General features: G+C 72.4%; 56 protein-coding genes (2 of these 56 only partly in view). 26 read left to right on the top strand and 30 right to left on the bottom strand.

What is annotated here, in order from left to right; translation table 11 throughout:
- From ABZY31_RS03590 to ABZY31_RS03580, 3 genes are all read left to right on the top strand, one after another.
- Positions 1-823: the 3' portion of an SPFH domain-containing protein gene (locus ABZY31_RS03590; protein WP_356404374.1), read on the top strand. Its footprint begins 89 nt before the window's first position; the window shows 823 of its 912 coding nt (coding positions 90-912); its start codon lies off the left edge, out of view; it ends in the stop codon at positions 821-823.
- Positions 823-1,113 carry a hypothetical protein gene (locus tag ABZY31_RS03585; RefSeq protein ID WP_356404432.1) on the top strand — a complete coding sequence of 97 codons (291 nt, stop codon included), beginning with the start codon at positions 823-825 and terminating at the stop codon, positions 1,111-1,113. Before ABZY31_RS03590 ends, ABZY31_RS03585 begins: the two co-directional genes overlap by 1 nt.
- A gap of 78 nt (positions 1,114-1,191) precedes the next feature.
- Positions 1,192-1,635, top strand: coding sequence for a hypothetical protein (locus ABZY31_RS03580; protein WP_356404373.1), 444 nt, complete (start codon positions 1,192-1,194; stop codon positions 1,633-1,635).
- Between the two features lie 30 nt (positions 1,636-1,665).
- On the opposite strand, the gene ABZY31_RS03575 is transcribed toward ABZY31_RS03580, so the two are convergent.
- On the bottom strand, positions 1,666-2,121 hold the full coding sequence (locus ABZY31_RS03575) for a hypothetical protein (protein WP_356404371.1): 456 nt from the start codon (positions 2,119-2,121) through the stop codon (positions 1,666-1,668).
- 130 nt (positions 2,122-2,251) lie between these two features.
- On the opposite strand from ABZY31_RS03575, the gene ABZY31_RS03570 reads away from it, so the two are divergent.
- From ABZY31_RS03570 to ABZY31_RS03560, 3 genes are read left to right on the top strand one after another with little or no spacing between them, the layout of a single operon-like run.
- Complete coding sequence (locus ABZY31_RS03570) at positions 2,252-2,776, top strand: PadR family transcriptional regulator (RefSeq protein ID WP_356404369.1); 525 nt, start codon at positions 2,252-2,254, stop codon at positions 2,774-2,776.
- Entirely contained in the window at positions 2,773-3,459 is a 687-nt protein-coding gene (locus ABZY31_RS03565; protein ID WP_356404367.1) for an ABC transporter ATP-binding protein, read from the top strand. Before ABZY31_RS03570 ends, ABZY31_RS03565 begins: the two co-directional genes overlap by 4 nt.
- Positions 3,456-5,807: an FtsX-like permease family protein gene (locus ABZY31_RS03560; protein WP_356404365.1), complete on the top strand. Its 2,352-nt coding sequence runs from the start codon at positions 3,456-3,458 to the stop codon at positions 5,805-5,807. The genes ABZY31_RS03565 and ABZY31_RS03560 overlap by 4 nt, the downstream gene beginning before the upstream one ends.
- 6 nt (positions 5,808-5,813) lie before the next feature.
- Here the strand turns inward: ABZY31_RS03560 and ABZY31_RS03555 are convergent, their stop codons facing one another.
- Positions 5,814-6,791 carry a hydrogen peroxide-inducible genes activator gene (locus ABZY31_RS03555; RefSeq protein WP_356404363.1) on the bottom strand — a complete coding sequence of 326 codons (978 nt, stop codon included), beginning with the start codon at positions 6,789-6,791 and terminating at the stop codon, positions 5,814-5,816.
- 168 nt (positions 6,792-6,959) lie between these two features.
- Here ABZY31_RS03555 and ABZY31_RS03550 point away from each other — a divergent pair, with 168 nt between their 5' ends.
- Positions 6,960-7,514 carry a peroxiredoxin gene (locus tag ABZY31_RS03550; protein WP_356404361.1) on the top strand — a complete coding sequence of 185 codons (555 nt, stop codon included), beginning with the start codon at positions 6,960-6,962 and terminating at the stop codon, positions 7,512-7,514.
- A gap of 3 nt (positions 7,515-7,517) precedes the next feature.
- Complete coding sequence (locus tag ABZY31_RS03545) at positions 7,518-8,069, top strand: alkyl hydroperoxide reductase (protein WP_356404359.1); 552 nt, start codon at positions 7,518-7,520, stop codon at positions 8,067-8,069.
- 96 nt (positions 8,070-8,165) lie between these two features.
- On the opposite strand, the gene ABZY31_RS03540 is transcribed toward ABZY31_RS03545, so the two are convergent.
- The 5 genes from ABZY31_RS03540 to ABZY31_RS03520 all read right to left on the bottom strand — a co-directional run bounded on the left by ABZY31_RS03540 (position 8,166) and on the right by ABZY31_RS03520 (position 13,920).
- Positions 8,166-8,891: a hypothetical protein gene (locus ABZY31_RS03540; protein WP_356404357.1), complete on the bottom strand. Its 726-nt coding sequence runs from the start codon at positions 8,889-8,891 to the stop codon at positions 8,166-8,168.
- Positions 8,892-8,895: 4 nt separating this feature from the next.
- A complete protein-coding gene (locus ABZY31_RS03535; protein ID WP_356404355.1) occupies positions 8,896-10,221 on the bottom strand; it encodes an AI-2E family transporter in 1,326 nt (441 codons plus the stop codon).
- Between the two features lie 114 nt (positions 10,222-10,335).
- Complete coding sequence (locus ABZY31_RS03530; RefSeq protein WP_356404353.1) at positions 10,336-11,049, bottom strand: transglycosylase SLT domain-containing protein; 714 nt, start codon at positions 11,047-11,049, stop codon at positions 10,336-10,338.
- A 401-nt stretch (positions 11,050-11,450) separates the two neighbouring features.
- Positions 11,451-12,767, bottom strand: coding sequence for a PhoH family protein (locus tag ABZY31_RS03525; RefSeq protein ID WP_356404351.1), 1,317 nt, complete (start codon positions 12,765-12,767; stop codon positions 11,451-11,453).
- A 391-nt stretch (positions 12,768-13,158) separates the two neighbouring features.
- A complete protein-coding gene (locus ABZY31_RS03520; protein ID WP_356404349.1) occupies positions 13,159-13,920 on the bottom strand; it encodes an isoprenyl transferase in 762 nt (253 codons plus the stop codon).
- A gap of 127 nt (positions 13,921-14,047) precedes the next feature.
- Here ABZY31_RS03520 and mgrA point away from each other — a divergent pair, with 127 nt between their 5' ends.
- Positions 14,048-15,085 carry an L-glyceraldehyde 3-phosphate reductase gene (gene mgrA, locus ABZY31_RS03515; protein WP_356404347.1) on the top strand — a complete coding sequence of 346 codons (1,038 nt, stop codon included), beginning with the start codon at positions 14,048-14,050 and terminating at the stop codon, positions 15,083-15,085.
- A 141-nt stretch (positions 15,086-15,226) separates the two neighbouring features.
- On the opposite strand, the gene ABZY31_RS03510 is transcribed toward mgrA, so the two are convergent.
- Positions 15,227-15,955, bottom strand: coding sequence for an A24 family peptidase (locus ABZY31_RS03510; protein WP_356404346.1), 729 nt, complete (start codon positions 15,953-15,955; stop codon positions 15,227-15,229).
- A 126-nt stretch (positions 15,956-16,081) separates the two neighbouring features.
- Between ABZY31_RS03510 and ABZY31_RS03505 the strand changes: the two genes are divergently transcribed.
- From ABZY31_RS03505 to ABZY31_RS03495, 3 genes are all read left to right on the top strand, one after another.
- Positions 16,082-16,540, top strand: coding sequence for a DUF192 domain-containing protein (locus tag ABZY31_RS03505; protein WP_356404344.1), 459 nt, complete (start codon positions 16,082-16,084; stop codon positions 16,538-16,540).
- Between the two features lie 50 nt (positions 16,541-16,590).
- Positions 16,591-17,208: an SMI1/KNR4 family protein gene (locus ABZY31_RS03500; RefSeq protein ID WP_356404342.1), complete on the top strand. Its 618-nt coding sequence runs from the start codon at positions 16,591-16,593 to the stop codon at positions 17,206-17,208.
- Between the two features lie 304 nt (positions 17,209-17,512).
- Complete coding sequence (locus tag ABZY31_RS03495) at positions 17,513-18,778, top strand: extracellular solute-binding protein (RefSeq protein WP_356404340.1); 1,266 nt, start codon at positions 17,513-17,515, stop codon at positions 18,776-18,778.
- A 16-nt stretch (positions 18,779-18,794) separates the two neighbouring features.
- On the opposite strand, the gene ABZY31_RS03490 is transcribed toward ABZY31_RS03495, so the two are convergent.
- On the bottom strand, positions 18,795-19,415 hold the full coding sequence (locus tag ABZY31_RS03490; RefSeq protein ID WP_356404338.1) for a hypothetical protein: 621 nt from the start codon (positions 19,413-19,415) through the stop codon (positions 18,795-18,797).
- A gap of 202 nt (positions 19,416-19,617) precedes the next feature.
- Between ABZY31_RS03490 and ABZY31_RS03485 the strand changes: the two genes are divergently transcribed.
- Positions 19,618-20,760, top strand: coding sequence for a serine hydrolase domain-containing protein (locus ABZY31_RS03485; protein WP_356404336.1), 1,143 nt, complete (start codon positions 19,618-19,620; stop codon positions 20,758-20,760).
- Here ABZY31_RS03485 and ABZY31_RS03480 read toward each other — a convergent pair.
- Positions 20,751-21,077, bottom strand: a complete 327-nt coding sequence (locus tag ABZY31_RS03480; RefSeq protein ID WP_356404334.1) for a nuclear transport factor 2 family protein — start codon at positions 21,075-21,077, stop codon at positions 20,751-20,753. The two genes, ABZY31_RS03485 and ABZY31_RS03480, sit on opposite strands and share 10 nt — an antisense overlap.
- A 302-nt stretch (positions 21,078-21,379) precedes the next feature.
- Complete coding sequence (locus tag ABZY31_RS03475; RefSeq protein WP_356404332.1) at positions 21,380-22,993, bottom strand: MDR family MFS transporter; 1,614 nt, start codon at positions 22,991-22,993, stop codon at positions 21,380-21,382.
- A 117-nt stretch (positions 22,994-23,110) separates the two neighbouring features.
- Here ABZY31_RS03475 and ABZY31_RS03470 point away from each other — a divergent pair, with 117 nt between their 5' ends.
- Entirely contained in the window at positions 23,111-23,689 is a 579-nt protein-coding gene (locus ABZY31_RS03470) for a helix-turn-helix domain-containing protein (RefSeq protein WP_356404330.1), read from the top strand.
- Positions 23,690-23,740: 51 nt separating this feature from the next.
- Here ABZY31_RS03470 and ABZY31_RS03465 read toward each other — a convergent pair whose 3' ends face one another.
- From ABZY31_RS03465 to ABZY31_RS03400, 14 genes are all read right to left on the bottom strand, one after another.
- The gene (locus ABZY31_RS03465; protein WP_356404328.1) at positions 23,741-24,502 is read right to left on the bottom strand and encodes an OmpA family protein; all 762 of its coding nucleotides are present in this window, start codon (positions 24,500-24,502) and stop codon (positions 23,741-23,743) included.
- 4 nt (positions 24,503-24,506) lie between these two features.
- Positions 24,507-25,097, bottom strand: a complete 591-nt coding sequence (locus tag ABZY31_RS03460) for a hypothetical protein (protein ID WP_356404326.1) — start codon at positions 25,095-25,097, stop codon at positions 24,507-24,509.
- A gap of 30 nt (positions 25,098-25,127) precedes the next feature.
- Complete coding sequence (locus ABZY31_RS03455; RefSeq protein WP_356404324.1) at positions 25,128-25,748, bottom strand: pilus assembly protein TadG-related protein; 621 nt, start codon at positions 25,746-25,748, stop codon at positions 25,128-25,130.
- Between the two features lie 5 nt (positions 25,749-25,753).
- Positions 25,754-25,957 (bottom strand): hypothetical protein, encoded by a 204-nt coding sequence (locus ABZY31_RS03450; RefSeq protein ID WP_356404430.1) that lies wholly within the window; start codon positions 25,955-25,957, stop codon positions 25,754-25,756.
- A 122-nt stretch (positions 25,958-26,079) separates the two neighbouring features.
- A complete protein-coding gene (locus tag ABZY31_RS03445; protein ID WP_356404323.1) occupies positions 26,080-26,778 on the bottom strand; it encodes a response regulator transcription factor in 699 nt (232 codons plus the stop codon).
- Positions 26,775-28,115 carry a histidine kinase gene (locus ABZY31_RS03440; RefSeq protein ID WP_356404321.1) on the bottom strand — a complete coding sequence of 447 codons (1,341 nt, stop codon included), beginning with the start codon at positions 28,113-28,115 and terminating at the stop codon, positions 26,775-26,777. Before ABZY31_RS03440 ends, ABZY31_RS03445 begins: the two co-directional genes overlap by 4 nt.
- Before the next feature lie 5 nt (positions 28,116-28,120).
- Positions 28,121-29,011 (bottom strand): DUF5936 domain-containing protein, encoded by an 891-nt coding sequence (locus ABZY31_RS03435; RefSeq protein WP_356404428.1) that lies wholly within the window; start codon positions 29,009-29,011, stop codon positions 28,121-28,123.
- Between the two features lie 64 nt (positions 29,012-29,075).
- Positions 29,076-30,014, bottom strand: coding sequence for a type II secretion system F family protein (locus ABZY31_RS03430; RefSeq protein WP_356404319.1), 939 nt, complete (start codon positions 30,012-30,014; stop codon positions 29,076-29,078).
- Complete coding sequence (locus tag ABZY31_RS03425; protein WP_356404318.1) at positions 30,011-31,438, bottom strand: CpaF family protein; 1,428 nt, start codon at positions 31,436-31,438, stop codon at positions 30,011-30,013. Before ABZY31_RS03425 ends, ABZY31_RS03430 begins: the two co-directional genes overlap by 4 nt.
- On the bottom strand, positions 31,435-31,776 hold the full coding sequence (locus tag ABZY31_RS03420; protein ID WP_356404316.1) for a TadE/TadG family type IV pilus assembly protein: 342 nt from the start codon (positions 31,774-31,776) through the stop codon (positions 31,435-31,437). Before ABZY31_RS03420 ends, ABZY31_RS03425 begins: the two co-directional genes overlap by 4 nt.
- A 50-nt stretch (positions 31,777-31,826) precedes the next feature.
- Positions 31,827-32,213 carry a TadE/TadG family type IV pilus assembly protein gene (locus ABZY31_RS03415; protein WP_356404314.1) on the bottom strand — a complete coding sequence of 129 codons (387 nt, stop codon included), beginning with the start codon at positions 32,211-32,213 and terminating at the stop codon, positions 31,827-31,829.
- Positions 32,214-32,216: 3 nt separating this feature from the next.
- Complete coding sequence (locus ABZY31_RS03410; protein WP_356404312.1) at positions 32,217-33,518, bottom strand: AAA family ATPase; 1,302 nt, start codon at positions 33,516-33,518, stop codon at positions 32,217-32,219.
- 7 nt (positions 33,519-33,525) lie between these two features.
- Positions 33,526-34,227, bottom strand: coding sequence for a Flp pilus assembly protein CpaB (gene cpaB, locus ABZY31_RS03405; RefSeq protein ID WP_356404311.1), 702 nt, complete (start codon positions 34,225-34,227; stop codon positions 33,526-33,528).
- 36 nt (positions 34,228-34,263) lie between these two features.
- Entirely contained in the window at positions 34,264-35,178 is a 915-nt protein-coding gene (locus ABZY31_RS03400) for a hypothetical protein (protein WP_356404309.1), read from the bottom strand.
- 359 nt (positions 35,179-35,537) lie between these two features.
- Between ABZY31_RS03400 and ABZY31_RS03395 the strand changes: the two genes are divergently transcribed.
- Both ABZY31_RS03395 and ABZY31_RS03390 read left to right on the top strand, forming a co-directional pair.
- On the top strand, positions 35,538-37,238 hold the full coding sequence (locus tag ABZY31_RS03395) for a glycoside hydrolase family 18 protein (RefSeq protein WP_356404307.1): 1,701 nt from the start codon (positions 35,538-35,540) through the stop codon (positions 37,236-37,238).
- Positions 37,239-37,365: 127 nt separating this feature from the next.
- The gene (locus ABZY31_RS03390; RefSeq protein ID WP_356404305.1) at positions 37,366-38,706 is read left to right on the top strand and encodes a M14 family metallopeptidase; all 1,341 of its coding nucleotides are present in this window, start codon (positions 37,366-37,368) and stop codon (positions 38,704-38,706) included.
- An 85-nt stretch (positions 38,707-38,791) separates the two neighbouring features.
- Here the strand turns inward: ABZY31_RS03390 and ABZY31_RS03385 are convergent, their stop codons facing one another.
- Positions 38,792-39,559, bottom strand: coding sequence for an IclR family transcriptional regulator (locus tag ABZY31_RS03385; RefSeq protein WP_356404303.1), 768 nt, complete (start codon positions 39,557-39,559; stop codon positions 38,792-38,794).
- Between the two features lie 348 nt (positions 39,560-39,907).
- Here ABZY31_RS03385 and ABZY31_RS03380 point away from each other — a divergent pair, with 348 nt between their 5' ends.
- From ABZY31_RS03380 to ABZY31_RS03350, 7 genes are all read left to right on the top strand, one after another.
- On the top strand, positions 39,908-41,272 hold the full coding sequence (locus ABZY31_RS03380; protein WP_356404301.1) for an alanine racemase: 1,365 nt from the start codon (positions 39,908-39,910) through the stop codon (positions 41,270-41,272).
- 94 nt (positions 41,273-41,366) lie between these two features.
- A complete protein-coding gene (locus ABZY31_RS03375) occupies positions 41,367-42,377 on the top strand; it encodes a YdcF family protein (protein WP_356404299.1) in 1,011 nt (336 codons plus the stop codon).
- Positions 42,378-42,489: 112 nt separating this feature from the next.
- Positions 42,490-42,675 (top strand): hypothetical protein, encoded by a 186-nt coding sequence (locus ABZY31_RS03370; protein ID WP_356404297.1) that lies wholly within the window; start codon positions 42,490-42,492, stop codon positions 42,673-42,675.
- A gap of 135 nt (positions 42,676-42,810) precedes the next feature.
- Positions 42,811-43,263 carry a nitroreductase family deazaflavin-dependent oxidoreductase gene (locus ABZY31_RS03365; protein ID WP_356404295.1) on the top strand — a complete coding sequence of 151 codons (453 nt, stop codon included), beginning with the start codon at positions 42,811-42,813 and terminating at the stop codon, positions 43,261-43,263.
- 128 nt (positions 43,264-43,391) lie between these two features.
- Positions 43,392-44,012: a dihydrofolate reductase family protein gene (locus ABZY31_RS03360; protein WP_356404293.1), complete on the top strand. Its 621-nt coding sequence runs from the start codon at positions 43,392-43,394 to the stop codon at positions 44,010-44,012.
- A gap of 213 nt (positions 44,013-44,225) precedes the next feature.
- Positions 44,226-45,437 (top strand): pyridoxal phosphate-dependent aminotransferase, encoded by a 1,212-nt coding sequence (locus tag ABZY31_RS03355; protein WP_356404291.1) that lies wholly within the window; start codon positions 44,226-44,228, stop codon positions 45,435-45,437.
- An 88-nt stretch (positions 45,438-45,525) separates the two neighbouring features.
- A complete protein-coding gene (locus tag ABZY31_RS03350; protein WP_356404289.1) occupies positions 45,526-45,918 on the top strand; it encodes a hypothetical protein in 393 nt (130 codons plus the stop codon).
- A gap of 107 nt (positions 45,919-46,025) precedes the next feature.
- On the opposite strand, the gene ABZY31_RS03345 is transcribed toward ABZY31_RS03350, so the two are convergent.
- Both ABZY31_RS03345 and ABZY31_RS03340 read right to left on the bottom strand, forming a co-directional pair.
- Positions 46,026-46,493 (bottom strand): hypothetical protein, encoded by a 468-nt coding sequence (locus tag ABZY31_RS03345; protein WP_356404287.1) that lies wholly within the window; start codon positions 46,491-46,493, stop codon positions 46,026-46,028.
- Positions 46,494-46,881: 388 nt separating this feature from the next.
- Positions 46,882-48,732, bottom strand: coding sequence for a phosphoenolpyruvate carboxykinase (GTP) (locus tag ABZY31_RS03340; RefSeq protein WP_356404285.1), 1,851 nt, complete (start codon positions 48,730-48,732; stop codon positions 46,882-46,884).
- A gap of 253 nt (positions 48,733-48,985) precedes the next feature.
- Here ABZY31_RS03340 and ABZY31_RS03335 point away from each other — a divergent pair, with 253 nt between their 5' ends.
- Positions 48,986-49,669 (top strand): hemolysin III family protein, encoded by a 684-nt coding sequence (locus ABZY31_RS03335; protein ID WP_356404426.1) that lies wholly within the window; start codon positions 48,986-48,988, stop codon positions 49,667-49,669.
- A gap of 73 nt (positions 49,670-49,742) precedes the next feature.
- Here ABZY31_RS03335 and ABZY31_RS03330 read toward each other — a convergent pair whose 3' ends face one another.
- On the bottom strand, positions 49,743-51,869 hold the full coding sequence (locus tag ABZY31_RS03330) for a thioredoxin domain-containing protein (RefSeq protein ID WP_356404283.1): 2,127 nt from the start codon (positions 51,867-51,869) through the stop codon (positions 49,743-49,745).
- A 174-nt stretch (positions 51,870-52,043) separates the two neighbouring features.
- On the opposite strand from ABZY31_RS03330, the gene ABZY31_RS03325 reads away from it, so the two are divergent.
- Positions 52,044-52,610, top strand: coding sequence for a Uma2 family endonuclease (locus ABZY31_RS03325; RefSeq protein ID WP_356404281.1), 567 nt, complete (start codon positions 52,044-52,046; stop codon positions 52,608-52,610).
- A gap of 78 nt (positions 52,611-52,688) precedes the next feature.
- Here ABZY31_RS03325 and ABZY31_RS03320 read toward each other — a convergent pair whose 3' ends face one another.
- Complete coding sequence (locus ABZY31_RS03320) at positions 52,689-53,483, bottom strand: DUF4344 domain-containing metallopeptidase (RefSeq protein ID WP_356404279.1); 795 nt, start codon at positions 53,481-53,483, stop codon at positions 52,689-52,691.
- 153 nt (positions 53,484-53,636) lie between these two features.
- On the opposite strand from ABZY31_RS03320, the gene ABZY31_RS03315 reads away from it, so the two are divergent.
- Positions 53,637-55,405 carry the 5' portion of a tetratricopeptide repeat protein gene (locus tag ABZY31_RS03315; protein ID WP_356404277.1) on the top strand. Its footprint extends 1,408 nt past the window's final position, so 1,769 of the gene's 3,177 nt are visible here — the first part of the coding sequence; it begins with the start codon at positions 53,637-53,639; the stop codon falls past the right edge of the window.

The following is a 55,405-nucleotide window of genomic DNA, read 5'->3' as shown; positions in this document are numbered from 1 at the left end:
GCTGGGGCTGGTGCTCGGCGGCGGGCTGATCGCCACCGGCGCCGTCCTCACCGCCGTGGGCGCCAAGGCGGGCCTGATCGCCTTCGGGGTCGTCGTCATCCTCGGCTCCCTCTACGCGATGTGCGGGCTCAACACGGTCGCCCCGGGCGAGGCCCGCGTGGTCCAGCTCTTCGGCCGCTACAAGGGCACGATCCGCACCGACGGCCTGCGCTGGGTCAACCCGCTGACCTCCCGCGACAAGATCTCCACCCGCGTCCGCAACCACGAGACGGCCGTCCTGAAGGTCAACGACGCCTACGGCAACCCGATCGAACTGGCCGCGGTCGTGGTCTGGAAGGTGGAGGACACCGCACGGGCCTCCTTCGAGGTGGACGACTTCACCGAGTTCGTCGAGACGCAGACCGAGGCCGCCGTCCGGCACATCGCCATCGAGTACCCCTACGACGCCCACGACGAGGGCGGCCTCTCCCTGCGCGGCAACGCCGAGGAGATCACCGAGAAGCTCGCGGTCGAACTGCACGCCCGGGTCGAGGCGGCCGGCGTCCACATCATCGAGTCCCGCTTCACGCACCTCGCGTACGCCCCCGAGATCGCCTCGGCCATGCTCCAGCGCCAGCAGGCCGGCGCGGTCGTCGCGGCCCGTCGCCTGATCGTCGAGGGCGCGGTGGGTATGGTCGAGCTCGCCCTGACCCGCCTTCAGGAAGAGGACGTCGTGGATCTGGACCCCGACCGCAGGGCCGCCATGGTCTCCAACCTCATGGTCGTCCTCTGCGGTGACCGCGCCGCCCAGCCCGTCGTGAACACCGGCACCCTCTACCAGTGATGCCGGGAGGCGAGCCGACGGCCCCCGGGGGGCCGGGCGAGGAGGAGCGGAGCGCCCCCGCCGCCGGCGCGGCCGGGGGCCCGGCCCGGCGCGCGCCGCGCAAGCAGGTGCTGCTGCGGCTCGACCCGCAGGTGTACGACGCGCTCGCCCGCTGGGCGGGCGACGAACTGCGCAGTGCCAACGCCCAGATCGAGTTCCTGCTGCGCCGCGCCCTCGCGGAGTCCGGCCGCCTCCCCTCCTCCCCGGGCCCCCTCCCCCGCCGCGGCCGCCCGCCGAAACCGGCTCCCTAGAGGGCACTCGCGTAGGTTTCTCGGGTCCTGAGTCAACGTACTCATGCCGCGAGAGACCTCCTGGGCAAGACTGCGGGCATGAGTACCCCACACGCAGAGCCACGGACCGTGATGGTGATAGCGGCCGTCACCGGTGCGGTGCTGGCCTGCGGTGTCGTGCAGCTCTTCTCCTGGGTCGAGCGTCACAAGGCCCACGCCTGCGAGTGGATGGACGGCCTCTGTTGGACCTGGTGGGACGGGGCGGCCATCCCTCTCGCCGTGACGACTGCCCTGATCGCCCTGATGGTCGCCTACGAGGGGCTGGACATAGAGACCCGGCTCGCGCTCGTCCTGCCGACGATCGCGCTGGCGCCGTTCCCGCTCACCGCCGCCCAGGCGGTGGGCGCAGGGTGGGCCGCCAACCTCACCGGTGCAGCGTGGGCATGCCTTCTCGCGCTGGCCGCGTGGAGCCGCTACAGGATCCCGGGGCTCTCGGCCTCGGCTGCCCTTCTCCTCGCCTCGCTCGTCGTGCTGTACCGCTGACCACCGCGCGCCGGGGGATTGTGCGCATGGTCAGGCCCCCGAAGGGGGTGAGGGCTGGGTGGCCGGGTAACGGACAGCGCAGCCGGCCGAGACGACGGCTGCTGCCAGCGAAGCGAGCAGCACCGAGGTGATCCAGAGCGGCACGAGCTGAACCGTGGTGCCGTCCGGCCAGGTGCACACCGCTGACGGGGGGAAGGCCCTGCTGGTGATCGTGACCCCGGCGTTCGACCCGTCCTCGTGGGAACGCGGGTCGAAATGACCCGCGCGCGCCGTGGCACAGGCGCGCGCGGGCCGGGTCTCGAACCCGCTCATGCTCCCCGCGGCAAGGGCGAGCACGCCGACGCACAGGCAGAGCACCGCGGCCTCACCGAAGCGGGCCGGACGGGTACGGGCGTACGCGGCCCGTCGCCTCACCAGCAGGTGGACCACCTTGGCCACCAGGAGCGCGGCGGCGGGCACGGACAGGACGATGGCTGCAATCAGCACGCTGGGCTCCGGCGGTCGGCTGTGGCGGCATGGCTGTCGGTACAGGTACAGGGTGGTGCGGCCTGGAGCCGCCCTGCCAACCGCAACCCCCTATACAACGCGGCTATACACCGTGTGTACAGTCGCGGCCATGTCCATCGGTCACACACTGCTCGGCCTCCTGGAGGCCGGTCCGCGGCACGGGTACGACCTCAAGCGTGCCTTCGACGAGACGTTCGGCCACGACCGGCCGCTCGCCTACGGGCAGGTCTACTCGACCATGTCCCGGCTCCTGAAGAACGGCCTCGTCGAGGTCGACGGCGTCGAGAGCGGCGGCGGGCCGGAGCGCAAGCGGTACGCCATCACCGACGCCGGGATCACCGACGTCGAGGTCTGGCTGGGCTCCCCCGAGAAGCCCGAGCCGTACCTCCACTCGACCCTCTACACCAAGGTCGTCCTGGCCCTGCTCACCGGCCGCAGCGCCGAGCGGCTCCTCGACACCCAGCGCGCCGAACACCTGCGGACGATGCGCCTGCTGACCACCCGCAAGCGCAAGGGCGACCTCGCCGACCAGCTGATCTGCGACCACGCCCTGTTCCACCTGGAAGCCGACCTGCGCTGGCTGGAGCTGGCCGCGGCCCGGCTGGACCAGCTCGCCCGGGAGGTCCGCCGGTGATCCCGGACGGCTCGCTCCTGAGCGCCGAGGGCCTCTACAAGTCCTACGGCTCCAACGCCGCCCTGACCGGCGCCGAGTTCTCCATCCACCCCGGCGAGGTCGTCGCCGTCATGGGGCCCTCCGGCTCCGGCAAGTCGACCCTGCTGCACTGCCTCGCCGGGATCCTCACGCCCGACGCGGGCACCGTCACCTACGCCGGGCGGGACCTGTCCGGCCTCAACGACGCCCAGCGCAGCGCCCTGCGCCGCAGCGAGTTCGGCTTCGTGTTCCAGTTCGGGCAGCTCGTGCCGGAGCTGACCTGCGTGGAGAACGTGGCCCTGCCGCTGCGCCTGAACGGGGTCCGGCGCAAGCAGGCCGAGGCCACCGCCCTGCACTGGATGACCCGCCTGGAGGTCGAGGACACGGCCGCCCGGCGCCCCGGCGAGGTCAGCGGCGGCCAGGGCCAGCGCGTCGCCGTCTCCCGCGCCCTGGTCACCAGCCCCCGCGTGGTCTTCGCCGACGAACCGACCGGCGCCCTGGACTCCCTCAACGGCGAACTGGTCATGCAGCTGCTCACCGAGGCCGCGCGGGCCGCCAGCACCGCCGTGGTGCTGGTCACGCACGAGACGCGGGTCGCCGCCTACTCCGACCGCGAGATCGTCGTCCGCGACGGCAAGTCCCGCGACATGGAACGCATCGTATGAGCGCCGTCCGCGGCTGGCTCCGCGAGCTGCTCATGGGGGCCCGGTTCGCCGTCACCGGCGGCCGCCAGGGCTGGACCCGTACGGCGCTCACCGCCGTCGGCGTCGGGCTCGGCGTCGCCCTGCTGCTGGTCACGGCCGCGCTGCCGAGCGCGCTGACGGCCCGTACCGACCGGGGCGACGCCCGCTCCCGCATGTCCCTGACCGGTCCGGAACGGGCCGCCGCGGACACCTTCCTGATCACCCGCGCCAGCCGGGACTTCCACCACAAGTCGATCGACGGCGCCTACGTCCGGGCCGAGGGCCCCCGCGCCCCCGCCCCGCCCGGTCTCGCGCGGCTGCCCGGCCCGGGCGAACTCGCCCTCTCCCCCGCGCTGGACGCCCTGCTGAAGTCCGACGAGGGCGCACCGCTGCGCGAGCGCTTCGACGGCAAGGTCGTCGCCCTCATCGGCGACGCGGGCCTGATCGGCCCCGGCGAACTCTTCTTCTACGCGGGCAGCGACAGCCTCCGCAGCGACGGCACCCGCTACGGGGCGGTCCAGCGCTTCAACGCCTTCGGCGCCGACGACGAACCCGACCGGCTGGACCCGGTCCTCGCCCTGATGGTCCTGCTCACCTTCGTCGCCCTCCTGATGCCGGTCACCGTCTTCATCGCGGCCGCCATCCGCTTCGGCGGCGAGCAGCGCGACCGCCGCCTCGCCGCGCTGCGCCTCGTCGGCGCCGACGGCAGGATGGTCCGGCGGATCGCCGCGGGCGAGGCACTGGCCGGGGCCGTGTTCGGGCTGCTCCTCGGCACCCTCTTCTTCCTGTTCTCCCGGCGGCTCGTCGCCAGCGCCGCCCTCGGCCGGCGCAGCGTCTTCCCCGCCGACCTCGATCCGAGCCCCTGGCTGGCCGCGCTCGTCGCCGCCGCCGTGCCGCTGCTCGCGGTCGCTGTCACCCTCTTCACCCTGCGCGGGGTGGTCATCGAACCGCTGGGGATCGTACGCACCGCCCGCCCGGCCGGGCGCCGGATCTGGTGGCGGCTGCTGCCGCCGCTCGGCGGGATCGCCCTGCTGGCGCCGCTGGCGACCCGTGACTCCGACGCGGCGACGTACAACCAGGTGCGGGTGGGGGCCGGCGTCGTACTGCTGCTCCTGGGCATCACCGCCGTCCTGCCCTGGCTGGTCGAACGGAGCGTCTCCGGGCTGTCCCGGGGCCCCGTCTCCTGGCAGCTCGCCGTACGCCGCCTACAGGTCGGCAGCGGTACGGCGGCGCGGCTGGTCAACGGCGTCGCGGTCGCGGTCGCCGGGGCCATCGCCCTGCAGATCCTCTTCGCGGGCACCGAATCCGCCTACACCACCCTCATCGGCGTCGATCCGGCGCGGGCCCAGATGGCGGTCACCGCCCACCGGCAGCCGGGGTCCGACCAGCGGATCGAGGACATCGGCGCGCAGGTCGCGGGCGCGCGGGGCGTGACCAAGGCCGTGGCCCTGACCAGGACGACCGCCGCCGCCACGGTGCCCGCGGAGGACGGGATCATCCAGGTCACCGTGGGCGCCTGCGACGCGCTGCGCGAGATCGCGGTGATCGAATCCTGCGCGGACGGCGACTCCTTCGTCCTGACGGGCGGTACGAGCCCGGAGGCGGCCCCGTACGGGAACACCGCCCGGGCCGGGGACCAGCTCTTCGCCGGCTCCGTGCTCGGCAACCCCGGGGACGATCCCCCGGTCCGGTGGACGGTCCCTGCCGGGGCCCGCACGGTGGCCGCCCGCCCGGGCCCGGACGGGGACCTGGCCACGGGCCTGCTCGCCACCCCGGCCGCGGCGCCCCCGGTCCCCGACGCGCAGGTCAACGCGAGCGTCTACGTCCTGCTCGACCCCGCGGTGGCGGAGGCGGTGGAGAACGTCCGCACCGCCGCCTACCGGGCGGATCCGCTCGCCGGGGTGCAGACCCTCCAGTTCTCCCGGCCCGACGGCCAGTACGGCACGATCCGGGCCGGGCTGTACATCGGGGCGGTCCTGGTGCTGGTGCTGATCGGGCTCAGCCTGCTGGTCGCGCAGCTGGAGCAACTGCGGGAGCGCAAGCGGCTGCTGTCCTCGCTGGTGGCCTTCGGCACCCCGCGCGGCACGCTGTGCCTGTCGGTCCTGTGGCAGACGGCGCTGCCGATCGCGCTGGCCCTGGTCCTGGCCTCGGCGGTGGGCCTGGCCCTCGGCTCGGTCCTGCTGCGGATGACCGAACTGCCGGTGGTGATCGAGTGGGACGTGGTCCTCGCGATGGCCGGGGCGGGCGGCGCGCTGATCCTCCTGGTGACGCTGCTCAGCATGCCCGCGCTGCTGCGCATGATGCGCCCGGACGGCCTGCGCACCGAGTAGCCGGGGTCAGTGGTCGGCCGGCCAGACCGGCAGGGGGCGCACGGCCTGGCGCAGGGAGTGGGCGATCGCTGCGAACTCCTGGGCGCGGGCCGTGCCCGTCCGCATCGCGAGCGCGATGCGGCGGGTGGGCGCGGGCTCGGCGAAGTACCCGGTGGCGAGGTACTCGTTGCGGGTGGTCTCCACGCGCAGGGCGGTGCGCGGCAGCAGGGTGACGCCGAGGCCGCCGGCGACGAGCTGGACGAGGGTGGAGAGCCCGGCGGCGGTCGTGGTGACGTCCGCGCCCTCGCCGCGGCCGGCCTCGCGGCAGATGTCCAGGGCCTGGTCGCGCAGACAGTGCCCCTCGTCGAGCAGGAGCAGCTGGAGGCCGCGCAGTTCCTCGCGCGGGATGTCCCGGCGCCCGGCGAGCGGGTGCTCGCGGGGTGCCAGCAGGACGAACTCCTCGTCGAAGAGGGGCAGTTCGGTGACGCCGGGCACCCCGAGCGGGACCGCGAGGAGGAGCAGGTCGAGCCGGCCGCCGGTGAGTCCGTCGAGCAGCGAGGAAGTCTGCTCCTCGTGCACCTGGAGGTCCATCAGCGGGTAGCGCCGCTGGAAGAGCCCGAGGACGGTCGGCAGCAGGTAGGGGGCCACGGTGGGGATCACGCCGAGCCGCAGCGCTCCGGTGAAGGGGGCCCGTACGGCTTCGGCCTCCTCCATCAGCGCGCCCATGGACTCCAGCACCACCTTGGCGCGGGCCGCGATCCGCTCGCCCGCCGGGGAGAGCAGCACCTTGCGGGTGGTCCGCTCCAGCAGCTGCACGCCGACGGCATCCTCCAGCGCGGAGACCGCGCCGGACAGGGCGGGCTGGCTCATGCCGATGGCGGCGGCGGCGTCCCGGAAGTGCAGGTGCTCGGCGACGGCCGCGAACGCCCGCAGCTGGGCGAGCGTGGGCTGTTTCGAGCCACCCTTGACCACGGTCTTCACGCCGCCCTTGATGTTGATCTTCACGCCGCCCTGCGCTCCCCTCTTACCGGCTGCCACTGATAGGCAGCTCCGATCACCCGCCACAAGAGTAGCTATTTCTTTAATCAATCCAGGTGTGCCAGCATGTGGGATCCGTCCAACCCCCTCGGAAAGCCCCCAAAAAGGCAACTTTCCCGTCCGTTTGGAGTGCACGTGCTCACTGTCGGTGACAAGTTCCCCTCGTACGATCTGACCGCTTGCGTCTCCCTGGAGCCGGGCAACGAGTTCGCCCAGATCGACCACAAGGCCTACGAAGGCAAGTGGCGCGTGGTGTTCTTCTGGCCGAAGGACTTCACCTTCGTCTGCCCGACCGAGATCGCCGCCTTCGGCAAGCTGAACGACGAGTTCCTCGACCGCGACGCCCAGGTCCTCGGCGTCTCCGGCGACTCCGAGTTCGTCCACCACGCCTGGCGCAAGGACCACGCCGACCTGCGCGACCTGCCCTTCCCGATGCTGGCCGACTCCAAGCGCGAGCTGATGCAGGCCTGCGGCGTGCAGGGCGAGGACGGCTTCGCGCAGCGCGCCGTCTTCATCGTCGACCAGAACAACGAGATCCAGTTCACGATGGTGACCGCCGGTTCCGTGGGCCGTAACCCCAAGGAGGTCCTGCGGGTCCTCGACGCCCTGCAGACCGACGAGCTGTGCCCCTGCAACTGGAACAAGGGCGAGGGCACCCTCGACGCCGGCGCGCTGCTGGCCGGTGAGTGACCCGTGTCCCTCGACACGCTGAAGGCGTCCGTCCCGGACTTCGCCAAGGACCTGAAGCTGAACCTCGGTTCGGTCATCGGCAACCAGGACAAGCTCTCGCAGCAGCAGCTGTGGGGCACCGTCCTCGCCTGCGCGATCGCCGCCCGCTCCCCGCGCGTCCTGCGTGAGCTGGAGCCCGAGGCGAAGGCGAGCCTGTCCGCGGAGGCCTACACCGCCGCCAAGTCCGCCGCCGCGATCATGGCGATGAACAACGTCTTCTACCGCACCCGCCACCTGCTCTCCGACCCGGAGTACGGGACGCTGCGCGCGGGCCTGCGGATGAACGTCATCGGCAACCCGGGCGTCGAGAAGGTCGACTTCGAGCTGTGGTCGCTCGCGGTCTCCGCGGTCAACGGCTGCGGCCAGTGCCTGGACTCGCACGAGCAGGTCCTGCGCAAGGCCGGCGTCGACCGCGAGACGGTCCAGGAGGCCTTCAAGATCGCTTCGGTGATCCAGGCCGTCGCCGTCACCCTCGACGCGGAGGCGGCCCTCACCGAGGCCACCGCCACCGCCTAGCGGTACCGCTCAGACCCCGCGCGAACAGCGCGTGCACAGCGAAGGGCCCCGCCGCCGTCACCACGGCAGCGGGGCCCGACGCGGTTCCGGCCCGGGTCACTTCCGCAGGGCCGCCATGAGGTCGCGCACGTCGGAGATCATCGCCGCCTCGATGGGGGCGTAGTCGACCTTGCCCGTCCCGGGGGGCCGCATCGGATCGCTGCCGCCGAAGGGCGAGACCATGAGGCTGAGGACGGAGCCGCCGTCCAGCACCTTCAGCTCGGGGCCCGTCGAGTCGTTCGCCGGGGTCATCACGGCCCGTTCGCCGAGGTCCGGCACCGATGCCCGCTCCACCTCGACGCCTCCCCACGCCCAGGGATGCTGGACGTCGAACTCCGGCTCGGGGTCGGTCTTCTTGTGCAGTTGGACGGTCACCCACACGTTGAAGCTGCCGTACTTGGTCCCACTGCCGTCGTTGCGCTCCGCGGTGCTCAGCGTGCACATCGCCCAGTCCACCGCGGGGTGCTCGGACCGCTGGCTGATCGGGGCGTCCTTGCGCAGGTCCCCGATGGCGGCAGTCAGGCCCTCGGCCTTCACGGTGTCGCACAGCTTCTCCGGCAGCCGGTAGGCCATCGGCGGCTCGGCGATCCGGTCCCCGAAGGCGTACAGCCCGCCCGCCCACAGCGCGGAGGCCACTACCGCCCCGCCCAGGGCCCACGCCCAGCGGCCGCCGCGCCGGGCGCCGCCGCCCGATTCCGCCCCGGAAGCGGCCTGCGCGGGCGGCTCCGGGGGACCCGACAGCTCGGTCGTCCAGCCGGAATCGGCTTCGGGCTCGGATATCACCGCTCTACTCCCCCGGTTCGGCCGCCGCCGGTTCCAAGGCCGTCGCCCCGTGCGGGCCGGGGCCGAACTGCGCGTACTGCTCCCGCGAATACACCCGCAGGTAGCCGACGACGGTGTTGGTGACGGCCACCAGGGGTACGGCGACCACCGCGCCCCCGATGCCCGCGATCATGCCACCGGCGGCCACCGAGAGCACCACCGCCAGCGGGTGCACCCGTACCGCGCGCCCCAGGATGAAGGGCTGCAGCACGTGCCCCTCGATCTGCTGGACGGCGAGGACGACGGCCAGCACCATCAGGCCGGTGAACGGCCCCTGGGTGACCAGCGCCACGACCACCGCGAGGGCGCCCGAGACCACCGCGCCGACCAGCGGGATGAAGGCGAACAGGAAGATGAAGACGGCCAGCGGCACCGCCATCGTCACGTCGAGGAACCACAGGCCGAGGCCGATGAAGATGGCGTCGATGAGCGCCACGAGGACCGTGCCCCGGACGTAGGCGGTCAGGGTGCGCCAGGCGCGCGGTCCGGCGCCCGCCACTCCGGCGCGCGCGGCGGTGGGCACCAGGCCCAGCACCCAGTGCCAGATCTTCGCGCCGTCGTACAGCAGGAAGAGGGTGGAGAACATGGCGAGCAGGATGCCGGTCAGCACCTCGACCATCACCGTGACGCCCTGGAGCCCGGCGGAGGTGATCTCCTGGGTGTTGGTGCCGATGGTGTCGCTGAGGTTCTTGGCGATGTCGTTGATCTGCTGCTCGGTCACGTGGAACGGGCTGTTGAGGGCCCACCGCTTCAGCTCTTCGATGCCGTCGCGGACCCGGGCGGAGAGCTGGTCGAGGTTCTCCATGACCTGCCAGACCACGAACCAGCCGACCAGCCCGATGACCACGAAGCCGAGGATGGCGGTGACGGCGGTGGCCAGCCCGCGCGGCAGGCCCAGCCGGCGCAGCCGCACCACGAAGGGCTGGAGCAGCGCGGTGACGAGCAGCGCGGCGGCGAAGGCGAGGACGACCAGCCGGACTTCGCTGATCACCTTCATCACGACCCACAGCATCCCGGCGACCAGCAGCAGCCGCCAGCTGACCTCGGCGGCCACCCGCATGCCCCAGGGCACCACCGCGACCGGGTCGGGCCGCGGCCGCGTCGGGTACGGCTCGGCCGCGGCCCCGGCCTCTTCGGCGCGCTGCACGGCGGCGGTGCGGGCCGCAGCGGGCCCGCCGAGGGCCGGGTCCGCGTTCTCGGCCTCGACCTCGGCCCGCCGCTCGTCCAGCTTCGCCTCGACCTGGCTCAGCCCTCGTCCGATCCTGCCCAGCAAGGCTGACCACTTCGACATGTCGTCCCTTTCCCCCCGCCCGTCCCTACGCGCGCCTGGGACGACGGTACACGCGAGGAGCCCCGCACCGTAGAACGGTGCGGGGCTCCTCGCGGTGGTGCGGGGGGCCGGCGACTAGTACCAGTCGTTGGCCTGGTGGAACGTCCAGGCGCCACAGGGGCTGTGGTACGTCTCGTTCATGTAGTTCAGACCCCACTGGATCTGCGTGGCCGGGTTGGTGCGCCAGTCGGAGGCCACCGAGCTCATCTTCGATCCCGGGAGCGCTTGGACCAGGCCGTAGGCGCCCGAGGACGAGTTGACGGCCAGATAGTTCCAGGTCGACTCCGCGTCGACGATGTTGGAGAAGCACTGGAACTGGCTCGCGGGCACGATCTGCCGCGCGATCGCCTTGACCTCGGCGACCGTGTAGGAGCTCTTCGGGGTGAAGGAGGAGGCGTCGCGGGCGGAGGACCGGCTGGCGACCTCTTCCTTGGCCTCGCGCTCCTTCGCGGCCTTCGCCTCGAGGTCGGCCTTCTCCTTGGCCTCGGCGGCGGACTTCTTGTCCTTCGCGTCCTTGGCGGCCTGGATCCGCGCCGCTTCCTCGACCGAGCGCTTGGCATCGGTGTCGGCGGCGTGGGAGATGGCGTCGGCCTGCTCCGTCAGCGAGGCGTTCTGCACGCGGGCCTGCTCGCCCGCGGGAATGTCTGCGAGGAGAGTCGCTCCCGACGCGGTCGTCTCGAGGCTGTTCGAGTTCTGGGGGTCGCCTGTGGCAACACCCACGACGGCGCCGACGGTGGTGACCGCGGTGGCTGATGCCACGGCGAATCCCCGTACCGAGATGCGGCTCACACGGTGTCCTTCCAGCAGCGTCCACAACGGTGACCCCGCGGACGCAGGAATGCCCCTGACGCTGGCCTCCATGGTGCTGTGGTCACGGGAGGCACGGGCCCGTGGGCAACTCCCTTGCGGGAGTGCCGCGTGGTGCTTGCGGGCGGCATACGGCGGTCGTTTGTGGAGTTGTTGCCGAGCTGTGCAGCCACGAGGGATACACGTGTGCCGTATGCGGGGCCTTACGGAAAGCAGACTCTGCCGGACCGTGACGCCGCGAGGCAATTCTCCGTCGCGTGGGAAAGGTCACACCTGCTGCGACCGCGCCGATTTCGCCGAAGCCCTGTGCAGCGGTGCGCCGCCCGACTAGGCTCGTTCGCCTTTGCCGGACGGCGCCAACTTCCGTACCGCTATGGGTCCTTTCAGATGGTTTCCAGCATCTCCGTCACGAGGGCGGCGATGGGCGACCGCTCGGAGCGGCTGAGCGTGATGTGGGCGAAGAGCGGATGGCCCTTCAACTTCTCGACCACGGCCACCACTCCGTCGTACCGGCCGACCCGCAGGTTGTCCCGCTGGGCGACGTCGTGGGTCAGGACGACCCGGCTGTTCGCCCCGATCCGGGAGAGCACGGTCAGCAGGACGTTGCGCTCCAGCGACTGGGCCTCGTCCACGATCACGAAGGCGTCGTGCAGCGAGCGGCCCCGGATGTGGGTGAGCGGGAGCACCTCCAGCATCCCGCGGCCCAGGACCTCTTCGATGACCTCGCGGCCGGCGACCGCCGAGAGGGTGTCGAACACCGCCTGGGCCCAGGGGCTCATCTTCTCGGAGGCGTCACCGGGCAGGTAGCCGAGGTCCTGGCCGCCCACCGCGTACAGCGGCCGGAAGACCATCACCTTCTGGTGCTGCCTGCGTTCCAGTACCGCTTCCAGGCCCGCGCAGAGCGCGAGCGCCGACTTGCCGGTGCCGGCCCGGCCGCCCATGGAGAGGATGCCGATCTCCGGGTCGAGCAGCAGGTCCAGCGCGATGCGCTGCTCGGCGCTGCGGCCGTGCAGCCCGAAGGCCTCGCGGTCCCCCTTCACGAGCCGTACGTTGCCGTCCGCGGTGACCCGGCCCAGCGCCTTGCCGCGTTCGGACTGGATGACCAGGCCGGTGTGCACGGGCAGTTCAGCGACCTCGGGGACGTACAGCCGGTCCTCGGAGTAGAGGAGGTCCACCTGCTCGCCGGAGAGGGCGATCTCGCTCATGCCGGTCCATCCGGCGTCGGTGATGGCGAGTTCCGCCCGGTACTCCTCGGCGATCAGCCCCACGGAGGAGGCCTTGATGCGCAGCGGGAGGTCCTTCGACACGACCGTGACGTCGTACCCCTCGGCCTGCAGGTTGCGGGCGACCGCGAGGATGCGCGAATCGTTGTCCCCCAGCCGGAAGCCCGCGGGCAGGATGCCCGGATCGGAGTGGTTCAGTTCGACACGCAGGGTGCCGCCGAGGTCGCCCAACGGGATGGGGGCGTCGAGGCGACCGTAGCGAACGCGGAAGTCGTCGAGCAGGCGCAGCGCCTGCCGGGCGAAGTAGCCGAGTTCGGGATGGTGCCTCTTGGCCTCCAACTCGGTGATCACCACGATCGGGAGCACGACCTCGTGCTCGTCGAATCGGGAGACCGCGTTGGGGTCTGCCAGCAGAACGCTGGTGTCGAGGACGTAGGTCCGCCTGTCGGGCAGGCGGCGCTTTGTGCTGGTCACCACGGAAGGACGTACCCCCTCGGAAGAGGTCGGGCCATGAAGACCGGACCGGTCATCGGCCCCCGTGCCAGGGCCGAATTCCGGCCCTCCAATCCGTCCGTGCGAACCGCACGCGCGTCCTGGTGCAAAGGGCCTCCCGGGCGAACGGCTCTGTGCCGTCCGCTGAGACTCGACACCCGTGGACCGGACGTCGACCTGCATGGGGTATGCCCTCGAACACGCGCTGCCATGCCACGGCATATGACGGACGCTGAGTGAATCCCTGGTGAAGGCCTCGCGCGGACGGGTGCGGACGGGGAGCGCGGGGGCGGGTGCGGACGCGCAGCGGGCCCCGGACAGGAGTCCGGGGCCCGGGTGCGGGTCGGGGGCGGCGAAGGGCCGACAGGAGCGGGGGTCAGGTCCCGTAGCGCCGGTGACGTGCCGCGTAGTCGCGCAGAGCCCGCAGGAAGTCCACCTTCCGGAAGGCCGGCCAGAACACTTCGCAGAAGTAGTACTCGGAGTGGGCGCTCTGCCAGAGCATGAATCCGGACAGCCGCTGTTCGCCGCTGGTGCGGATCACGAGGTCCGGGTCGGGCTGGCCGCGCGTGTAGAGGTGCTCGGCGATGTGGTCGATGTCGAGGATCTCGGCGAGCTCCTCGAAGGAGGTGCCCTTCGAGGCGTGCTCCAGGAGCAGCGAGCGCACCGCGTCCGCGATCTCCTGGCGGCCGCCGTAGCCCACCGCGACGTTGACCAGTATTCCGCCGCGGTCGAGGGTGGCCTGCTCGGCCTCCTTGAGCACGGACTGGGTGCGGGCGGGCAGCAGGTCCATGTTGCCGACGTGGTGCACCCGCCAGCGCCCGTCGGCGGCGAGGCCCCGCACGGTGTTCTCGATGATCGTCAGCAGCGGGCCGAGTTCGTTCTCGGGCCGGTCGAGGTTGTCGGTGGAGAGCATCCACAGCGTGACGACCTCGACGTCCGACTCGTCGCACCAGCCGAGCAGCTCGGAGATCTTCTCGGCTCCGGCCTGGTGGCCCTGTTCCGTGGTGCCGCCGGAGGCCTTGGCCCAGCGCCGGTTGCCGTCCAGGATGACGCCGATGTGCTTGGGCGCCGCGTCATGGTCGATGCGGCCTTCCACCCGGCGTGCGTAGAGCCTGTACACCAGGTCGCGCAGATTCACGATCTTCCAGCCCCTCCGTGCAATGCCCCCGTGCGAATTGCGGTCCCCCTCAGGGCCGCAACATTACTGCGCCCGCGCGGGGCTCACCCAACTCGGTCCGTCACAAGTCCGTGATAGGGAGGACATCGTGACTGATACCAATCCCTATCGGGCAGAGCCCTCGCGCTACGACTCCATGGAGTACCGGCGCTCGGGCCGCAGCGGCCTCAAGCTCCCCGCGATCTCGCTCGGACTCTGGCACAACTTCGGCGACGACACGTCCCTGGCGTCCCAGCGCTCGATCCTGCGCCGGGCCTTCGACCTGGGCGTGACCCACTTCGACCTGGCCAACAACTACGGCCCTCCGCCGGGCTCCGCCGAGCTGAACTTCGGCAAGCTCTTCGCCCAGGACTTCGCGCCCCACCGCGAGGAACTGGTGCTCTCCACCAAGGCCGGCTACCTCATGCACGCCGGCCCCTACGGCGAATGGGGCAGCCGCAAGTACCTGCTCGGCTCCCTCGACGCGTCCCTGAAGCGGATGGGCGTGGACTACGTCGACATCTTCTACTCGCACCGCTTCGACCCGCACACCCCGCTGGAGGAGACCATGGGCGCGCTGGCGTCCGCGGTGCAGCAGGGCAAGGCGCTGTACGTCGGCGTCTCCTCCTACACGGCGGAGCAGACGGCGGAGGCGGTGCGGATCCTGCGCGACCTGGGCGTGCGCCCGCTGATCCACCAGCCCTCGTACTCCATGATCAACCGCTGGACGGAGGAGGACGGCCTGCTGGACGCCCTGGAGGACGCGGGGATGGGCTGCATCTCCTTCGCGCCGCTCGCCCAGGGCCTGCTGACCGGCAAGTACCTCAACGGCATCCCGGAGGGCTCGCGGGCCACCCAGGGCAAGTCCCTGAGCCCGGACCTGCTCTCCGAGGACGTGGTCCGGCGCCTGAACGGGCTGAACGGCATCGCGGCCCGGCGCGGGCAGTCGCTGTCGCAGCTGGCGCTGAACTGGGTGCTGCGCGACGAGCGGATGACCTCGGCGCTGATCGGCGCATCCAGCGTGCGGCAGCTGGAGGAGAACGTGGCCGCGCTGGCGGGCGCTCCGCTCTCGGAGCAGGAGCTGAAGGAGATCGATTCCTTCGCGGTCTCGACGCCCGGGGCCAACATCTGGGCCCAGCGGGGATGACCTGCGGTTCCCCGTCCCGCCGGGGGCGGGGGGCCGGAGACGAAAAACGGGCCGGTCCGTGGGGGGGATACGGACCGGCCCGAGGGGGGGGTTCCACCATAACCCTTCGTAAAGCCTGATGCGTGCATTGCCGCGCCACGACTACGCTCCGGGGCCGCCAAGGAGCATTCCGGTGAGCGCGCCGGCCGCCATGAAGGGGCCGAAGGGAAAGGGGTCGCGGCCTCGGGCGCGGCCCCGCAGGAGCAGGGCGAGGCCGTACAGGGCGCCGTAGAGGAAGCCCAGGAACGCACCCGCCATCCATACCCCCCACCCGTACCACCCAAGAGCGACCCCGAGGGGGAGCGCGAGCTTGACGTCCCCGAAGCCGAGCCCGGCCGGGTTGACCGCGAAGAGGACCAGGTACGCCGCCCCGAGCGCGCCCCCGCCCAGCAGCGCGAGCCGCCAGGACCCGGCGGCCCCGGGGGCCAGGGCCGCCAGCCCGAGCAGGGCGGCCACCGCGGCGGCCAGCGGCAGGGTCAGCACGTCGGGCAGCCGGTGCACGGCCAGGTCCACCAGGGCGAGCAGCACCGGTACGGGCGCCAGCGCGACGAAGACCGCGGTCTCGGGCCGGACCCCGGCGGCCGCTGCCAGCGCCGCGCAGACCAGGGCGGTGAGTACGGCCGTACGGGTGGCGCGCGGCCCGTAGGGGCGGCCGGAGCACCGCGCGGGGCCCAGCCAGCCGCGCGGCCCGCGGCCCAGCGGGTGCCCCCGGGGGCAGCCCGCCCGCCACGGCTCCCCCGGCTCGACCCCGAGCCGGTAGGCGGCCCGCGGCAGGAGCAGCCCGGCGGCCGCGCCGTACCCGGCGGCAAGGATGATCACGACCACGCCCATCCCGCCGACCGTAGGCCCCCGCGCAGCGGGGGTCATGGGCCCGGGGACCCATGGCCGGGCCGCCCGCCCCCGGCGGAGACTGGTCCCCGGGCCGGCACCCCCGCCGGCCGGGAGCGAGGGACGCGGATGGCACGGCGCTGGCAGGACGGACCGGGCACGCTGGGCCTCCCGGGGGGCGGCGAGGTGGCCCTGGAGATCGCGGCCTCGTACCGCGCGCGGACCCGGGGGCTGCTCGGGCGCGACGGGATCGGGGCGGGGGGCGCCTCGGGCGGGGTTGCGGGGGTCCCCGCGTCCGGGGTTTCGGCGGTCGAGGCGCTGCTGCTGACCCCGGCCGGGAGCGTGCACACCTTCGGGATGCGGTTCACCATCGACGTGGCCTACCTGGACCGGCGGCTGCGGGTGCTGGCGGTGCGCACGATGGTCCCGGGCCGGCTCGGGCTGCCGCGGGCGCGCTCGCGGCACGTGCTGGAGGCGGCGGCGGGGGCGATGGCGGGCTGGGGGCTGCGGCCGGGCGTGACGGTGACGGTGAGCGGGGGCGGGGACGGGGTGACCGCGGCACTGGGACCGGCCCCCGGCGCACGGTAGGTTGGGACGGTTGGGCATCAGGCGGGGTGCGGGATTGTCGGGGAGCGGCTGTGGCAGAGAACGCGCAGGTCAAGGCGTTGGAACAGATCATGTCCGCGACACACGGCGCTGACGAGGACATCGACTGGCAGGCCGCCGAGGCGGTCTGGGGCACGCGCTTCCCCGCCGACTACGTCGCGTTCATGGGCCGGTTCGGCGCGGGCACCATCAACGGCGAGGCGGCCATCCTGCTGCCCCTGCCCGCGTCCGGACCGCAGTGGGACCCGGCCGAGATGGCCGAGGAGACCGCGAACGCCCGCGCGCTGTGGGCGGCGGAGGGCGGCCGGGCCGCCTTCGACGTCGACCCGGAAGCGATCCTGGCGTGGGGCGTGGTGGGCGGCGCCGACATCCTGTGCTGGCTGACCACCGACCCCGATCCGGACCGCTGGCCGGTGCTGGTCTGCGGGCGGCACACCGCCGACGTCTTCGCGGTGTACCCGTACGGCATGGCGGAGTTCCTGCTGCGGATGTGCTCGGACGAGTTCGACATGAGCCCCGTCGGGATCACCTTCTGGGACGGAGAGCAGCTCGGCTTCGTGCACTGGCGCAAGGCGCAGCGGCGCTGGCAGGAGGGCCGCAACCCCGAGACGGGCGAGCCGGACCCGTACGCGGGCGACTTCGCCGACTGACGGCCGGCCGTTCGGCCGTTTCGCGCCGCCGCGTTCCGCTCCGGGCCCGAGCCCGTTTCCCCACCGGAAACGGGCTTTTCGCACGTCTACGCGCGTCGGAATTGCCGATCGCATATGGGAAAACACCAGTCCGAAAAACATTGCTTGGAGCATTGCCCACAAGTGCCGCCCCAACGGAATCAATCCCCCTTCCCCAGGAGAGAATTCCGGCCAACGGGCCGCGCGGGAACACCCCGACCGGAGCAACCCATAAGTAACGTCGGGCTACAAAAGAAACTCGGGGAATTGTCTCGTGCGACGAAGAATGTGCGCAACAGCCGCCGGTGCGGCCGTGCTCGGTCTGCTCGTGCCGCTGGCCGGATGCGGTTCCGGTGCAGGTGCGGACGGTACGACGCTGCGGCTGGTCGCCGCCGAATACGGGGACGGCCCGGGTACCGGCTCCAAGGCCTTCTGGGACAAGATGTGCGGCGATTTCGCCGCCCAGCACCCCGGCGTCAAGGTCGAGGTCACCCTGCTGCCGTGGGCCGACATCGACCGCGAGGTCAGCAAAATGGTGAAGGCGGGCAAGGCGCCCGACATGGCCCTCATGGGCGCCTACTCCGACTTCGCGGCCGACGGCAAGCTCTACTCGGCCGAGGAACTGCTGTCGGTGAACGCGGAGGCGAACTTCCTGGCTCCGCTGGCCGAGGCGGGTTCGGTCGGCAACACCCTCTACGGGCTGCCCTTCGTGGCGAGCAGCCGCCTGCTCTTCTACAACCAGAGCCTGTTCACCAAGGCCGGGGTCGGCGCCCCGCGGACCTGGTCGGACCTCAAGAGCGCGGCCAAGGCGCTCAAGGACAAGGGCGTCAAGTTCCCGTACGCGCTGCCGCTGGGCCCCGAGGAGGCCCACGCGGAGGCGATGATCTGGGAGCTGAGCAACGGCGGCGGCTACGCCGACAGCAGCGGCAACTACAGCCTCGCCTCCGACCAGAACGTCCAGACCTTCCGCTGGATCAAGGACAACCTGGTCACCCCGGGCCTGCTCGGTCCGGTGCCGCCCGCCCAGCTCAACCGGCAGGACGCCTTCGACGCGTTCGTGCGCGGCGAGGTCGGCATGCTCAACGGCTACCCGTCGCTGCTGCACGAGGCGAGGGCCAAGGGCATGAGCGTCGGCACGGTGACGATGCCCGTCAACGACACCCTGGGCAACGGCGAGACGCCGCCGGCGGTCGGTGTCGCCGACTGGATGATGGCCTTCAAGCAGAACGGCCACCGCGAGCAGATCGGCCGGTTCCTGGACTTCGTCTACCAGGACAAGAACCTGAGCGACTTCGCGAACCGCTACCACCTGCTGCCGTCCACCATCTCCGCCTCCCGCACCCCGGCCGGCGGCGGCCTCGACAAGGGCGACGAGCAGTTCCTGACCGCCCTGCGCGGTGCCCAGCTCTACCCGGTCAACGACCCCACCTGGGTGACGGTCAGCGACACCATCAAACGCAACATCGGCCACGCCGTGGATCCGTCCGGCGACCCGAAGGGCGTCCTGGAGGCCATCGCGCAAAAAGCCCGCGAGTCCTCGAAGCAGCGCTGAGGGCGACGACGACCGGCTAGTGCCGCCCGTTGTTGCCGGCGAAGGCCGTGCGGTACTGCTCGCAGCTGGAGTCCCAGCGCAGGCTGCCGCCGAGGGTGCCGTAACCCGAGCGGGTGGCCTTCCACTCGACCGTGTACTCGCCCGTGTCACAGGCGATGCGCTGGTTCCCCTCGACCGTGGCGCGGCCGGTGGCCGGGCGGCTCTTGGAGTCGCTCGTCACCTGCGCCGCCGTGGTGCCGTCGGCCCGGCGCACCACCGCGTACAGGGTGATGGGGTGCTTGCCGTTCTTGGTGGTGACCGCCTTCTTCACCAGCGTGGAGTCCGACACCGCCCAGGCGAACTCGAACTTCGGCTGCCAGGCCAGCGTCTTGGGGTCGGCCTTCTTCGTCTCCCACTCCGGGGCGCCGGCGGGCCCGGGGGCGGCCGTCGTCTTGTACTGGATCCCGGGGTGGAAGCGGAACTGCGCCTCCAGCTTGTGCATCTCGTCCTTGGTCCACCGGGTCTTCATCGTCTTTTCGCCGCCGGCCGGGTCCTGGAGGAAGGACGTGCCCTCGGCCGCCGAGGCCTCCACGAGGACGGGCGCGAGGGCCGCGGCGGCGGTGGCCAGGGCGAGAGCGGCGATACGGGTGCGCTTCATGCGCTGCCCAACGGGCCCTCGCGCCGGGCCGGAACGACGCCGGGCACGCGTTCACCCGTACGGGAGCGCGCCGAGGTGACGCATCGCGGCGCGCCAGGAATATGACCCCACCGGACCCCGTTGCGCTGCTGAAGGACCGGCGGGCGAACCGGCGGACCGACGCACCACGGGCCACGGCCCGCGGACCACACAGGGGGACGGCATGGCGGTAGAGGTGCACGGAACGGTGGCGGCGGGCTGGGAGCGGGTGCGGGAGGCGTTCGCGGCCTTCACGACGGGTACCGCCGTCTCCCCCGAGGCGCAGCTGGCGGTGCACCACCGGGGCCGCCGCGTGGTGGACCTGTGGGCGGGCGAGGACACCGGGGCGGACACCCTGACCGGCGTCTACTCGATCACCAAGGGCGCGGCGCACCTGGTGGTGGCCCTGCTCGTGCAGGACGGCGTACTGGACCTGGAGCGGCCGGTGTCGGGGTACTGGCCGGAGTTCACCGGATACGGCAAGGAGCGCCTCACGCTGCGCCAGCTGGTCTCGCACCAGGCCGGTCTGATCAACACGCCGGAGGGCTTCACCCTGGACGAGGTCGCCGACGACGCGCTGATCGCGGCCCGGCTCGCGGCGCAGGAGCCGTACTGGGAGCCGGGAACGGCGTACGGCTACCACGCCTTCGTGATCGGCGCGCTGACCGGTGAGGTCGTGCGCCGGGCGACCGGCAGGACGCTGGCGCAGATCTACGAGGAGCGGATCCGCGCGCCCTACGGACTGGACCTCTACATCGGTTTCCCGGCGGAGCTGGAGCCGCGCTGGAAGCCGGTGCTGCGGCAGGTGCCGACGGCCGAGGGGATCGCGGCGCTGGCGGGCAGCCCGCTGCCGCCGGAGCTGATGGAGACCGCGTTCAACTGGCACGTCAGGCCGCCGATGGACCTGGTGGCCTACGCGAACCACCCCGCGGTGAAGTCGCGGGGACCCGCGTCGGCGGGCGGCGTCGGCTCGGCGCGCGGCGTCGCGGGGATGTACGCGGCGGCGATCGGCGAGCAGGCCGGGCGGCCCGCGCTGCTGACGCCGGAGACCGCGGCGGAGTTCGCGCGGCTGCACACCCCGGGCGAGGACCGGGTGACCCCGGAGAAGGACCACTTCGGTCTGGGCTTCGAGCGGCAGCCGCAGGTGGGGCCGCAGGCCTTCGGCCACTGCGGGGCCTCGGGCGGGCTGGGCTTCGCCGATCCGGTGACCGGGGTGGCGTACGGGTACACGCGCCGCCGTTTCGGCTTCCCGGGCGGCCTGGGCGCGGAGAACGGGCCGCTGACGGCGGCGGTGCTGGAGGCGGCCCGGGCCGCGGCTCAGGCCTGACGGGTCTCGAAGCGGCGGATCCGGCCCTCGGGCGTGATCTCGAACCGCCAGGAGGTCCGCATCTCGCCCCAGGTGGAGTTGCGGTAGTCGACGACGATGTTGTGTCCGTTGGCGGACTCGGACTCGACGTCCATGTGGCCGTTCGAGTCGAAGATCTCCTTGTCGGTCCACTGCCGCAGGTCGCGCTCCGCGTCGTCGTCGGACATGGTCGCGTCGGGGGTGAGGAGCGCGAGGACCGCCTCCTTGTCACCCGCGTTCACGGCGGTGACGAAGGCGCGGACGGTGGGGTCGGTCAGCTGCTCGGGGGCGATGGTCACGGGGGGCCTCCTGGTCGGCGTACGGACACGGGTACGGGCACCGCCGCGGCACGGCTGTGACACGGCTACGGGTGGGCGTACGGACGGTCCGCGTGCGCACGGTCCACCGGTGTGCGCCTACCCGCGCGACCAGGGAACACCGGGGGCGCCGGGCGGGGGCCGACCCTCACCCGTTCGCCACCCGACGGCGTGTCAGGGACGGGGCCGGGGGCGGGCCGGGGGCGGGCCGGGGGCATGGCGAAAGGCCCGGCTCCGCGGAGGTTTCCCTCCGCGGAGCCGGGCCTTTCGCCATGCTGCGGGTGTCAGTGGGCCAGGGAGGCCTGCGCGGCCGCGGCCGCGGCGCCCTGGTCCGCGTCGCCGTCCTTGGAGCCGCCCGTCGCGGGGCCGGCGCCGCGCAGCGGCACCTCCTTGACGAACCAGGCCGCGACGAAGCCGATCAGCGCGATGGCCGCGCCGAGCAGGAACGCGGAGTGCGTACCGGCGGCCACCGCGTGCTGGTACGCCTCGCGGACCACCGGCTGGAGCTGCGCCAGGTGCGCCGCGTCGAGCTGCGCGGAACCGGACTTCGCGGCGGCGGCGGGGCCGAGCCGGTCGGTCATGGTCTGCGTGACCTGGCTGGTGAAGAGCGAGCCCATCAGGGCCACGCCGAAGGAGCCGCCGAGCGTCCGGAAGAGGGTCGCCGAGGAGGACGCGACGCCCATGTCCTTCATCTCGACGCTGTTCTGCGCCACGAGCATGGTGATCTGCATCAGGAAGCCGAGGCCGGCGCCGAGGACCGCCATGTAGACGCCGGAGACCAGGCGGCTGGTGCCGGTGTCCATCTGCGAGAGCAGGAACAGCCCGACGACCATCAGGGCACCGCCCGCGATCGGGAACATCTTGTACTTGCCGCTGCTGGTGGTGATGCGGCCCGCGATGAGCGAGACGACCATCATGGACAGCAGCATGGGCAGCAGCAGCAGGCCCGAGTTGGTGGCCGAGGCGCCCTGCACGGACTGCTGGAAGAGCGGCAGGTAGAGCACGCCGCCGAACATCGCGAAGCCGGTCAGGAAGCCGATCACCGACATGAGGGTGAAGTTGCGGTTGCGGAAGATGTGCAGCGGCATGACCGGCTCGGCGGCGCGGGTCTCGACGTAGAGGAAGGCGGCGATGGAGACGACGCCGACGGCGATCAGGCCGATGATCTCGGCGGAGCCCCAGCCGTACTCGGTGCCGCCCCAGGTGGTGACCAGCACGGTGGAGGTGATCGCGAGGGTGAGCAGCGCCGCGCCCAGGTAGTCGATCTTGCCCTGCGTCTTCTTCTTGGGCAGGTGCAGGACGGCGGTGACCATCGCGAGGGCGATCACGCCCAGCGGCAGGTTGATGTAGAAGGACCAGCGCCAGCCCCAGTGGTCGGTGATGGTGCCGCCGATCAGCGGACCGCCGATCATGGCCAGGGCCATCACGCCGGCCATCATGCCCTGGTACTTGCCGCGCTCGCGGGGCGGGATGAGGTCACCGATGATGGCCATGACGCCGACCATCAGACCGCCGGCGCCGAGGCCCTGGATCGCGCGGAAGCCGATCAGCTCGCCCATGTTCTGGGCCATGCCGCTGAGCACGGAGCCGATCAGGAAGATCACGATGGACGTGAGGAACGAGCCCTTGCGTCCGTACATGTCGCCGATCTTGCCCCAGATGGGGGTCGAGGCGGCGGTGGCGAGGGTGTAGGCAGTGACCACCCAGGAGAGGTGCTCCAGCCCGCCCAGCTCGCCGACGATGGTCGGCATGGCCGTACCGATGATCATGTTGTCCAGCATCGCCAACAGCATGGCGATCATGAGCGCGAGCAGTACGACGCGCACACTGCGCGGCTTGGGCCCGTCCGGGGTCACCGCCGCCTCCGCTCCGGGCTCTGCCTGCGATGTCTTGCTCATGTCCGTCCCACTCCCCATGGTGCCCGGGCACTTACTTGCCGCCCGACTAGTTCACTACACTGGGGAAAGTAGACCCGTAACTAGCCGGGCGTCAAGTAAGTAATTGGAGCGTGCCCCATGTCCAGCAGCAGTCCGCAGCCGCGCCGTGGCAACACGCGCCAGCTCATCCAGGACGTCGCACTGGAGCTCTTCGCCGAGCAGGGGTACGAGAAGACGTCGCTGCGGGAGATCGCGGAGCGGCTCGAGGTCACGAAGGCGGCGCTGTACTACCACTTCAAGACCAAGGAGGAGATCCTGATCAGCATCTTCGAGGACACGACGCGCCCGATCGACGAGCTGATCGCCTGGGCCGGGGAGCAGCCCCGCACCCTGGCGACGAAGCAGGAGATGCTGCGCCGCTACAGCGAGGCGATGTGCTCGGGCGCGCAGCTGTACCGCTTCATGCAGGAGAACCAGGCGACGATGCGCGAGCTGAGCATCGGCGAGATCGTCAAGAAGCGGATGCTGACGATGGTCGAACTGCTGCGCACGGAGGACGCCCCGCTCCCGGACCAGGTGCGCTGCGTCAGCGCGATCTTCACCCTGCACGCGGGGATGATGTTCCTCCAGCACGTGGAGGCCGATCCGGAGGAGACACGGCTGGCCGCCCTGGAGGTCGCCACGGACCTGATCACGCGGGCGCACCAGCACCAGTAGGGGCGGGCGGGGCCGGGAGCCGGGGCGGGGTCCGGGTCCGGTCCCGGGCCGCTACTTGTCGCTGCCGCGGGGGAAGGTGATCTCCACGCGGCGGTTCTTCTTCCGGCCTTCTTCGGTGCCGTTGTCGGCGATCGGGTAGTCCTCGCTGTACCCGCGGATGTCGAAGACGACGGCCGGGTTGGTGACCGTCTTGGCCAGCTCGGCGTGCACGGCGTCGGCGCGCTGCTTGGAGAGCTCCTGGCCGTGCTCGTAGCTGCCCTGGTCGTCGGTGAAGCCGAAGACGCGGACGCGGGTGGCCTTCTGCTGGTTGATCTCGTTCGCGATGGCCAGGATGCGGGCCGCGGCCTGGGCGTTGAAGACGGCGCTGTTCTCGGGGAAGAGCACCTCCGACTGGAGCGCCATCATGACGTTCTGGTTGGTCTCCTGACGCCGCTGCTCCCCGCCGAGGTCTTCCACCACCTCGGCGATGTCGAGCACCTTGGCGGGCGCGAGGGTGCCGCCCTGCGGAATCTTGAGCCCGGGCGAGTTGGAGTCGATGGGCACGGGCGCGGCACTGGACGCCTCTGTGCCGGGGGGCACGGTGCCGGTGGGGCTCGCGCCGGGCGGGGTGGTGCCGGATGGGGCGGTGCCGGGCGGGGTGGTGCCGCTGGGCGCGGTGCCGGGGGGTGCGGTGGTCCCGGGCGGGGGGCTCGGCCTGTCGTCGGCGTGGGCGCTCGTCGCGCCGAGGAGGTGCGCCCCGGCGATGATCACCACCGTCAGGGTGGTGGCGGCGGCCGCGCGGTGGCCTGTGCGTGTGCGTGCGTGTGTGGTCATGGGGTCACCCGGAGATTTTGATGGTGGCCGTGGCGAAGGTGGGGAGGTTGAAGTCGACCTCCGTGGTGTTGGCGGGGGGTGCGGGGAACTGGGCGAAGAACGGGATCGTCGCGCCCTGTTCGATCCGCGTGATGCCGGTCGTGCACAGGCAACGACTCTCGGTGTCCCTGAGCACGTAGTAGCGCTTCTTGCCGGCCTTGTCGACCAACGTGGCACCGGCGACGGAGGTGCCGCTGGCGTTCTTCTCGTCCCCACGCCAAGCCGTGACCTTGGTGAACACCTGAGCACCGTTGTTCTTGATCTGGCCGCTCACCGTGATGAATCCGCCCTGGTCGCGCACGGCCGAATTGACCGTCAGGACGATGCCGGGATCCCCGTTCGACGTGGCGAGCACCTCGGTCGGCTCGGCACTCGGAGTTGCGCTTGCGGTGGGCTTCTTCGAGGGTCCGCTTTGAGAGGAAGCGGTGGAGGGCTTCGCGTCGCCCTGCGGCTTCTTGTCGTCCTCGCCGCCGCATCCGGCCAGCGTGAGGGCCAAGACCGCCGCAACCGCGACAGTCGCTCCCCTGCGGACCTTCACCGTGTGCCGCATGCTCATCTACGCCGCTTTCCTGTCTCTCGTTGGCAGTCAGTGGACCAGGCGCACGTCGAAGAGGCTCCTCGCCAACGTGCGCCACGGGTCCGGTTTTGATGGGTCCAGGTGGATGACGTTCCCTCCCCTGCACCGGATGTCGACGGGATCCGACTTCGGCGGCGGGCTCCCGTCCGAGGGAGGTTCACCACCTGGGACCGGCTCGGAGCCCAGAGTGCACCGAGGCTCGATGCGCGCCGTCGCCTTGGCAGTTCCTCTTGTCCCGGAAATGCCCGGGACCACGGAACTCCCCACCCCGGCGTTCGTCGTCGCCTCGACCGTGAAGCTCGGAAGTGCCGATTCACAGCTGGCCGTCGCGCCGTTGCTCGCCGCGAAATCGGCGGCAGCCGCACAGGCCCCCGCCGCGTCGAAGAGGCGGCCGTCGAGCAGCCTTCCCCACTCCTCCGGCTTGAGCTTCGTTAAGTCCAGGCCTGGCACCAGATGATCCCGGGCATCCCCCGCGGCAGCCAGCGCCGCCGCGTCCGCGGCCTTCTGGGCACCGCTGCGGACCACGGCGGCCTGACTGATGGCGAAGAAGGCGAACGCGGCGAAGAGCAGACCCGCCACCGTCACGATGTAGATCGGGAAGGCCTGCCCTCGGTCGCCGGAAGCATGCACGACCGTCAGCCGCCACCCGCCGTGATGGCCGCGACCGCAGCCGCGATGCGGTCCGTGATCGCCGTCCCGATGCCCGACCCGACGATCGCGCCGATGATCACTACGACTACCAGGATGATGCCCAGGTACTCGAAGGCCGTCTGTCCCCGGTCCCCCTCGTTCCTGTCCGTCATCCGAAGCCTCGCCTCGATCCACACTTTGAGCAGCATGCTGTTCGGCATGGGCGTTCCCTCCCGGTCCGGTGCCGCTGTCGATTTGCGGACCGTACGGCGTGGGGGTGGGGGAGCCCAAGGGTCCCGGGGCCCAATTACGGGCCCAATGCGCTCGGCGTCTACCCATGGCCGGTCACTCCTGGACGGGCGGTTCCCAGCCAGCGAGCTATGGCTTCGCTGCGGGTGGTGCTGTGGAGCTTCGCGAAGATGCGGTTGATGTGGTTCTTGACGGTCTTCTCGCTGATGAAGCAGGTGGCGGCGATCTGCTGGTTGCTCATCCCGGATGCGATCAGGTCCATGACCTCCACCTCCCTCGAACTCAGGCCGTGCGTGCTGTGGTTGTGGGGCTGTATCGAAGACTGTGCCACAGTTCGTTGCTGTTGCGAAGACCCCCGGAGGTCCGCGAGCAGGATGCTCGACGGGGTCGAAGTGAAGTTCGCCCGCCCGCCGTGGGCGTCGCGGATCGCCGAGGTCAGCTGGTCCGGGGTGAATTCGCCGTGGACCAGGTAGCCCGCCGCTCCCAGCAGGAGCGATTCGCGGATGACGTCGGACTCCCGGCTGTACGTCAGCATCAGCACCGGCGCCAGCCGGACCAGGTGGGGAAGGGCGGAGATGCCGTCCACGCCCGGCATCCGGACGTCCAGCAGGACCACGTCCGGGCGGTGGAGGCGGGTGAGGTGCAGGGCGCCGCGGCCGTCGGCCGCTTCCGCCACCACGTGGAGGTCCTCGTGCGTGGCCAGCAGCGCGGCCAGGCCCGCCCGGACGACCGCGTTGTCGTCCGCGATCAGGACCCGCAGGGGGGTCGCGGGGGGTGTCATCCCGGGCCCTCCCCCGACACCTCGGCCGCAGCCGACGCCGCGCCCGCGCCCGCCACCGGCCGGGCCCCCGCCCCCGCCCAAGCCCCCGGCACCGCCAGCGTCACCCGGACCTCCGTGCCCGCCGGGGCGGCGCGGGCGATGACGAGGTCCGCGCCGATCGCCGCCGCGCGTTCCCGCATGCCCAGCAGGCCGAAGTGGCCGGCCGAGCGCAGTGCCGCCGGGGTCGTGTCCGCGGCGGGGCCGCGGCCGTCGTCCCGGACCGCGAGCGTGAGCAGGCCCCCGGTGACGGACGCGGTCAGCGTGGTCCGGGTCGCCCCCGCGTGGCGGCGGCTGTTCTCCAGGGCCTCCGCGGTGATGGCCAGCAGGTGACGGCGTACCCGCGCGGGGCAGTCCGGCAGCAGGTCCGGCGCCACGGCCACGGACACCGCCTCGAACTCCGCCGCGCAGGCGGCCAGTTCCCTGCCCAACGGCACTCCGGGCGCGGTGTCCGCCGCGCGCAGGTCGCACAGCAGCTCGCGGGATTCCGCCGCCGCGCGCCGGGCGGCGTGGGCGATCAGGGCGGCCTGGCCGCGGACCGCCTCCGGGTCGGTGGTCCGGCCCAGGGCGTCCGCCGCCAGGGCCAAGCCGTGCAGGGTCTTGGCCACCGAGTCGTGCATCTCCCGTGCCAGCCGGGCGCGTTCGTCGCGGACCGCCTCCGCCACCGCCAGCCGGGCCCGGGTCTCGGTCAGGGCGCGCCCCGCCTCGCCGACGCGCAGCAGCAGGCCGCGCAGGCCGGATCCGGCCGCGCCCGCCAGCAGGCACAGGGTGGCCAGGGCCGAGGCGGCGGGCAGGTGGTGGGCCAGTGCGGCCACGGCCACCGCCTGGAAGGCCGCGTACAGGGCCGAGCCGCGCCACCCGTGCACCAGCCCGGCGAGCAGCGGGGTGCACACCGCGACGAAGCCGACCGGGGATTCGGGCCCGGCGGTGATCAGCAGCAGCGCGCTGACGGTCATGTCCACCGCGAGCAGCCAGGGGTGGCGCAGCAGCAGCGGACCGAAGCGCTCCCAGTCGCGGAACAGGCCGTACGAGAACATGAACACGCTCAGCAGCGCCCCCGAGACCAGCCACAGCGGCAGCCCGGGCGCGGTGCGGGCGAGCGCGAGCGGGGCGCCGAGGGCGATCATCACCAGCCGGAAGGCGAAGACCTGGCGGCACAGGGCCTGGAGCGCGTTCACCTGGAGGGGGAGCGGGACGGGCGGGGGCGGGCCGCCCCCGGGCCCGCGGGCGGCCCCGTAACGCCCGCGCGCGCCCGCCGCGCCGGACCGCGGCGGCGGCCCCGTGAACGACAGTGCGGCCATGGCCCTCACCCGCCCCCCAGGATCGCGCCGAAGTCGACGTTCGCCCCGTAGACGAAGCCGCAGACCAGCAGGATCAGCGTGCCGGGCAGCATGAACATCGTGACGGCGAAGGTCGCCTTGGGCACCGCGCGGGCGGCCCGGCGGCGGGCGTTCTGGGCGTCGGTACGGCGCATGTCCTCGGCGATCGCGATCAACGTGTCGACGATCGGCGAGCCGAGTTCCTCGCCCTGCTGGAGCGCGGTGACGAACTGCGCGACCTGTTCCGAGTCGTTGCGCCGGCGCAGTTCGTCGAAGGCCTGGCGGCGGCTGACGCCCATGTTCATCTGCTGGAGGGTGATGCGCACCTCGTCGGCCCACGGGCCCTCGTACTTGTCCGCGACGCGTTCCAGCGCCTGCCGGAAGCCGAGTCCGGCGCTGACCACGACGGCGAGGACGTCGAGGAAGTCGGGCAGGATCCGTTCGATGTGGTCGCGCCGGACCCGGATCGCCGACCACAGGCCGACCTCGATCCAGAACAGCCCGAACGCGACCATCAGCAGCGCGGCGACCAGCTGGCCGTTGATCAGCATCGCGAAGGCGCCGAGGGCGCCGAGGGCCCCGTACACCGCGCGGCGCGCCGCGTAGCGGTCGATGGTCAGGCCGGCCGGGTTGCCCGCCATGTCGATCTGGCGGCGCTTGCGGGCCACCCGCTCCCGGCCCATCAGGCGCAGCACCAGCGGCGCCCAGCGGATGCCCAGCCGGTCGACGAGGGAGCCGACGGCGGTGGTGCGGGAGGCGCCGACCTCCAGGGCGAGGGCCAGGTCGGTGGGGAGCGCGGTGTCGGCGCGGTAGAGCCGCAGGCCGTGGAAGGCGCCGAAGACGCACAGGCCGACGACCAAGGCCAGTACGGGCCCGATCCACCCGGTGGCCGCCACCGCGGCGGACAGCGTGACACTCGTGGGGGAAGTCATCCGGCGGCCCTCACACGTCGATCTTGGACAGGCGGCGGATGAGGACGAAGCCCAGGGCGAAGAGGCCGAGCGCGACGAGCACCGCGCTCTGCCCGATGAACGCGCCGGTCATGCGGTCCAGCGCGCCCGGCATCATCGCGTCCACCAGCAGCAGCGACGCCAGGCCGATCGCGGGCACCAGGTAGGCGGTCACCGTGACCTGCGAGAGCTGGGTGCGGATCTCGCGCCGCGTCTCCTTGCGCTGCTCCAGGGTCACCGTCAGGTTGCGCAGGCTGCCGACGATGGCGCCGCCCGCCCGCGCGGACAGCACCAGCGTGGACACCAGGACGATCAGCTCGCGCGAGGGCAGCCGTTCGGCGATCTCCCCCAGGGCCTCCTCGATGGAGTGCCCGACGGCCAGCCGGTCCGCGACCCGGGAGAGTTCCTCGCCCGCGGGCGCCTCCAGCTCTTCGGCGGCGAGGCCGATGGCGGTGCGCAGGGCCAGGCCCGCCTGGGTGGCGTTGGCCAGGATCCGGGCCAGCTCGGGGAGTTGGTTGATGAAGCGCTCGGTGCGCCGGGCACGCTGCCAGTTCAGGAAGGCGTTGGCCGCCCAGAGGCCGGTCAGGCCGGCCACGGGGCCGAAGAAGGGGGCGAGGAAGGCGGCGGAGAGCAGCCAGACGCCCGCGACGCCGGCCAGGACGGCGACGAAGAACTCGCCGGGGGTCAGGTCGAGCCCGGTCGTGGCGAGCTTCCGCTCGATGCGGCGGCCGAGCGAGGTCGTGCGCAGCCTGCGGTCGACGGCGCGGAAGCGGCGCCGGCGCCCGGTGGGCGGGGGTTCGCCGCTCGCCGAGAGCCGTTCGACGAGGGCCGCGCGCTGGGCGCGTCCGGCGGCGTACGCGTGCGCGCCGAGGACGACCAGCAGGCCGGCCAGCAGGGTGGCTCCGAGGGTCAGGAGCACGAGAGTGTTCACAGGATCGTCCGGGGGTCGAGCGGATCGAGCGGATCGTGCGGGTACGTCAACTCGTGCGGTGCGGGGCGCGCTTGGGACGGGTGGGACACACGCGCCCCGTACGGCGCCGGGCCGCCGGCGCTCTCCGCCACACCGAAGGCCTGCGGCACCGGCTGGTTGTTCATGTACAGCCGGTCCGCGACCCGGCGGGGCAGCGGGCGGTACTCGAAGTACCCGAGGACGCGGCCGTCCGGCCCCGGCGGCTGGGCGGCGTACCGGCACACCGTGGTGATCCGGAAGGGTTCGCGGCCGTGCGAGTCGAGGACGGAGATCTCGGTGATCCGGCGGGAGCCGTCGGCGAAGCGGGTCAGCTGGACGATGATGTTGACGGCGCTGTTGATCTGGTCCTGGAGCGCCTCGAAGGGGATCTCGACCTCCGACATGGACGCGAGGGTCTGGAGGCGCATCAGGGCGTCCTCGGAGCTGTTCGCGTGGACGGTGGCGAGGGAGCCGTCGTGGCCGGTGGACATGGCCTGGAGCATGTCGAGGGTCTCGCCGCCGCGGACCTCGCCGACGATGATGCGGTCGGGGCGCATGCGCAGGGAGTTGCGGACGAGGTCGCGGATGGTGATGCGGCCCTTGCCCTCGACGTTCGCCGGGCGCGATTCGAGGCGGATCACGTGCGGCTGCTGGAGCTGGAGTTCGGCGGAGTCCTCGATGGTGATGATCCGTTCGCCCTCGGGGATCAGCCCGGAGAGGGCATTGAGGAGCGTGGTCTTGCCGGTGCCGGTGGCCCCGGAGACGATCACGTTCATCTTCGCCTGGACCAGCCCCGACAGCAGGAGCAGCATCTGCTCGTCGAGCGAACCGAGGCCGATCATCTCGTGCAGGGTGAAGGCGCGCGGGAAGCGGCGGATGGTGAGCGTGGCGCCGGTCAGGGAGAGCGGCGGGATGATGACGTTGACGCGCTCTCCGCTCGGCAGCCGGGCGTCGACCATCGGATTCGCCTCGTCCACGCGGCGGTTGACGGTGGAGACGATCCGCTCGATGGTCTGCATCAGCTGCTCGTGGGAGGCGAAGCGCAGCGGGAGCCGCTCGACCCGGCCGCCGCGCTCCACGAAGATCTGGTCGGGTCCGTTGACCATGATTTCCGAGATCGAGGGGTCTTCGAGGAGCGGTTCGAGCACGCCGAGTCCGAGGGCCTCGTCGACGACCCGGCGGATCAGCTGGGCGCGCTCGACGGTGGACAGGACGGGTCCCTCGCGGCTGATGATGTGCCCGAGCACGCGCTCCAGGCGCGCCCGGCGCTCGGCGGGCGCGAGCGCGGACATCTCGGCGAGGTCGATCTCCTCCAGCAGTTTGGCGCGGTACGCGGAGACCAGGCGGCCGTCCTCGCGGGGACCGCGGCTGTCGTCGGGGGTGCCGACCCGGGATCGCAGGCTCATGGTGCGGTCACCTTCGGGTCGTCGTTGGGCATGACCGCGGTGCGGGTGGCGTCGGGGACGTCGAGCCCGGGCACGATGGAGTTCACGGAGATCGTCACCGTCACCGTCACCGCGTCGGCGTTCTTGGAGACCGTGATGGCCGCCCGGGAGGCGAGGCCACCGCTGATGGCCGCCCGGCCCGCCGCCTCGCCGCCCCCGCCGGTACGGGCCTCCACGCGGGCGGCCGTCCGGGCGGCGGTGTCGGCCTGCTCGTGGACGTAGCCGATCCAGCCCAGCTGGATGCCGCAGAGCCCGACGAACAGCACGATGGGCACGAACCCGATGTATTCGAGGGCCACTTGGCCACGGTCGGCGCGGCCCCTGATCCGGTACCCCTTCATCGCCCTCCTCACCTCGCGCTCTCCCTGGCCGAGCCGCCCTCGCCGACGAGGGGGACGTCGATGTTCAGCCCCGGGATGAGCACCGGGAGCTTGAGGGTGACGGTCGCCTTGTAGATGTCGCCGGAGGTCCCGCAGTCGGCCTTCATCCCCCAGGCGCCGCCGATGTGCCGGCCGGCCGCGGCCGCGCACGCGCCGTCGCCGCGGGCCGCGCCCGCGCGGGCCGCCTCGTCCGCCGCGTTGCCCGCGAGCGAGAAGGCGTAGCCGATCAGCACGCACTCCCACACCGCGACCACCAGCAGCAGGATCAGCGGGACCGTCCCCAGGAACTCGATGGCCACCTGCCCCCGGTCGCCCCGCTCGAACCGTCCGCCCGGCCCGCGCCCCCCGGCGCGCACGCCTCAGCCCTCCCCGCCCCGGCGCCGCCACGGTCCGAGCGCGCCCCGGTCGCCGCCGCGGAGCCGGGTCATTGCGCCGCCCCCGCGCACCGCGAGGGCGCCGCCGGGGGCGGCCGCGGGCTCCTCGGCGTCGGCGGCGGTCAGCAGGCCCAGTTCCCCGGCCAGGGTCCACAGGGCCTGCTTGACGGTGGAGCGGTTGTCGAGGTCCTGGACGCGGCCCGCGTCGACGACGGCCTGGAGTTCCTTGAAGGCCGCGGGGACCGGGGTACGGGTGGGCCTGGTCTTGGTGATCTTCTGGATGAGCGGGGGCTGGATCTCGGTGTGCCGGGTCCAGCGGTTGACGACCAGGGAGGTCTCCTCCGCCTTGCGGATCTGGAGCCGTTCCCACATCCGCACCATCCGCTTGGCGCCGCGTACGGCGACCACGTCCGGGGTGGTGACCAGGACCGCCACGTCCGCGCCCTCCACCGCGGTGGCGCTCGCTCCGGTCAGCTGGCTGCCGCAGTCGATGACGACGAGGTCGTAGCGGCCGCGCAGGGCGCCGACGATCTGGCGCGTGGCCCGTTCGTCGACCTCCTCGCCGCGCTCGCCCTCGCCGGGGGCCAGCAGCAGGGCGAGGCCGGAGCGGTCGTCGTACACGGCGTCCTGGAGCACCCGCGGCGAGATGTCCTGGATCCCGGCGAGGTCGGCGATCGAGCGCCGGAACTGCACGTCCAGGTACGAGCCCACGTCACCCGCCTGGAGGTCCATGTCGACCAGCGCGGTGCGCCGCCCGGAGGCGGCCGCGGCCAGCGCGAACTGGACGGCGGTGAAGGTGGTGCCCACCCCGCCCTTGGCTCCGGTGACCGTGACCACCCGGCCGCCGGGGCCGGGCAGCACGTCCGGTCCGCGGCCCAGGTGGCGGCGTACGCCCACGGACCACTGGGCGGCGGCCTGGACCCGGGCGGCGAGTTCCTCGTAGGCCAGCGGCAGCCCGATCAGTCCGCGCGCACCGGAGTCCATGGCGGCGGAGAAGAGGCCGGGGCCCGCGCCGGAGCTGACCAGGATGACGCCGACCGCGGGGAAGCGCAGGGCCACTTCGCGGATCAGTTCCAGGGCGGGGACGGGGCCGATCCGTTCGTGGACGAGCACCACCTCGGGCAGTTCGTCCAGGGACTCGGCGGCCAGCCGGGCGAGGGTGTCCAGGAGCGAGGTGGAGTCGGGCACGGGAGCGGCCGGCTCGGCCTCGGGGAGCTGGCTGAGCAGGGTGATGATGGAGCGGGCGGCGTCCGGGTCGCTGACCGCGGGGAGGATTCGGGTGGTCATCCGGGCCTCACTTGTCCCCGTCGAGGGTGTACGTGCGGTCGCTCGGGGCGGGCACCGATTCGGTGCCGGGGGCCACGAGGGCCAGGCGGACGTGCGCCGCGAAGGACTCGGCGTAGGCGACGCGCTGGGTGTCCTTGGTGTTCAGGGCGAAGGTGATCGGGACGACCTCGGCCGGTCCGGTGCGGTTGCCGTCCTTGTCGAGGGAGGTCAGTTTGCCGACGTTGATGACGCGGGCACTGGCGACGATGATCACCGAGCGGGCGGGGTCGGCTTCCTTGGCGCCTTTGAAGGTGGCGATGATGTTGACCTTGGCGCCGGAGTAGATCTTTCCGGCCACTCCCGTCGCCGCGTCGATCATGATGGCGATCTCCTGCTCCCCGGGCTGGAGCTGCGGCTTGTCGACCACCATGTCGCTCTGGAGCAGCGAGCCCTTGCGCAGGGTGGTGAGCGCGATCTTGTCCCGGACCGCGCCCAGGTCGGTGACGGCGGTGGTGGAGAGCCAGCGCCTGGGCACCTTGATCTCCTCGAACTGGCCCGCGTTCAACGGGCTGTAGGGCGCTATGTCGCCCTTGGCCCGGTACGCCACCACCTCGGGGCCGACCTTCGAGTTGACGTCGCCGATCACCATCAGCACCCCGGCGATGGCGCCGAGGGCGCACAGGACCGACAGGAGCAGCAGGATGACGCCGCGGCGCTGGCGTGAGTTCATGGCCGGGACTACCTCGTCGTTCGTCGTTCGGGCCGGTCAGGATCTGGGACGGGACGCGGGGCCGTTCCCGGAGCGGGCTCCGGGGACGGCGGCGGGTGGGGCGACGAGCGGGGCGGCGCAGAATCCGCAGCGGTCGCCGATGAGTTCGGCCCCGCACCAGCGGCACTGCTCGCGGCGGACGGAGGCGACCAGCTGGTAGAGCATGGCGATGTCGGGGATGGCCGCGGCGAACTCGACGAGCTTGCCGGTGGCCCACCAGGCGGGCGAGTCGGCGGGCAGCGGGTTCTCCAGCACCCCCTGCACCTGCCAGGCCGGGGCGAGTTCGGCGGTGACCCAGTCGGAGGCGAGCTGGCCCCGGGCGAAGAGGAGGTGGGTGGCGAAGCCGGGTCCGGGCGGCAGGGCGGCCGCTCCCGCGCCGTGCGCCCCGCCGCCCCCGCCGGAGGAGCCGAGTCTGACCAGGTGCGGTTCGGGGTGGGCGAGTACGGCGAACTGGGCTCCGGGGCTCCAGGACTTGGCGTGCGCCTTGAGGCCGACGGGGATCCGGTCGAGCTTGGCCACGCTCCCCAGCAGGGCGCCCGCGTAGATGTAGTGGGAGAGCAGCCGGGCCGCGGAGGCGATGACCCCCGGGCTGAAGTCGCACACGCTGAGCTGGCGCAGCTGACGCACCAGCAGGGCCGCGCCGAGCGGCGGGAGATCGGTGCCGACGAGCGCGATCCGGTCGCTTTCCAGGATGGCCCGTACGGTGTGCAGCCGGCGGACGGTGGTGACCGGCAGCCAGGACGGTACGACGGCCACCACGTGCCCGTGCCGCTCCAGCAGGGCCGCGGTCTCGGCGAGCGAGCCCTCCAGGTCCAGCTGCGCCGGCGGGCGTAAGACGGCCGCGGCGGGGGTGTGCCGGTCGGGGGCGGGCAGCATCAGATCGGCACTGGTGACAGCGATGGCGGTCGGCATCCGAGTCCCCCTGTTCACCCCGTACGCCCCGGGCGTCGCCGCGGCCCTCGCGTCCGCCCCCGTGCCGCGCGACCGCACGTGACGACGCGCTTCCCCCTTGCCCGAGCACCATATCCGCGTCCTCCCCGGCGGGGCAGGGCCTTGCCGATTCCCGTGCCACGGGCACGTGTCACAGGTGGCCAAAAACCCGGACAACAAGGAACCCGCGGCGCATCAATTCCAGCCAGATCGCGCAGACCCTTGACACCGGGATTGGTCTGGACCAACTTGGCTGCGGGACGCCCCACGTGTCCCGCACCCGCCAACTCCCCACCGTTTTCCCCTTCCCCGCCATCCCACTCCCCCCACCGGAGTCGTCCGTGAACCGGATCCGCACGCTCGCCCTGCTGGGCGCCACCACCCTCACCGCCGCCGGCCTGACCGCCCTGGCCACCGGCACCGCACAGGCCGCCGACGTCAATGTCGCCCGCAACGGAGGCTTCGAGTCCGGTCTCTCCGGCTGGAGCTGTACCGGCTCCACCGGCGCGGCCGTCGCCTCCCCCGTCTTCGCCGGCTCCGGCGCCCTCAAGGCGACCCCGGCGGGCCAGGACAACGCGCAGTGCAGCCAGAGCGTCACGGTCAAGCCGAACTCGACCTACACCCTGAGCACCCAGGTCCAGGGCTCCTACGTCTACCTCGGCGCGACCGGCACCGGCACCCAGGACGTCTCCACCTGGACGCCCGGCTCGGGCTCCGGCTGGCAGAAGCTCTCCACCACCTTCAGCACCGGCCCGAACACCACCCAGGTGACCGTCTGGACGCACGGCTGGTACGGCCAGCCGGCCTACTACGCCGACGACTTCAGCGTCTTCGGGCCCGACGGGGGCGGCGGCACCGACCCCGGCCCCTCGGTCCCCGGCGCCCCGGCCGGGCTCGCGGTTTCCGGCCAGAGCCAGAACGCGCTCACCCTTTCGTGGGGCGCGGTGAGCGGCGCGAGCGGCTACCACGTCTACCAGGACGGCGTCCGGGTCAAGACGGTCACCGGAGCCACCTCCGCCCAGCTCCAGAACCTGGCCGCGTCCACGACGTACTCGCTCCAGGTGAGCGCGTACAACCAGGCGGGCGAGGGCCCGCGCTCGGCGCCCGTCAGCGCCACCACCACCGGCGGCGGGGGCGACCCTAACCCGAACCCGTCCGTGCCCAAGCACGCGCTGACCGGCTACTGGCAGAACTTCAACAACGGCGCGACCGTCCAGAAGCTCTCCGACGTGCAGGCGCAGTACGACATCATCGCGGTCTCCTTCGCCGACGCGACCTCCACGCCCGGCGCCATCGCCTTCAACCTCGACTCGGCCGGGCTCGGCGGTTACACGGTCGCCCAGTTCAAGGCGGACGTCGCGGCGAAGAAGGCGGCCGGGAAGTCGGTCGTCCTCTCGATCGGCGGCGAGAAGGGCACCATCTCGGTCAACGACTCCGCCTCGGCGAACAACCTGGCGAACTCGGCCTACGCCCTGATGCAGGAGTACGGCTTCAGCGGGATCGACATCGACCTGGAGAACGGCCTCAACCCGACCTACATGACGCAGGCGCTGCACGCCCTGGCCCAGAAGGCCGGCTCGTCCTTCGTCCTGACCATGGCCCCGCAGACCATCGACATGCAGTCGACGCAGGGCGCCTACTTCAAGACGGCGCTGGCGGTCAAGGACATCCTCACCGTCGTCAACATGCAGTACTACAACAGCGGCTCGATGAACGGCTGCGACGGCAAGGTCTACTCCCAGGGCACGGTGGACTTCCTCACCGCGCTGGCCTGCATCCAGCTGGAGGGCGGCCTCGCCCCCTCGCAGGTGGGCCTGGGCGTCCCGGCCTCGCCGAGCGGCGCGGGCAGCGGCTACGTCTCGCCGACCGTCGTGAACAACGCGCTGGACTGCCTGGCCAAGGGCACGAACTGCGGTTCCTTCAAGCCGTCCAGGACCTACCCGGGCCTGCGCGGCGCGATGACCTGGTCGACGAACTGGGACGCCAAAGCGGGTAGCGCTTGGTCCAACGCGGTGGGTCCGCACGTCCACGCCCTGCCGTAGCGGGTACGTGTGGGGGTGGCCGAATCCCGGCACGTGACCGGTTTCCGACTCTTGACCGGGACATGCCACGGGCGGACGCTGCATGCGTCCGCACGGCTACCCCCACACTCCCCACCCAGGAGAACGCATGCGGCTCCACGCCCGCCGAAGGGCCGCCGTCACGGCGGCCCTGCTCGCGCTCGCGCTCGGTGCACCCGCCTACGGCATGAGCGCGGCCACGGCCTCGCCCCCGCCCACGCCGTCCACCCAGACCCAGGACGAGGCGATCGTCCAGTACCGCATCCACGGCCCGTCCTCCGCCGTCGACCGGACGGCGCTGCTCGCGACCGGCGTCTCGATCGACGAGGTCGACGACCACACCGTCGTGGTCAGCGCCGACACCATGCAGGCCAAGACCCTGCGCGCCCGCGGCTACGAACTGACCGCGCTGGCCGGCCCGCCGGACCGCTCGATGCCCGGCATCGCCGCCCTCCCCTTCGACTTCCCCTCGGCCGACTCGAAGTACCACAACTACGCCGAGGCGAACGCCGAGATCGACCAGGACATCGCGGCCTATCCCGGCATCATGAGCAAGCAGGTGATCGGGAAGTCCTACCAGGGCCGCGACATCGTCGCCATCAAGATCAGCGACAACGTCGCGACCGACGAGAACGAGCCCGAGGTGCTCTTCACCGCGCACCAGCACGCGCGCGAGCACCTCACCGTCGAGATGGCCCTGTACCTGCTCAAGGAGTTCGGCTCCAAGTACGGCAGCGACTCCCGGATCACCAACATGGTCAACGGCCGCGAGATCTGGGTGGTTCCCGACCTCAACCCCGACGGCGGCGAGTACGACATCGCCTCCGGCTCCTACCGGTCCTGGCGCAAGAACCGGCAGCCCAACTCCGGTTCCTCCTACGTCGGCACCGACCTGAACCGCAACTGGAACTACAAGTGGGGCTGCTGCGGCGGTTCCAGCAGCAGCAAGAGCTCCGAGACCTACCGCGGCGCCGCGGCCGAGTCGGCCCCCGAGGTCAAGGTCGTCGCGGACTTCGCCCGCAGCCGGGTCATCGGCGGCAAGCAGCAGATCAAGGCGTCCATCGACTTCCACACCTACAGCCAGCTGGTCCTGTGGCCCTACGGCTGGACCTACAACGACACCGCCCCCGGCCTGACGGCGGACGACCTCGCGGTCTACAAGAAGATCGGCACCAGCATGGCCGCGAGCAACGGCTACACCCCCGAGCAGTCGAGCGACCTGTACATCACGGACGGCACGATCGACGACTACCTGTGGGGCGCGCAGAAGATCTTCACCTACACCTTCGAGATGTACCCCGGCGAGTCCGGCAGCGGCGGCGGGTTCTACCCGCCCGACGAGGTCATCGACCGCGAGACCGCGCGCAACAAGGACGCGGTGCTCCAGCTCCTGGAGAACGCCGACTGCATGTACCGCTCGATCGGCAAGGCGGCGCAGTACTGCCCGTAGGCGTAACGATCACGGCCCACGCACTTGCGCGTCCACGCGTCCGCACGGGGCGCCCCTCCGCCACGGGAGGGGCGCCCCGCCCGCGTCAGCGCTCCTCGTCGACCGGCGGGGACCCGGAACCCGCGTACTCCCGGCCGATGACCTCGGCGCTGCGCCGCACCAGCGGCAGCAGGTCGAGCAGTTCCTCGGCGGAGACGACCACATTGGTAGCGGACACCGACATCGCGGCCACGACCCGCCCGTCGGCCCCGCGCACGGGCGCGCCCACGCAGTTGATCGAATCCTCGTGCCCGCCGAGATCGGCGGCCCACCCCTGGTCCCGTACGAGCGCCAGCTCGCGCAGGAAGGCATCGGCGTCCGGCACCGACCGGGCCGTGTAGCGGGGGTACTCGATGCGCGCGGCCAGCGCGCGGCGCTCCGCCTCCGGCAGGTCGGCGAGCAGCACCTTGGAGACGGCGGCGACGGTCAGCGGGACGGGCTTGCCGATGCGCGAGTACATGCGGACGGGGTAGCGGCTGTCGACCTTGTCGATGTAGACGACCTCGTCGTCCTGGTGGACGGCCAGGTGCACCGTGTGCCCGGTCCGGGCGCCGAGTTCGGCGAGGTGGGGGTGGGCGATCTCGCGCACGTCCAGGTTCTCGACGGCCTCGGCGGCGAGCGCGAAGAGGTGCGCGCCGAGCCGGTAGCGCCCGTCGGGCTGCCGGTAGACGAGCCCGTGCGCGTGCAGGGTGCGCAGCAGGCGCAGCGCGGTGCTCTTGTGCACGTCCAGCTCCCGCGCGACCTCCCCGAGGTCCGCCGCCCCCCGCGCGAGCAACGGCAGAATGCCGAGCGCCCGGTCGACCGACTGGCTCATACGGCGTCCTTTCGTCCAGCACATCCAGCCCCGCCGGCCGGCGCCAGGCACCCCTGCGGAACCACATCCAGCCCCGCCGGCCGGCGCCAGGCACCCCTGCGGAACCACATCCAGCCCCGCCGGCCGCGCGCCAGGCATCCCAGCGAAGCCAAATCCAGCCCCGCCGGCGTTTGAGGCGCCCCCGGAGGGAACGGGCAAGGCCCGCACCCGCACACCACACCACACCCGGACCACCGGCCCGGCCCCGGCCCGGACGGGCCACGTTGACCCGCCGTCACCGCGGATGTTAGACAGCGGGAGCCACCACCCGCAACGACCGTTGCCGCTCACGCAACGCGAGGAGGCACCATGCCCCACGCCCCCGCAGCCGCCGCCAGGCCCACCGCCGACGCCGTCACCCGCCTCGCCGACGAACCGGTCGACCACCGCTTCAAGGGCCTCCCCCCGGACGCCGAAGCAGCCGGCCTCACCGTGGGCCAGCTGGCCGCCCAGCGCCGCGACCTGCACACCGGCGGGTTCACCACCCCCGTCCTGACGCTGGACGCCGACGCCCTCGCGCACAACCTCGCCCTCCTCGGCCACTACGCCGCCCGCCACGGCCTCTCCTTCGCCCCGCACGGCAAGACGTGCATGTCCCCGCAGCTCTTCGAGCGCCAGCTGGCCCACGGCGCCTGGGGCATCACCGCCGCGATGCCGCACCAGGCCCGCGTCTACCGCGCCTTCGGCATCCAGCGGATCTTCCTGGCCAACCAGCTCGTCGACCCGGCCGCCCTGCGCTGGGTCGCCGCCGAGCTGGCCGCCGACCCGGAGTTCCAGTTCGTCTGCTACGTCGACTCCCTGCGCGGCGTCGAGCTGATGGACCAGGCCCTGACCGAAGCGGCAGCCGGTGCGGGGGCGGCCCCGGACCCGGGCGCGCAGCCGGTCGGCACCCGCCCGGTCGACGTCGTCATCGAACTCGGCGCGGGCGAGGGGGCCCGTACCGGCGCCCGGACCGAGGAGGAGTGCCACGCGCTGGCGGCGGCGGTCGCCCGAACCGCCACCCTGCGCCTGGTCGGCGTCGCGGGCTACGAGGCCGAGGTCCCCGGCGCCGACGCCGCGAAGGTCACCGCCTGGCTGCGGCGGCTGAGCGCCCTGACCGTCGCGCTGGACGCGGAGGGCCGGTTCGGCGCCCTCGCCCCCGGCGAGGAGATCGTGCTGAGCGCGGGCGGGAGCGCCTGGTTCGACAGCGTCGCCGAGGTCTTCGCCGAGCTGCCGCCGCTGTCGGCGCCCGTCCTCAAGCTGCTGCGCTCCGGCGCCTACGTCTCCCACGACCACGACTGGTACGGCAAGCTGACCCCCTTCAACCGGGTGCCCGAGGAGGGCCGGCTGCTGCCCGCCTTCCGGCTGTGGGCCCAGGTCGTCTCCCGGCCCTCCCCCACGCAGGCCTTCCTGAACGCGGGCAAGCGGGACGTGGCGTACGACCTCGGGCTGCCGGTGCCCGAGCGGGTGCGCGGCGCCCGCGACGGGGTGGAGCGCCCGGCCGACGGCGTGCGCCTGGTGAAGCTCTCCGACCAGCACGCCTGGCTGGAGAGCGACGCCGCCGCGGACCTGGAGGTCGGCGACCTGGTGGGGCTCGCCATGTCCCACCCGTGCACGATCTTCGAGAAGTGGCAGCTGATCCCGGTCGTGGAGGCGGACGGCACGGTCGGCGAGTTCGTCCGGACCTTCTTCTGAGCCGCGCACGCCCTGAGCCGCGCACGCCCGCGGACCGCCCGCTCCCGCCACCGCCCCGGCCACCCCGGCCACCCCCGCCGCCTACGATGACCGCATGCTCGTCTTCGCTCCGGCCGTCCTGCTGTTCGCACTCTTCTGGATCAGCGTGCGGGAGGACCGCAGGCGCTTTCGCAACGCGGTCTACCTGGGCCTGACCTGCATCAGCGTCTCCGTGGCGCTGCTGGCGCAGATCAGGCACCTGCCGGCCGGGACCGCCGAGGTGGTGGCCGTGGCGGTGCTCGCGCTCCCGGCACTCGGGGTGGTCGCGCTGGCGTTCTTCCTGATCGCCAACGGGGTGACGATGGCGCGCAAGGAGGGCCGCGCGCTGGGCAACCTGCTGTCGCTGCTGGCCGGGCTGGCGATCGTGGCGCTGCTCGTGCTGACCGGGCTGGCCCTCTCCGTCGGCTCGACCGGCTTCACCGGGCCGGTGGTCACGGTCGTCCTGGTCGCGCTCTACGTCTCCTTCCTCTTCCTCTGCTTCCTCGGCTACGCCTTCCTGTACGGCCGGATCAGGGTGCGCGGCGACGTCGACTTCGTGGTGATGCTGGGCTCGGGCCTGGTCGGCGGGGACCAGGTGCCGCCGCTGCTGGCCTCCCGGCTGCGCAAGGGCCTGCGGATCTACGAGGCCCAGCGGGCCCGCGGCGGCGCGGCGCCCGTCCTGCTGACCTCCGGCGGCAAGGGTTCGGACGAGCAGGTCGCCGAGGCCCGGGCGATGGCGGACTGGCTGATCGCGCGGGGCGCGGTAGCCGAGCACGTACGGCTGGAGGACCGGTCCCGGACAACGGAGGAGAACCTCCGGTTCAGCGAGCGGATCATGGCCGAGGCCGTGCCGGGGTACCGGTGCGTGGTGGTCACGAACAACTTCCACGCCTTCCGGGCCGCGATGATGGCGCGCAAGGCGCGGGTCAACGGGCAGGTGCTGGGCTCGCCGACGGCCGCGTACTTCTGGCCGAGCGCGACGATCCGCGAGTTCGCGGCGGTGTTCATGGAGCACAAGGTGGTCAACCTGGCCCTCTGCGGAGCCCTGGTCGTGGGCGGCGCGCTGCTGACGCTGGCCTCGGTGTAGGACGCCAGGGGTCCGGCCGCGGCGGGGCGGCGCCGGGCCGCGGCGGGGCCGACATGCGTTCAAGGCCGGACCGCCGGAGGATGGGGCCAGGGAACACTGGAGGAGGTACGCGATGGACAGCGAAGCGGACCAGCAGCCCGAACGGCCGGCCCACCTCTACACCGGCGGGGAACGGCCGTACGACCCCGAGGACCTCGTGATGGCGCGCGGGCAGGAGCCGACTCCGGAGCGGCTCCGCAAGGCGCGCGAGCTGATGGACAAGGAGGGGCCGGAGGTCATCGAGCGCTACCTCCCGTAGCTCCGACGGCCCCGGGGCCGCGGCCCCGGGGCCTTCCGACTGCCCGGCGCGGCACCGCCGGGCCGCCCGCCGTGACGCGACCCGGCGGCCCCTCGTTAGCCGCGCACACCGCCGCCGTACGAAGGGCAGGACCCCATGCAGCAGACGGACGTCGACTGGGACCATCCGGCGGACCCCCCGGGCGAGCGGGAGCGGGCGCACGTACGCGCGTACGCCGCCACCGGCGGCGCCGACGGGCACCTCTGGCACGGCGTCCCCACCCTGCTGCTCACCACCCTCGGCCGCGTCACCGGCCGCCCGGTCCGCACCCCGCTGATCTACGCCGAGGACGAGGACCGCCTGATCGTCGCCGCGACGGCGTCGGGCTCCCCGGACCGGCCGGACCACCCGCACTGGTACAAGAACGTCGAAGCCGACCCCGAAGTCCGCGTCCAGCGGGGCCCGGCCCCCTTCCAGGCCAAGGCCCGCCCCGCCACCCGCGCGGAACGCGAGGCCTACTGGCCGGCCCTGACGGCCCTGTGGCCCCCCTTCGAGGACGACGAGCCCCGCACCGGCCGCGAGGTCCCCCTGGTGATCATCCAGCGCTGACCCTTCGCCAGGGCCCCCGCCCGGGCCCCCGCGCCCGCGCTTCGCGCGCGCATGAGACGGTGGAGCCCGTCTCCGGCCCCCCGGCAGTGCGGCGGGCGGGCCGTCCACCGATCCGGGGAGGACCCCTCATGAGCGGCAGCGATGTCAGCGACGCCGGCAACGGCGACGGCGATCCCACCAGCTACCGCATCGACCCCGCCGAGCGGTCCCCGCGGGTGCCGCGCGGCGGCCGGCCGTTCCGGACCGCCGTGACCATCGGGGTGAGCCTCGACGGGTTCATCGCCCGCCCCGACGGCGACATCGAATGGCTCACGATGCGGGGCGCGCAGGCCGGGGACACGGGCTACGAGGAGTTCATGGCCGGGATCGACACCCTGGCGCTCGGCCGCAACACCTACGAGAAGGTGCTGACCTTCGGCTTCTGGCCGTACGGGGACAAGCGCGTCGCCGTCCTCAGCACCGGGCTGATCACGGACGATCCGCGCGTCACGGTCTACCGCTCGCTGGCGGAGCTGCTGGCCGGGCTGGCCGAGCAGGGCGCGCGCAAGGTGTACGTGGACGGCGGCAAGATGATCCAGACCTTCCTGCGCGAGGGCCTCCTGGACGAGCTGGTCATCACCACGGCCCCGGTCCTGATCGGCGAGGGCCTGCCCCTCTTCGGCGCGCTCGACCGGGACGTCGACCTCCAGCTCACCGCCGCGAAGGTGCTGGACGCCGGGTTCATGCAGACGACGTACGCCGTGCTGTAGCGGAGCGGCCGCACCGGCGTGACGAGCGCAACACCCGTTTCTTCGGAGTCCGGTGTCCCCCACCGATTCCACAGGCGGGAGCACGGGCGCGCCCCCGTTTCCAAGGGCGGGGAGCGCCCGTACCCGCCGATCCCGCGAACCGGGGCAATTCGCCCCTCACCCGACGGGCGCAATCCCCCGGCGCCGCGGCGCCCGGCGCCGTAAGCTCCCGCCATGCAGGTGATCCAGTCAACGAAACTCGCCAATGTCTGCTACGAGATCCGCGGGCCCGTGCTCGAAGAGGCCATGCGGCTCGAAGCGGCAGGTCATCGCATCCTCAAGCTCAACACGGGCAACCCGGCGGCCTTCGGCTTCGAGTGCCCGCCGGAGATCCTCGAGGACATCCTCCGCAACCTGGGCACGGCCCACGGGTACGGGGACGCGAAGGGGCTGCTGTCCGCGCGCCGCGCGGTGATGCAGCACTACCAGACCAAGGGCATCGACCTGGACGTCGAGGACGTCTACATCGGCAACGGGGTCTCCGAGCTGATCCAGATGTCCATGCAGGCGCTGCTGGACGACGGCGACGAGGTGCTCGTCCCGGCGCCCGACTACCCGCTGTGGACCGCCTCCGTGTCGCTCGCGGGCGGCACCGCCGTGCACTACCGGTGCGACGAGCAGTCCGACTGGATGCCGGACCTCGCCGACATCGAGCGGAAGATCACCGACCGCACCCGCGCCCTGGTGATCATCAACCCGAACAACCCGACCGGCGCGGTCTACGACGACGAGATGCTGCGCGGGCTGACGGACATCGCCCGCCGCCACGGCCTCGTGGTGTGCTCGGACGAGATCTACGACCGGATCCTCTTCGACGGCGCCACGCACACACCGACCGCCGCCATCGCGCCGGACCTGCTGACCCTGACCTTCAACGGGCTGTCCAAGAACTACCGCGTCGCCGGGTACCGCTCGGGCTGGATGGCGGTCTGCGGCCCCAAGCAGCACGCGTCCTCCTACATCGAGGGCCTGACGATCCTGGCCAACATGCGCCTGTGCGCGAACATGCCCTCGCAGCACGCGGTGGCCACCGCCCTCGGCGGCCGCCAGTCGATCGTGGACCTGGTGCTGCCGGGCGGGCGGCTGCTGGAGCAGCGCGACACGGCGTACGACCTGCTCACGCAGATCCCGGGGATCACCTGTGTGAAGCCCAAGGGCGCGCTGTACCTCTTCCCGAAGCTGGATCCCACGGTCTACAAGATCAAGGACGACCGGCAGATGGTCCTTGACCTGCTCCGGGCCGAGAAGATCATGGTCGTGCACGGTACGGGCTTCAACTGGCCCGAGCCCGACCACTTCCGCATCGTCACCCTGCCCAACGCCAAGGACCTGGCTGACGCGGTGACCCGGATCGGCACCTTCCTGGACGGCTACGGGCAGCATTAGCACCACCCGCCAGGCACAGCCGGATTCAACTCAACTTTAGAACGAATCCAATGTAGGATGGTCTCCTGACCCCGCAGGAGGCCCCCTCGTGTACGAGCCGATCCGCACCAAGTCGGTCCACCGCATGAGCGGCGGCCGCGCCGATTACCCGCACAGCAGCCGCGGCGAAGCGCTGGACACCCAGCTCGCCGGACACCTGGCCGCGCTGCTCGCCGTCACCGACGAGCTGGGACTGGAGGAGGCCGCCGAGCGGATCTCCGGCCAGGTCGCCCGGCTGCGCGGCCGCGTGCCCGCCCGCATCAAGGGCAGGCCCGCCGCCGCCGGGGACGCCGACCGCGGGGCCCTGCACCAGCGCGCCCACGACCTCGCCGCCCGCGCGCTCGTGGTCGCCGCCTCGCGCGCCGACACCGCCGTGGCGATCCTCGCCGCCGAGCGCATGGACGCGCACTCCGCCGCCGCCGACCCGGCAGGCGCCCTCTAGACGGCCCCGGTCCGGGGCCGCGGAGGCCTCGGACCGGGTGCCATGTTCCCCGCGCGTTCCGCTCCGCCCGGCGCGTCGCGCCGCCGGCGCCCGTGCCCGCGTACGCCTCAGCCCGCGGTCGGCGTCGCGGACAGTTCCACCCCCGCCACCCCGCACCACGGCACCACGCCCGCGGGCCACACCGGACCGGCCGCCTCCGCCCGGCCGACCTCGCCCGGCGCCCCGGCGGCCACGGTGACCTGCGCCCGCACCGGCACGTCGTCCCCCTGGTCCGGCGTGACCGGAGCCGCGGACCCGCGCGCGTCACCGCCCCGGCGGAACTCCACGGTCACGACGTACGCGCCCGCCCGCGCGGTCCGGCTCACCGCCTCCACCCGGGCCAGCACCCGACGGCTTGCCGGATCGATTCGGCAGCCCGTCACCGCCACGTCCTCGGCCACCGGCCGCGCCGCCGCGCCCGCCGCCCCGGAGGGGCGGGGCCCGCTGCTCGCCCACACGTACAGGCCGAACGGGACGAAGACCATTCCCGCGGCCACCATCACCAGCGCGGCCAGCCACCCGCTCACTTGCCTCATGACCGCCTCACGGGACGCGCATCCATGCCTGAGCCTTGCCTCATGGCACCGATGATTCACCCGCGGCCCCACAGCGACCACCCGCTCGGGCGACGTTCACTCAACCGCGCGGCGAAACCGGGCCCCTGAAGATCGTGCAAGGCCCGCCGGGAAACGCCGGACGGCGGGCCTCCGCCAGAGCAGAGGCCCGCCGTCGGCAGACGCACACGGTCTTCCGGGGAAGGCCGCGGAGAGTCCTGGTCGGGACATCCCGCGTCGGTCCTCGGCCGGGGACAGCCGGCCGCGGTTCAGGGGGCGGCCACCGCGTGGTGGCCGGGGCGGGCCACCACGTGGTGGCCCCGGGGGGCCGGCCGCGAGGGCCGGCGGGAGGTGGGCTGAGCCGAGGTGACTAGCCGAGGCGCTCGACCAGCGCGTGGTACTGGTCCCACAGCTCCTTGGGGGTGTGGTCGCCGTAGGTGTTCAGGTGCTCGGGGACCAGTGCGGCCTCGTCGCGCCAGATCTCCTTGTCGACCGTGAGCAGGAAGTCGAGGTCCTCGGCGGGGAGGTCCAGGCCGTCCGTGTCGAGGGAGGCCACGGTCGGCAGGATGCCGATGGGGGTCTCGACGCCCTCGGCGGTGCCGTCGAGGCGCTCGACGATCCACTTCAGGACGCGGCTGTTCTCGCCGAAGCCCGGCCACACGAACTTGCCCGCGTCGTTCTTGCGGAACCAGTTCACGTAGTAGATCTTCGGGAGCTTGGCCTCGTCCCCGCGGGCCGTCGCCGTCGCGCCGACGTTGACCCAGTGGCCCATGTAGTCGCCCATGTTGTAACCGCAGAACGGCAGCATGGCGAAGGGGTCGCGGCGCAGCTCGCCGACCTTGCCCTCGGCGGCGGCGGTCTTCTCGGAGGCGATGTTCGAACCGATGAAGACGCCGTGGTTCCAGTCGAAGGACTCGGTGACCAGCGGCACGGCCGAGGCACGGCGGCCGCCGAAGAGGATCGCGGAGATCGGGACGCCCTTGGGGTCCTCCCACTCCGGGGCGATCGTCGGGCACTGCGAGGCGGGAACCGCGAAGCGGGCGTTGGGGTGGGCCGCCGGAGTGTCCGATTCCGGAGTCCAGTCGTTGCCCTTCCAGTCGATCAGGCGCGTCGGCGCCTCCTCGGTCATGCCCTCCCACCAGACGTCGGAGCCGTCCGGGGTGAGCGCGACGTTGGTGAAGACGGTGTTCGCGTACATCGTCTTCATGGCGTTGGCGTTGGTGTGCTCACCGGTGCCGGGGGCGACGCCGAAGAACCCGGCCTCCGGGTTGATCGCGTACAGCCGCCCGTCGGCGCCGAAGCGCATCCAGGCGATGTCGTCGCCGACCGTCTCGACGGTCCAGCCGGGGATCGTGGGCTCCAGCATGGCGAGGTTGGTCTTGCCGCAGGCGGACGGGAAGGCGGCGGCGATGTACTTCGCCTCGCCCTGCGGCGGCGTCAGCTTGAGGATCAGCATGTGCTCGGCCAGCCAGCCCTCGTCGCGGGCCATGACGGACGCGATGCGCAGGGCGTAGCACTTCTTGCCGAGCAGGGCGTTGCCGCCGTAGCCCGAGCCGAAGGACCAGATCTCGCGCGTCTCGGGGAAGTGCGAGATGTACTTGGTGGTGTTGCACGGCCACGGCACGTCGGCCTGGCCCTCGGCGAGCGGCGCGCCGAGGGTGTGGACGGCCTTGACGAAGAAGCCGTCGGTGCCGAGTTCGGCGAGGACGGGGGCTCCCATGCGGGTCATGGTGCGCATGGCGACGGCGACGTAGGCGGAGTCGGTGATCTCGACGCCGATCGCGGACAGTTCGGAGCCGAGCGGGCCCATGCAGAAGGGGACGACGTACATCGTCCGGCCCTTCATGGCGCCGCGGAAGATCCCCTTCTCGCCCGCGAAGACCTCCTTCATTTCCGAAGGAGCCTTCCAGTGGTTCGTGGGGCCCGCGTCCTCGGCCTTCTCGGAGCAGATGAAGGTCCGGTCCTCGACGCGCGCGACGTCGGAGGGGTCGGAGGCGGCGTAGTACGAGTTCGGGCGCTTGGCGGGGTCGAGCTTCTTGAACGTGCCCCGGGCCACGAGCTCCTCGCACAGGCGCTCGTACTCGGCCTCGGATCCGTCGCACCAGACGATCCGGTCCGGCTCGGTGATCGCCGCGATCTCGTCGACCCAGGCGATCAGTTCGGCGTGATCGGTGGGGAGGACCGTCGGGTGGGTGGTGGGAGCCGCGTTGTCGCGCGCCACGATTGCTCCTTGTTGAGGGGTTTGTTTGGTGTTTGCCCCGTGGGGGCTGCGACCCGGACGCTTCGCGCTCCGCTCATCCGGTGCCGACCGCACTCATCTGATCATCGGGTGCCTCTGCGCATATGTCCAGGGGGCCTCTCACGTGAGCATCACCACTCGTGTCAATCTTCGGCAAAGGCCGCTAACCGAAACCTACGGACCCGTAGATAGCATGAGGACCATGACTTCTGACGCCGCCGACGTGGCCGGACCCATGATCGGGCCCCAGGCCGGACCCATGACCGCACCGCAGGCCGACGCCGAGATCAAGCCGCTGATGCGCGGCTGGCTGCACACGGGGATGTTCCCCGCCGTGGTCGTCGCGGGCGTGGCGCTCATGGCCTTCACCGACTCGACCAAGGCCCGCGTGGCCGTCGGGGTGTACGTCCTCACGGCCTGCCTGCTCTTCGGAGTCAGCGCGGTCTACCACCGGGGCACCTGGGGGCCGCGCGGCGAAGCCATCCTGCGCCGCCTCGACCACGCCAACATCTTTCTGATCATCGCAGGGACCTATACCCCGCTGACGGTGCTTCTGCTCCCGGCCTCCTCCGGACGGACGCTCCTGTGGGCGGTCTGGATCGCCGCGGCGGCCGGCATCGCCTTCCGCGTCTTCTGGGTCGGCGCCCCGCGCTGGCTCTACACGCCCTGCTACATCGCGATGGGCTGGGCCGCCGTCTTCTTCCTCCCCGACTTCATGCGGACGGGCGGGATCGCCGTCCTCGTCCTGGTGATCGTCGGCGGACTCCTCTACAGCGCGGGCGGGGTCATCTACGGGATGAAGCGCCCCAACCCCTCGGTCCGCTACTTCGGCTTCCACGAGGTCTTCCACTCGCTGACCCTGGTCGCCTTCGTCACCCACTTCGTGGGCATCGCGATGGCGGCCGCCCGGGTCGCGTAGCACGCCCGGCCGCACGCGAACGGCCCGCCACCGGTCTTGAGGACTCGGGGGCGGGCCGTCGGCGTGACGCAGGTCAGGAGCGGTCCGCGGCCAACTGCGCGACCAGCTCCGCCGGGTCCGTCGCCGGCAGCGCGCAGACGAAGTGCCGGCACACGTACGCCGTCGGCCGGCCGCCCACCAGGTCCCGGCCCGCCAGCAGCGGGAACTCCCCCACACCGCCGTCCGCCGTACCCGGCGTCCCCGCCGCCACCACCGCGCCCGGAGCCGTCGCCAGCAGCGCGGTCCGGTGCAGCGCGGCCGTCGCCGGGTCCTCCGGGGGCCCGGCCACCGCCACCTCGCGCGGCCCGTCCAGCAGCGCCTCGACCACCGCCAGCCCCTGCCCGATGAAGCGCGGGGCGCGCGGCCCGAGCGCCCCCACCACGCCGAGCGCCCGCTCCGCCGCCGTCCGGTGCGCCTCCGAGCCGGTGTGCGCGGCGTACGACAGGAGCGCCCCGGCGGCCGCGGTCCACCCCGAGGGCGCGGCGGTGTCGGTCGGGTCCTGCGGGCGCCGGATCAGCTGCTCCGCGTCGTGCGCGGTGTCGTACAGCGAGCCGTCCTGCGCGGTGAACCGGTCCAGGACCAGGTCCAGCAGGAAGCCGGCGAACTCCAGCCAGACCCCTTCCCCGGTGACCGACGCCAGCGCCAGGAACCCCTCCGCAACGTCGCCGTAGTCCTCCAGCACCCCGGCGTTGACGCCGACCCGGCCGTCCTTGCTGGTCCGGGCGAGGCGGGCGCGGCCGTCCATGTGCACGCGGACCAGCAGGTCCGCGGCCTCGGTGGCCCGCTCGACCAGGTCGGGCCGCTCGAAGTACGCCCCGCACTCGGCGAGGGCGGCGATGGCCAGCCCGTTCCAGGCGGCCACGATCTTGTCGTCCCGCCCGGGCGCGGGCCGCTCGGCGCGTGCGGCGAGCAGCCGCGCCCTGATGCCGGCGGCCCGCTCGGCGTCGGCGCCGTAACCGTCGTCGTCGCGGCCGTCGTCGTCACGGCCGTCCTCGCCGTCGGCGCCGTCGCGGTCGTCCTCGCCGTGGGGGTGGCGCGCCGGGAGCTGGAGGACGGACGTCCCGTGCTCGAAGGTGCCCTCCTCGGTCACCCCGAACAGCGCCGCGGCGAACGTGCCGTCCGCCTCCCCCAGCACCGCCGTCAACTGCTCCGGCGTCCAGGCGTAGTACGCGCCCTCGACGTGCTTGCCGGTCGCCGGATCCTCGCTGTCCGCGTCCAGCGCCGAGGCGTAACCGCCCTCGCGGGTCCGCAGCTCCCGGACCATGAAGTCGGCGGTCTCCAGCGCCACCCGCCGGGCCAGCGCGGAGCCGGTGGCCCGCCACAGGTGCGCGTACGCCCGGCACAGCAGCGCGTTGTCGTAGAGCATCTTCTCGAAGTGCGGGACCACCCACTCGCGGTCCACCGAGTAACGGGCGAAGCCGCCGCCGAGCTGGTCGTAGATCCCGCCCCGGGCCATCGCCCCGCAGGTCCGCTCGGCCATCTGGAGCGCGCCCTCGGCCCCGGTGCGCGCGTGGTGGCGCAGCAGGAACTCGATGACCATGGACGGCGGGAACTTGGGTGCGCCGCCGAACCCGCCGCGCGCCTCGTCGTACTCCCGGGTCAGCCCGAGCAGCGCCTGCGCCGGCACGTCGGCCCCCGGCAGCCCGGTCCTGCCGTACTCCAGCTGCCGCCCGGCCAGGTCGCGCGTGATCCGCTCCGCGACCTCGCCCACCTCGTCGCGGCGCCCGGTCCAGGCCGCCTGCACGCCTTCCAGCACCTGCGTGAAGGAGGGCATCCCGTGGCGGGGCTCGGGCGGGAAGTAGGTCCCGAAGTAGAAGGGCTGCGCGTCGGCGTCGAGGAAGACGGTCATGGGCCAGCCGCCCTGACCCGTGGCCGCCTGGACGGCCTCCATGTAGACGGCGTCGACGTCGGGCCGCTCCTCGCGGTCGACCTTGACGTTGACGAAGTGCTCGTTCATGTAGGCGGCGGTCGGATCGTCCTCGAAGGACTCGTGCGCCATGACATGGCACCAGTGGCACGCGGAGTAACCGACCGAAAGCAGAACGGGTACATTGCGCCGCTGCGCTTCCTCGAACGCCTCGGGCCCCCAGGGCCACCAGTCGACGGGGTTGTCAGCGTGCTGAAGCAGATAAGGGGAGGTCATGCCAGCCAGCCGGTTCATACGACCCAGCCTCTCACAGCGCCTGCCACGAGCGGCGAAACCCTCACGTGGCCACCCGGCTTGGCCGAATTACACCTGTGGACCCACATGCAGCGGGGCAGCTCCTTCCCCTCGGAACAGTAGGCTGGGCTCAGCAGCGCTGGACCTGCCGAGGCTCCTCGAAGGAGGTACGCCATGACCGCCGAGAGGCTGGCACCGGCGTGGATGCATTCGCAGATCAACGCGGAGCAGTACGACTCCTGGTCCGAGGAGCAGTGCGCCGGCATCGAGGTCGTGGACGGGATGGCCGTGGTGCGTCCGAGCGCCTCGAAACGGCACAACCGGCTGGCTCGGATGCTGGCCAATGCCCTGGACGCAGCTGCAGGCCCTGACTGGAACGCGGACACGGACTTCGACGTCCGCCTGCAGGACGTTCCGCTCACCAACCGCCGCCCTGACGTCATCGTCTACCGGGCAGAGACGATCGACCTCACGCCCACCCGCCCCGAACACGTCCTCCTGGTCGTCGAGGTCGTAGCACCCGGCTCGGAGACCACCGACCGGATCGTGAAGGTGGACCAGTACGCCAAGGCCGGCATCCCCTTCTACTGGCGGCTCGAGCAGGCCGCCACCGGTGTCCCGATCGTCTACACCTACGTCCTGGATCCCGCCACCAAGGCGTACAGGGACGGCGAGATGTTCACCGGCACGTTGAAGGCCACCGTCCCCTTCTCCCTCACGGTCGACCTCGGGGTCCTCTAAGGACGGAAGGGCTCGGCTTTCGGCATCCGCCCGAAAGCGCTCGGACAGCCGTTGTTCGCGAGCAGTCCCGCGCCCCGGTCATGCGCGGAGCAGGGGGGTCAGGTCTGCCAGCCACGACGTGCGGGTGGTGGTCCAGGTGGAGGGGCAGTGCGGGAAGCGGGGGGCCAGGTCCGGGTGGCGGGTGGGAGCCGCGCCGTACAGGTGGCACAGGTGGGCGGCGGCGCGGGCCGCGTCGGGGGCGTGCTCGTCCTGGTCGTCCGCGTGCGGGCCGGAGCCGGTGGCGGCGGCCAGTTCGTACTCCCGGGCCGCCAGGCGCAGGGCGCGTTCGCCCGGTGGGCCCTGGCGCAGCAGCATCAGTGCGGCGAAGCGGTCCGCCGCGTCCTCCTCCGCCCGGTCCTCGGCCGGCAGGTCCAGGGCGTCGGCGACCGCGTGGCCCGCCTCGTGGAAGAGGGTCTCGGTCCACACCGCGCCGACCGCCTCGTCGGCCGGGCGGTCACCGGCCCGTTCGAACAGGGCCCGGTCGTCGACGGCGTCGTCGTAGCAGAGCTCGATGCGGTGGGTCGCGGGGTCGTAGCCCGAGCCCTCGCCCGCGCAGGACCTGGCCACGACGGTCACGTCGTACGGCAGGACGAGGAACGCGTTCAGGCGGTCGGCCGCGTCCTCGGCGCCGCGTCCCGCGCGCAGCCGGTCCGCCTCCGCGCGGTCGGGCGCGGCGGCGGGTTCGTAGTGGACGCGGAAGGCGCCGCGGGCGGGCGGGCCTTCGGCGCGTCCGGCGGTGCAGCCGGCCGGCAGCGCCAGGGCCGCCAGGACCGCCGTCGCGGCCAGCGTCCGTACTCGTCGTCCGTATCGTCCGCGTCGCCGGCGTTGCCCCATGAGGTGATTGTCGGTCACCGAGTGGCTCGACGGGTCGTCAATTGGCCTGCCCGGCAAGGCCGGTACCTCTGAACTCGCTCAGATCCGCTCGCGCTCCCGGGGCGGGCGCAGGACACTTGGGGCTTCGCGGCGGGCTCTTCGAGGAGGATGCGCATGCGGGTCAGTCATCGTGGTGAGGCCGAGCGCCTGCTGGTGCGGGCCGTCGACGAGGAGCTGTTGCGGTCGGGGGCGGCCGGGGACAAGGCCGCGCTGCTCGCGCGGGGGCGGGAGGCGCTCGACGCGCTGGCCGCCAGCGCCGCCGAGGAGTACGCGGCGTACGTGGCGGCCCTGGACGAGGCCGCGGCCGGGGAGTACTCGCTGCGCGAGGCCTTCCGGCGGCAGAGCGCGTCCACGGCGATGCTGGCCTGCGCGGTGGCGGCGGTGGCCGCCTTCGGGACGGACCTGGCGCTCGACGCGGCTCCGGCGACGGCGGCGGCCACGGGGGCCGCGGCGCTGCTCGCGGGCGCCTTGGCGACGGTCGCCAAGGTGACGGGCACCCATCTGCCCGCGGCGAGCCGCCGGGCCGGTGCGCTGGGGCAGCCCGGGGGTCCGGAGCAGCTGAAGTTGCAGTGGCTGTCGGCGCTGGAGGTGCGCGGCATCCGGCCGTTCCTGGAGCGCCAGCGGCAGGTGACGGTGGCGGCCCAGCCCCAGCGCCCCGCACGGGCCCCGCAGTTGCGCGGGGTGGACCGCAGTGCGCAGGCGCGGCAGCGCAGGATGCTGGAGCAGTCGTTCGGGCAACTGCCGGAGCCCGCCGGGCCGTTCGCGGGGCGGCGGGCGGAGCTCGGGCAGATCGCGCAGTGGGTGCAGGCGGCGCGGGCGAGCACGCAGACCCGCCCGGTGGTGGTCGTGCTGCATGGTGAACCGGGGGTGGGGCGCACCGCGCTGGCGGTGCGGGCGGCGCACGAGCTGCGGGACCAGTTCCGGGGCGCGTGCGTGGTGGCGCTGAGCGGGAGCGGCGGGAGCGGCGAAGCGCCGCTGCCGACGCGGGAGGCGCTGCTGCACCTGTTGAACCGGCTGGGCGCGCCGCGCGAGCAGTTGCTGTTCCGGGAGCGGGCGTCGGCGGACCAGCAGGTGCGCAGGCTGGCGGAGCTGTACCACCAGCATCTACGGGGGATGCCGGTGACGGTGGTGCTGGACGACGCGGTGGACGCGGCGCAGGTGCGCACGCTGGTGCCGGAGCGTTCGGACGGCCTGGTGCTGGTGACGGCGCGGACGGCGCTGGAGCTGCCCGCGGACACTCCGGCGTGGGTGCACCACCTGGCGGTGGAGCGGCTGGGGGCGGCGGAGTCCGCGGAGGTGGTGCGGGCGGGCGCGCAGGCGGCGGGCACGGGCCCGTACGCGGACGAGGTGACCGCGGGGCTGCTGGCGCTGGGGGCGGGGCTGCCGCTGGCGCTGCGGGTGCTGGCTCCGCTGGGCGGCGTACGGGCGGGTGAGGGGGGCCTGCTGGAGCGGGCGCTGGAGCTGGCGTACGTACGGCTGCCGGAGGACCGGCGGCGGCTGCTGCGGCGGCTCGCGCTGGCGGGGCGGGCCTCGCTGGGGGCGGCCGCGGCGGGGGCGCTGATCGGGGCGGACCGGGCGGAGGCGGTGCGGCTGCTGCGGGAGCTGGCGAAGGCGGGGCTGCTGGACCACGTGCGCGGGGAGCGCTACCGGATGCACGACGCGGTGCGCGCGTTCGCGGCGGCGCGGCTGGCGGCGGACGAGGAGCGGGCGGAGGCGACGGCGGCGCACGAGCGGCTGATCCGGAACTACGCGCAGCTGGCGGACTCGGTGATCCGGATGGTCGACGGGAAGACCTCGACGCGGGCGAACCATTTCGACGGGCACGGTTTCGCCTCGCTGGACGCGGCGCTGAGCTGGCTGGAGGAGGAGTCGAGCTTCATCAC

It is taken from the genome of Streptomyces sp. NPDC006529 (assembly GCF_040611795.1).
Taxonomy (GTDB): domain Bacteria; phylum Actinomycetota; class Actinomycetes; order Streptomycetales; family Streptomycetaceae; genus Streptomyces.
The sequence above is the reverse complement of the archived record's forward strand: the minus strand, read 5'-3'. Positions and strand labels throughout refer to the sequence as shown.

Excerpts from the sequence above, each read along its gene's own strand:
- ABZY31_RS03585 (WP_356404432.1), top strand. The coding sequence starts at position 823 with ATGCCGGGAGGCGAGCCGACGGCCCCCGGGGGGCCGGGCGAGGAGGAG.
- ABZY31_RS03580 (WP_356404373.1), top strand. The coding sequence starts at position 1,192 with ATGAGTACCCCACACGCAGAGCCACGGACCGTGATGGTGATAGCGGCC.
- ABZY31_RS03570 (WP_356404369.1), top strand. The coding sequence starts at position 2,252 with ATGTCCATCGGTCACACACTGCTCGGCCTCCTGGAGGCCGGTCCGCGG.
- ABZY31_RS03560 (WP_356404365.1), top strand. The coding sequence starts at position 3,456 with ATGAGCGCCGTCCGCGGCTGGCTCCGCGAGCTGCTCATGGGGGCCCGG.
- ABZY31_RS03535 (WP_356404355.1), bottom strand. The coding sequence starts at position 10,221 with ATGTCGAAGTGGTCAGCCTTGCTGGGCAGGATCGGACGAGGGCTGAGC.
- ABZY31_RS03510 (WP_356404346.1), bottom strand. The coding sequence starts at position 15,955 with ATGGGCGTGGTCGTGATCATCCTTGCCGCCGGGTACGGCGCGGCCGCC.
- ABZY31_RS03505 (WP_356404344.1), top strand. The coding sequence starts at position 16,082 with ATGGCACGGCGCTGGCAGGACGGACCGGGCACGCTGGGCCTCCCGGGG.
- ABZY31_RS03495 (WP_356404340.1), top strand. The coding sequence starts at position 17,513 with ATGTGCGCAACAGCCGCCGGTGCGGCCGTGCTCGGTCTGCTCGTGCCG.
- ABZY31_RS03490 (WP_356404338.1), bottom strand. The coding sequence starts at position 19,415 with ATGAAGCGCACCCGTATCGCCGCTCTCGCCCTGGCCACCGCCGCCGCG.
- ABZY31_RS03485 (WP_356404336.1), top strand. The coding sequence starts at position 19,618 with ATGGCGGTAGAGGTGCACGGAACGGTGGCGGCGGGCTGGGAGCGGGTG.
- ABZY31_RS03475 (WP_356404332.1), bottom strand. The coding sequence starts at position 22,993 with ATGAGCAAGACATCGCAGGCAGAGCCCGGAGCGGAGGCGGCGGTGACC.
- ABZY31_RS03470 (WP_356404330.1), top strand. The coding sequence starts at position 23,111 with ATGTCCAGCAGCAGTCCGCAGCCGCGCCGTGGCAACACGCGCCAGCTC.
- ABZY31_RS03465 (WP_356404328.1), bottom strand. The coding sequence starts at position 24,502 with ATGACCACACACGCACGCACACGCACAGGCCACCGCGCGGCCGCCGCC.
- ABZY31_RS03460 (WP_356404326.1), bottom strand. The coding sequence starts at position 25,097 with ATGAGCATGCGGCACACGGTGAAGGTCCGCAGGGGAGCGACTGTCGCG.
- ABZY31_RS03450 (WP_356404430.1), bottom strand. The coding sequence starts at position 25,957 with ATGCTGCTCAAAGTGTGGATCGAGGCGAGGCTTCGGATGACGGACAGG.
- ABZY31_RS03445 (WP_356404323.1), bottom strand. The coding sequence starts at position 26,778 with ATGACACCCCCCGCGACCCCCCTGCGGGTCCTGATCGCGGACGACAAC.
- ABZY31_RS03440 (WP_356404321.1), bottom strand. The coding sequence starts at position 28,115 with ATGGCCGCACTGTCGTTCACGGGGCCGCCGCCGCGGTCCGGCGCGGCG.
- ABZY31_RS03425 (WP_356404318.1), bottom strand. The coding sequence starts at position 31,438 with ATGAGCCTGCGATCCCGGGTCGGCACCCCCGACGACAGCCGCGGTCCC.
- ABZY31_RS03410 (WP_356404312.1), bottom strand. The coding sequence starts at position 33,518 with ATGACCACCCGAATCCTCCCCGCGGTCAGCGACCCGGACGCCGCCCGC.
- cpaB (WP_356404311.1), bottom strand. The coding sequence starts at position 34,227 with ATGAACTCACGCCAGCGCCGCGGCGTCATCCTGCTGCTCCTGTCGGTC.
- ABZY31_RS03400 (WP_356404309.1), bottom strand. The coding sequence starts at position 35,178 with ATGCCGACCGCCATCGCTGTCACCAGTGCCGATCTGATGCTGCCCGCC.
- ABZY31_RS03390 (WP_356404305.1), top strand. The coding sequence starts at position 37,366 with ATGCGGCTCCACGCCCGCCGAAGGGCCGCCGTCACGGCGGCCCTGCTC.
- ABZY31_RS03385 (WP_356404303.1), bottom strand. The coding sequence starts at position 39,559 with ATGAGCCAGTCGGTCGACCGGGCGCTCGGCATTCTGCCGTTGCTCGCG.
- ABZY31_RS03380 (WP_356404301.1), top strand. The coding sequence starts at position 39,908 with ATGCCCCACGCCCCCGCAGCCGCCGCCAGGCCCACCGCCGACGCCGTC.
- ABZY31_RS03375 (WP_356404299.1), top strand. The coding sequence starts at position 41,367 with ATGCTCGTCTTCGCTCCGGCCGTCCTGCTGTTCGCACTCTTCTGGATC.
- ABZY31_RS03370 (WP_356404297.1), top strand. The coding sequence starts at position 42,490 with ATGGACAGCGAAGCGGACCAGCAGCCCGAACGGCCGGCCCACCTCTAC.
- ABZY31_RS03365 (WP_356404295.1), top strand. The coding sequence starts at position 42,811 with ATGCAGCAGACGGACGTCGACTGGGACCATCCGGCGGACCCCCCGGGC.
- ABZY31_RS03360 (WP_356404293.1), top strand. The coding sequence starts at position 43,392 with ATGAGCGGCAGCGATGTCAGCGACGCCGGCAACGGCGACGGCGATCCC.
- ABZY31_RS03355 (WP_356404291.1), top strand. The coding sequence starts at position 44,226 with ATGCAGGTGATCCAGTCAACGAAACTCGCCAATGTCTGCTACGAGATC.
- ABZY31_RS03345 (WP_356404287.1), bottom strand. The coding sequence starts at position 46,493 with ATGAGGCAAGTGAGCGGGTGGCTGGCCGCGCTGGTGATGGTGGCCGCG.
- ABZY31_RS03335 (WP_356404426.1), top strand. The coding sequence starts at position 48,986 with ATGATCGGGCCCCAGGCCGGACCCATGACCGCACCGCAGGCCGACGCC.
- ABZY31_RS03330 (WP_356404283.1), bottom strand. The coding sequence starts at position 51,869 with ATGAACCGGCTGGCTGGCATGACCTCCCCTTATCTGCTTCAGCACGCT.
- ABZY31_RS03325 (WP_356404281.1), top strand. The coding sequence starts at position 52,044 with ATGACCGCCGAGAGGCTGGCACCGGCGTGGATGCATTCGCAGATCAAC.
- ABZY31_RS03320 (WP_356404279.1), bottom strand. The coding sequence starts at position 53,483 with ATGGGGCAACGCCGGCGACGCGGACGATACGGACGACGAGTACGGACG.